The organism is Brevibacillus nigriterrae, assembly GCF_049846925.1.
Taxonomy (GTDB): domain Bacteria; phylum Bacillota; class Bacilli; order Brevibacillales; family Brevibacillaceae; genus Brevibacillus_H.
In genome coordinates this window covers 1-53365 of the sequence record NZ_JBNCMT010000040.1, presented here as the reverse complement: position 1 = coordinate 53365, position 53365 = coordinate 1, and the positions used below count along the sequence as shown (strand labels likewise).

Here is a 53365-nt window from a genome sequence, read left to right as displayed (position 1 = left end):
ATGAAAAAGTTACCCACCCAGCGGGTGGTTATATTTTGCCATGGTGGTCAATTTTTTGATGAGCACGGTGGTCAACTTTTTGGTTGACATTCACATCCTAATTCTGATTCCGTTAGGTGTAGTCACAGGGATTCAACCGATTATCAGCTATAATTATGGTGCAAAACTATATGAACGGGTAAGAGAGGTTACACGCTTAGGAATGATCTTTATGTTATTGGTTGCCACGTTCCTTACTGTCGTATTGTTCTTATTCACCGATCCAATCGTTAGTTTCTTTTCTGGAGGCGATCCTGCATTACAGGAAATTGGTGTTTGGTCAACGAGAGTGTTTAACATTTCTTTTCCACTAGCCTCGATTATTGTTCTTATCTCAGGATATTTTGAAGCAATCGAGAAAAACGTCAAGGCTACTTTAATCGCAGTATCTCGATCATTCATTTTTTGTATGCCACTCTACTATTTGCTTCCAGGACTATTTGGAGTGAGTGGGGTATGGTACTCAGTTCCGCTAGCGGATGTATTGGCATTTTTGTTTGCTGTTCTGTTTATGAACACTGAGTTTCATCGTTTAAAAAGAATGACCAAGCAAGAGGTGGAAACGATATGATGTTCTTTGTAAAAAATATTTCATCACAGGAGTATCAGGATTTGGGAATCGCTTTGTGGGAGCCATGGGAAAACACTACACACAAAGGAACGTGGGAAGTGGAAGAAACAGAATCATTTTATGTTTTGGACGGAGAGGTACATATTACAGTTGATGAGGTGACCCATATCGTAACGAAGAATATGTTGGTATTTCTGCCTAAAGGGCTGGTATGTGTCTGGTATATTCCGAATTATTTGAAAAAAGTTTATAAACTTGGTGCAGCGAACTGATTAGGAGTTATACCACCAACCTAGTGTCGTGTTTGGTTTCATATTTTTAATAAAAACCGTGATATTCATCTAATACAGTGGGTGAAAGAACTGCATATTCTACACTGTAAAATAACCTACGATTAGATGGAGGGATCAGTGGTGAGTGACATAGGTCATTGTGGTAATGGCTTTATCTTGGTTCTTGTTTTGTTTATTTTGTTGGTAATTGTAGGTGCCAGCGAGGATTGTTAATAAAAAAGGAAATCGCCCACGGTGATGAGGGCGATTTTTTTATTGAAATGAATGCATTACAGTAGCCTTTTTCACATGACTTCATAAAATAATTTACATTTAATTTATGTGAAAGGATACTCCAATGAGAAAAACATCAGTATTGAAATATTTGCTTCATTCGAAAAGTCTCGAATTTATAATGGAAGCTCATAATGGTCTATCTGCCAAAATTGTGGAGGAGACAGGTTTTAAAGGAATATGGGCAAGTGGACTTTCCATTGCTGCAAGCCTGGGAGTTCGTGATAACAACGAAGCTTCCTGGACGCAAGTGCTCGATGTTTTGGAGTTTATGAGTGATGCTTCAACGATTCCTATTTTATTGGATGGAGATACCGGCTACGGAAATTTCAATAACGCAAGACGATTGGTTCAAAAATTAGAACAGCGTAAGATAGCAGGGGTTTGTATTGAAGATAAGCTGTTTCCCAAAACCAACTCGTTTATCAATAGCGACGTGCAACCCCTCGCCCCAATCGATGAATTTTGCGGAAAGATCAAGGCGATGAAAGATACACAACATGACGACGACTTTAATGTTGTGGCAAGGGTAGAAGCATTTATAGCTGGCTGGGGTCTTTCGGAGGCATTGCAACGAGCAGATGCTTACCGGCAAGCGGGCGCAGACGCCATTCTGATCCACAGCAAAAGAGCAGATACGAAAGAAATCGAATCATTCATGCAGGAATGGGATAACAGACATCCAGTAGTGATTGTCCCCACAAAGTATTACTCGACTCCGACAAAACGATTTTCAGAGCTTGGGATTAGTATGGTGATCTGGGCCAATCATAATTTGCGTGCGGCAGTTGACGCAATGAAACGAATTTCAAGGCAGATTTTTCAGGATGAGACTCTCATGGGAGTGGAGGGTAACGTGGCAAGCCTCGAAGATATCTTTCAACTGCAAGATGCAGGTGAGCTGATTGAGGCGGAAAAGAAATACCTTCCGTCCCCGGAAACGATCAAGGTGAATAATGATGTTGGATACCAATAAGTTTGGCGAAGCGTTGCATGATCTTGGGTTTTCCTTTTTCAGTGGGGTTCCGTGTTCCTTTTTGAAAAACTTGATTAATTATGCAATCAATCGATGTGATTATATCATGGCAGCAAATGAAGGAGATGCGGTCGCCATTGCCTCGGGTGCCTTTTTAGGTGGAAGAAAAGCGGTAGTCCTGATGCAAAATTCTGGGTTAACAAATGCTGTTTCTCCATTGGTTTCCCTCAATTATCCGTTTGAGATTCCGCTACTTGGCTTTATTAGTCTTCGTGGCGAACCAGGGCTCGCAGACGAACCACAGCATGAACTAATGGGTCAAATTACCACTCAGTTATTGGAATTGATGCAGGTTAAATGGGAGTATTTGTCTACCGACCTAGTAGAAGCCAAAGGCCAGCTTAAAGTTGCCAATCAGTACGTGGAGCAAAACACCCCATTTTTCTTCGTTGTCCGAAAAGGAACTTTTGCAGAAGAAATCCTGGAAGAAGTAATACCTCCAAATCATGTGAACCCAATAAAAATGGCAAGTCAAAGAGAAGATCAATTGCCGACTAGACAGGAAGCTCTGCGTGTGATCCATGCAGCGCAAGAGAACAATACGGTACTGATAGCCACTACAGGAAAAACAAGCAGGGAATTGTACGAAATACAGGATGCCTGCAATCAATTATATATGGTTGGATCGATGGGATGCGTCAGCTCACTGGGACTCGGCCTTGCGTTGTCTCAAAAAGAGTTGGATACCATCATTATAGATGGGGACGGATCTGTGCTCATGCGCATGGGAAGCTTGGCGACCAACGGCTACTATCATCCGACCAACATGCTTCATATCATGCTGGATAACCATGCGCATGATTCAACAGGCGGGCAAAGGACCGTTTCTAATCATATTAATTTTGTGGATATTGCAGCAGCTTGCGGGTATCAGAAATCTATTTATGTCCACACGTTAGAAGAGCTGCAATGTTTTATTCATAATTGGCAGCAAAGTCATGGACTTACGTTTCTTTACATGAGGATTAAAAAAGGGTCTCCACAGTTTCTGGCGCGTCCAAAAATCAAGCCGTTTGAAGTGAAGGAACGGCTGCAAAAGTATATACAATCGACTGGGAAATAATGTGATGATTGGGGATTGGTAAGGATGAGGAAATGGGAACGATATTGTATTCTTCGTGAAGATGAGAGGATTCAGCCCTTTCTGCCCGAGACACGCTTACTGACTGAAGAAAATCTATTGTCGTTACTAGACACGAAGGACGAAGTGATTTTGAAACCCGTCTCAGGAAGCGGAGGATCAGGAGTGATTATCGTTTCTTTAGAAGGAAACAATCGTATTTTGGTGCAAGAGAAGTTATCCAAACACACTACAACAAAGAGTGATCTCTTCTCCTTCTTAGCAGAATATATATTGAAAGAATTTACACCATACATTGACCGAAGTGAAATTAACACCATTCTTGAAAAAAGTTATATGGTCCAGCATCGGATCTCATTAGCAACAGTGGATGAGTGTCCTTTTGATATTAGAGTTATGGTCCAGCGAAAGGCTGACCTGCCTTGGAAAATAACGGGTACTCTTGCGAAAATAGCAAGCTCTGGCTATGCGATCACTAATGTCAATCTTGGTGCTACTCTAGTTCCCGTAGAGAACGCCCTTCAACGTTCCTCTCTAAATAAATTTCCTCAGCAAGAACTGTTATCTCAGTTGGATCTAGTAGCATTACTTGCTGTAGAACGTCTTCAACAGCATTTTCCCAGTCTTCAAATGATCGGGTTTGATTTATGTTTTGATTCAGAAGGGAAGGCGTGGATGATTGAAGCAAATTTCAAGCCAGATGATTATATATTTCTCGAGTTGGAAGATAAAACCATGTATCAAACGATACGAGAATATAGTGAAGGGAGTAAATAGGCATGGATTCACATATTGATATGATTATTTCCCTTATCAAAAGTGTACCTGCTGATAAATTGAACGACCTCGATACGCTGAAAACCATTATGGTTCAGGCTGGAAAGGAGGCAGGGAAAAATTTTCAGGAATCAGAAATAGATGAATTTATTAAACAGCTTCATGAATTTACACAGGACGATTCTTCAACGAGAATGGTAACGATGTTATTGCAACACGGGGTAAAAGGAGTTAACCAAGATAAAATCGAGGATATTAAAAATAAACTGAATACGTAATTAAGAAGTCGAGGATAGGGAGCAGGATCATTTCTGTGACCCTATCTTTTATTCCTTCTTTATAGTATTGTCCACGTACTTACGCTTTAATTGCCTATCCTTATCCCAATGAAACTTTAAAGCCTGAAGGTGAAAATCATAACCAACTACGTTAGTACAAACACATACCTATTAATCTGGGCATAGAATCATAATAGGGGCGGATAACTCGCTCAAGAGGAATTATTATTTGGAGCTTTGGTCATATATGCATTTCTACAAAGAAAGGAAATTGAAAAATGGTATTACCTAATCAAAACACTATTTTTAATAGTGAAACTGCCATATTTCTTGCAGCCATGTGCTTTCAGACGTATCCATTTTTTTTCGATGGAAAACTTATTTTGCCAAAAGGCTATACCCTTCGATATACCATTCGCGCCGTAACAGACGTAGAGAATCCTACGGAGGAAGTATTCGGTTTTATAGCTGAGTCAGTAAATCAGGTCATTATTGCTTTTAGAGGATATGCAGCATATCCTGCTGACTTATTAGCCGCCTATGACATCCTTCAAATTCCTTATCCGTTTGTTACCAATGCGGGAAAAACCTCGCGTGGATTTACATGTATCTATCAATCAACAAGAAACAATTTGATCAGAAAATTAAATAAACTATCTGCTGCAAAACAGCTGTTTATTACTGGACACAACTACGGCGGAGCTTTGTCCGTTTTAGCAGCATTAGATATTGCGGTAAATACTAAATTCAAAAATCCCATCGTATATACTTATGGCAGTCCTCGTGTTGGTAATCCTGACTTTGCATCCAGATTCAATCAAGTTGTAAAAAACAGTGTACGAATCGTTAATATCCATGATTCATTTCCAACTTTTCCTGCTAAGAAGTATCCGCCTCCTTTTACCAAAGAAGGTATATCCTATCAACATGTACAATCAAGATTTCCTATCTCTTTTCAACTGAATAATACGCCTCGCAATGATGCAATTTCCTGTTATTTTAAAAACCTCAGTCAACAGAATCCCGACTTTGCCAAAACATTATGCAATGAAAACCCTGGTTTTTGTCCTAATACCAAAATGTGTATTCCATATCGAGGTGCTTGAAAGAATGAATCATTCAATATATAAAAGCGAAGATGCCATATTGCTTTCGGCTATGATTTATCAGTCATATCAACTTTTTGAAGGGGAACCACTGATTTTGCCAAAAGGATTTGACCAGCGTTATACCATTTGCGCACTGGCTGGTGTTGAAAATCCCAAAAAGGAAGTATTTGGTTTTATCGCAGAGTCAAAAGAAAAAATCATTGTAACATTCAGAGGAACACGAACTTTTAATGACAACGAGTCGGATCAAGATTTATATCAAGTACCATATCCTTTTGTCAGTGATGCTGGTAAAACCCATCGTGGATTTACATCGATTTATGTATCTACCCGAAAGGAATTGATAAAGAATTTAAACAGACTTTCTAAAACAAAAAGACTGTATATTGCTGGACACAGCTTAGGGGGAGGTTTAGCTGTATTAGCTGCTTTGGATATCGCTAAAAATACCGGTTTTAAAAATCCTTACGTGTTTACCTATGGCAGTCCTCGCGCAGCAGACCCTGTCTTTGTTTCTCTCTTTAACAAAACGGTAGAGAAAAGTTTTCGCATTTTTAATGTTCATGACATTATTCCCACTTTACCGGATAAAGTGTATCCGCCTCCTTTTACAAAGAAAGGTTTATACTATCGGCATGTAAACAAGAAGTACCCTCTCTCTTTCCAACTGAACAGTTTGGCAGTTCGCAATCATGAAATTGTCTGCTATTTTAAAAACCTCAGTCAACAGAATCCTGATTTCACCAAAAAATTATGTTTTGAAAATCCAGGTTTTTGTCCCGATACAAAATTATGTACTCCATTTATAGGTATATGCAGAGAGGTCGATAATTAAAGTGAACGGCATCAAGATGGATAAGTCGCTTAAACTGGGCTATGTTCTTGCGGACAAGCAACTGGAACGTTGAAAAAGTGACCAACAGTATGGTCGCTTTTTTGTTTTAAATTTTGGTAGTCGTTACAGTATATAAGGATTGACAAAGCATAAAAGAAAAATTATCATGTTAAATAATATTTGATAATAACATTTTGATAATAACAATTGGTGAATAGTACGAACTATAAGGATGATGATAATGGAGAACAAACCAGTTAGGGACAACCGTGGGTATACAGAAGAAGAATTTTTGCGGACATACGATGCGAATAGATATGAACGACCATCTGTTACAGTTGATATGTTGATATTTACCGTGATGGATGAGGAAACAGACAATTACAGAAAATTATCAGAAAAAGCATTGAAAATTTTACTCGTGAAAAGAGGCGAACATCCCTATATCGGCCAATGGGCTTTGCCTGGAGGCTTTGTTTCTATCCACGAGAGTATTGAACAGGCTGCCCAACGAGAGTTAAGAACAGAAACCAACATTGATAATATCTACATGGAGCAGCTTCACACCTGGGGGGATGTCCATCGCGACCCACGTACAAGGGTAATTAGTTGTTCCTATATGGCACTCGTCGATAACAATTCCTTGCAAATAAAAGCCGGTGATGATGCAGATGATGCTAATTGGTTTTATATTCAGGACAAATTGTTTCAAGAAAAGAAGAGCCTGACTGAAAAGGGAAAAGTAATTGAAAAGTGGGTAAAGCTTCGAATCTGGAACGAAGATATCGAAATGTCAGCTACCATCAAAATAACAAAAACAGTTGCGGGCAGAGTTCAAAGCGTTGAGAGAGAAATCGTTGAAACGAATGGATTAGCCTTTGATCATGCGAAGTTAATCCAGTACGGATTAGAGAGCCTGAGAAGCAAAATAGAGGCTACGGACATTGTATTTAATTTGATGCATGAACGATTTACGTTAACAGAATTGCAGCAAGTTTATGAAGTGATCCTTGGAAAAGAATTATTAGCTGCTGCTTTTCGTAGAAAAATTGCTAACAAGGTAACGGAAACAAATGAGTTTACAAAGAACGCCGGACACCGTCCTTCGAAATTGTATCGATTTAATCATGATTGGACGGACGAGTTTTAATGAACGTTTGATCCGAAAGGAAGTGTTTTTATGAATAACCAAAACAGTCGAATGAAAAGAGCACAGATTGCGCAGGAAACATTGAAGATAATTGATACTGGAACTTATGTAAATCATGCTGGAAGAAGGATTGAACTGAAAAGTGAACTGGATTCTGCAATAAACAGCACAGTTCTTTATCGCCCAACTGACTTGGATTATCGTTTGGAGGATTTGAGTAAAAAACGGCAGTCGCAATCAAACGAACCATTCATCGAGATAACAAGTGAATCAACGTTAGGTGCTGCCAAAAGACTTGTCGTGGATGAAAATATTCGTGAAACAGTTTGTCTCAACTTTGCATCGGCGAAAAATCCTGGTGGGGGTTTTCTAAACGGTAGCCAGGCACAAGAGGAGAGCTTAGCACGCTCTTCTGGCCTCTATCCTTGCATTTCACAAATGCAAGAGATGTATGATTACAACAAAAAAGTGGGAACTGGACTGTATTCAGATTACATGATCTATTCACCAAACGTTCCCGTTTTCAGAAACGATAACGATATTCTGCTGAATCTTCCTTATTTTGTTTCATTTATCACCGCACCTGCTGTAAATGCGGGAATTGTAAGGGAAAGAGAGCCAAGGAACCAAGCACGAATTGATCAAGTAATGATCGAACGTATTAAGAAAATATTGAGTGTTGCATCTTCTCATAATCATCGGGCTATTGTACTAGGAGCGTACGGCTGTGGCGTCTTTCAAAACAAACTTGAAGATGTCTCAGGTTACTTTCGGAATATCCTTCTCGAACAAGGATATGGACAGCTATTTGACCGAATCGTTTTTGCGATTTACGATCACTCTCCTAATAAAGAAAGAATTAACGTATTCAAAAAAGCCCTCAGGAACAAATCTTGATCTCAACAGAAAGAGAAGTGCTAGTCATGTTATTAAATGAAATAAATAAAGATTTGTTCACAATGTCAGAAGATTTTTTCCTAGCTCATTGCATTTCCTCTGATGCAAAAATGGGGGCAGGAATTGCAGTTGAATTTCGAAAGAGGTTTAAACTAGACTCACTTCAGAAAATGGCTCTCCAAAAACCATTAGAAATTGGTAAGTGCTATAAAGTTGGAAGGGTATTGAATTTAGTTACTAAGTCAAGTTATTGGCAAAAGCCTACGTACGATTCATTTACTAAAGCCGTTATCTCATTGAAGCACATATGTGAACAAGAAGGCATAAAAAAACTGGCTATGCCCCGAATCGGTTGTGGGCTTGATAAGCTACAATGGGGGAAAGTCAAGGAGATCATCAATGATGTCTTTTCTGATGTAGATATCGAGATTACCGTATGTACACTGTAAGACAAGGGAGAGATTTAAATGAATGAGCAATTTACATTCTTTTGGAGGTCTAAATCGCCTTTTTCTCAATGGTATAAGGCATCTTTTGAACTAAATGGGATCACGTTTTCTAGTGCAGAACAAGCAATGGTGTACGGGAAGGCTCTTCTATTCAAGGATATCGAGATAGCGGCACAAATTTTGTCAGCTAACGAACCTCGTGAGCAAAAGAGACTTGGTCGTCACGTCAAAAATTTTGATCGCTCTATATGGGAATCTCATTGCAAGCAAATTGTGTATGAAGCAAACAAAGCCAAGTTTTCACAAAATCCTGAATTGCTGACAGCTTTGCTACATACGGGTGAAACTACATTAGTGGAAGCTAGTCCAGACGATGCTATTTGGGGAATTGGCCTTGCAGAAGAAGATCCTCGAGCAAAACATCGATCCCAGTGGAAAGGGACAAATTGGCTGGGTGAAATTCTTACACAACTGCGTGAAGAATTGAAACGTAGTGCTACTTCGTTGTGATGTCATAAAAGGGTGAAAAAGATAAAGACGATTGATCGTTATCATGCAAAAACCAGCCTGGATGATGGATTCATTCTATTACGGCAACAATCTATAGACATGCTAATTTATTTCATCATTTTTGAACAGATTCTATTAAAATTACTAAAATAACCATCTGATGATCATACGATGGGCACATTTCTCTATTATTGTAACATTTGTTGCTGCAAGTAAATTCAGTAGTAGGAGAATTTTCAAAAAGTACGTGAATATTCACCTTCTTGATCAGGCTCTTTAATTTACTAATTGCACAGGAATACACAATACGGAGGAAAACATGACTATTTATCGTTCAACACCAAATGTAATTTCTAATTCCTATCAAAACAGTTATGTGAGGGAGAGTGCACAATCATCCCCTACAAATCAAAGTGGAAAAGTTGCTACGGACCACTTGAAAAGAAACATCGAAACAGTAGAAATTTCAGATGAAGCTAGAAAAAAGTTTGAGGTACTATCGTCAAGGAGCACTCCAACCATGTTGAGAAGTACTGCTACCGCTAGCTCACCAGCTGCTGTTAGTTCAACTGGAGAAATTGATTGGGAAGTACAGGCTGCCATTGAAAAAGCTATGATGGCTCCTTCTACTGTAACTCCCTCAATTGATCCTGAATTAGTAGAATTAGAGGAAGCTCTTCGTACTGCCAAAAGTAAACCATCTAAGGTCCAACAAATAGAGGCCCAAGAACTTCTCCAAGCGAAAGATAAAGATAAAAAAGGTTGGAAACTTGCTGAATCTCTTGTAGATTTCGTAACAGACCTCATACCAGGTGTAGGGCAAGTAAAAGATGCTTATAATCTATATAAAGTATTAAAGGATCCTAAATCCAAGGCTAAAGATGTAGCTGTTGCCATGTTGGGATTTGTACCTGGGCTTGGGGATTTGAAGAGCATTGCAAAGTTAACAGACTCTATTCACTCAATTTATAAAGTTTCTACAAGCAATCTAGATGATGCTGCAAAAAGGCTCATGAAAAAGAGTATAAAGGATGTCAACGCGAAAGATTTGGTTAATTCTTCTGAAGGTAAAAGAATTGGTAATCGGGTAGGACACATGTTAAAAGAGCATGTTGGGTTGTCTAATGCAGATTTAATCAACAGAGCCAAAAGAAAAGATATAGAAGCGGCAACAACATACAAAGATAGAGACACAGCTAATAAAGTAGTTGAGAAAAGTATTAATAATAAAGCGGAAGAGATAGCCGATTGGTTACTAAATACTTCTAACGAGATTTTTGCTGTGCGATATGATTCTGATTCAAGCTTAGGAAGAGGAGTTTATCAAAATGAAACAACGGTGCACGATAATATCAAGATGGCTATTACAATTTTCGTAAGAGATCCAAATGTGAAACAAGGTTTCAGTGTTTTAACATCGTATCCGGCTTTAAAATGGAAGAAATAACTCGCGAAAGCCATATGAAGATAGGTGAATAAATAATGCTTAATATGTGGAATAATTTTGATGCTCCGAGTGATAAAACTTTACTGGAATACGATGAACTCAGGTATTTTATCACTGGATATTTTACACAGGGGATAGAATGGTCTGAACTTGAGATTGTGGCCAAAGATTTCCTTGATCGTGAACCAGCTGATCGAGTAGCTGAACTTCAAAGGAATTTGTGTTCGTTACAAGCGCTACTGGACAATTACAATCAAGAAAGATGGAACGAAATAGAGCAATTCATTTGCGAACCTAGTATGAGAAGGTTACATTTTAAAGATGGCCAAGAATTTATTGATAAGGTTAGTAGAGGATTACATAGATAAAGAAGGAAAGTAAAACTTTTTCTAATTTGAGAAGATTTAATCCCCAAATTGATACACCTTTCTTATAACCAGTAGTGTCAAGGGCATAAGGCGTAGCAAACCCTTGATACTACTGATGGAAAGAAAGATAACGAGTTCATGGATGAAGGGGACGTCCACACCTTCGTTAATTTTTCGAATTGGATGGTCTTCGGCATATAATCAAGCTATGGAAAGATTACATGTAGAAAATGACTATACGGATTTTATTCAATTATTGCTCAACTGGAAAAGGATGCACTCGATTTTTACTTACAATTCTAAAATTATCAGAAGCATTTGAACCTGTTAAGTTGGCTTCATGTGCTTTTTTTCATAGCTCCGAAAGGGTGCTTTATCGGAACTTTTTCATTAAGCTATTAGGGGTACCGCCAGCAAAAAGCAAAGAATTGTTTTCTTCATTCCAATCCCCCATCAGGGTTGCAGTTGTATTATTGGCATTATTTCCCTGGGGATTTAATATGGGTACAGTAGAGATGAACCTGGCAATCATTCATGAACATGCTTCCGTACCAATCGTAGCAAACGTAATCTATGTTTGCTAACTGTAAAGAGGGTAGAAACCAATGAATAGACAGACTCCCATGAAAAACAAAGTGATCTTGGCTGGAGGAACTGGCTTTGTCGGAACATATTTTCATGAGAAATTTATGAATCTAGGGTATGAAGTAAAAATCATTTCTAGGCAAGCCCACCATATATCTTGGATGAATCAATCAGAAATCGTTGAAGCCTTGGAAGATGCAGACTTGTTAATTAACCTGGCAGGAAAGTCTGTAGACTGTCGCTACAATCGCAGGAATAGGGAAGAAATATTGAATTCAAGAACAGAGACCACCAAAATACTTGGAGATGCTCTATTATCATGCAAAAACCCGCCAGGATTATGGATTAATTCAAGTACGGCAACGATCTATCGACATGCTGAAGACCGACCAATGACGGAAGAAAGTGGTGAAATTGGATCTGGTTTTTCCGTTGATGTAGCCAAAGCCTGGGAACGCACGTTCTTTTCATTTGATTTGCCAAAAACCAGGCAAGTTGCATTACGAATTGCCATTGTATTAGGAAAAAATGGAGGTGTCATGACTCCGTATAAGAACTTAGTCAGATTTGGTCTTGGTGGTGTTCAAGGCTGGGGAAATCAAATGTTTAGCTGGATTCATATAGAAGATTTGTTCCAAATCATTCTCTTTCTCAAAGAAAAAGAAGAGGTAAGTGGGGTCTTTAATTGCTCTTCTCCTTACCCAGTCACGAATCGTGAACTAATGAAACAGCTCAGAACTGCGATGAATAAACAGTTTGGTTTTCCTTCTCCGAGTTGGATGCTTACAATTGGTGCATTGTTAATCCAAACGGAAACTGAATTAATTTTGAAGAGTCGTTGGGTACTTCCAGAAAGGTTAGAGAAAGAAGGATATACGTTTAGATTTGGCAAAATTGACATGGCATTTCAAGATTTACTGACATGATTTTTTCTTGCAAACGTTACAAGCATTCACAGCATGATTACTCTTTCCGTTTGGATATTGACCCAAAATACTCCACAACGACCTCACGGAATTCCCTAGCAGCCCGTGAAATGTAGCGACTCCTGTGCGATAACAAAGCGATCTCCCGTACCAATTCGAGATTCTCTATTTCGAGATAATTGATATGTTCCCGTGAGTCTCTTGCCGTGCCTGGTATAAAGGCTATGCCAAGTTCTGCTTCCACAAGAGCGCTTAACCTTGCAGGTTCATCTCCCTCATAAACATATTTCGGTTCAAATCCAACCGACTTGCAAACAGAGTCCACTAGATCGCGAGTACCGTAGCCTTTTTTAACACCGACAAACCATTCATCCCTAAGTTCTGTCAAGGATACACTACTTCGGTCTGCTAGCCGATGCCCCTTGGGAACAGCGACGAGAATTGGGTCATTGAACACGATTTGACACTCAACGTCATCCCCTTGTATAGGAGGGGATGACAAGCAAAAATCAACCTCACCTCTATGAAGAAGCGTAACCATTTCCTGAGTCGTTAGCATTTGTACGTGAAATTGGATTGTAGGACGCTTTTTCCGAAACTCTCGCAGGATATTTGGCAACGTGCTTGCGGTGGTGACCGCCAATTTGAGAGTGCCATGATCCGGACTGTTCAAATCACGAATCTCCTGTTTTCCCTGTTCCAATTCAAACAACGCTCTTTGAGCACGGTGAAGAAATCTGCTTCCGAACTCATTCAATCGCAGCTTCCGTCCTATTCGATCGAATAGAGGAACCCCTAGATCATCCTCCAAGCGTTGAATCGTTTTACTAAGTGACGATTGAGTAACGTGCAGACTTCGTGCAGCTTCGGTCACATGTTCCAACCGAGCTACTGCGATAAAATATTGCAGTTGTAGAAGTTCCATTTCTTACCCTCCCTCCACACATTCCTTTAAGTCAATGAAATCATAGCATAAAATGCGTTGGAGTAAATATGCGATTTCCATTACGATGACATCAAGACGCTTCGGGAGGGGACAAAAAATGGGTGTTCGCAGTAGGTGGTTGTTGATTTCTGTTGGAATGGGGGTATTATTGAATCCTCTTAATTCTTCGATGATTTCTGTCGCTATAGCAAGGCTGCAAAATGTGTACGGCATTGATTTCACAGTTGTTTCTTGGATTATTTTTTCCTTTTATATTGCGAGTGCTATTGCTCAACCTATCATGGGAAGGGCCAGTGATTTATTCGGTCGCAAGAAGATATTTCTGACTGGGCTGATTGTAGTTACCGTAGCATCATTTTTAGCACCATTATCATCAAGCTTCGGATGGCTCATCGTCTTTCGCATTGTGCAATCCATCGGGACAAGTATGATGGTCTCAGTTGGTATGGCTTTAGTACGAGTTCATATTAAGGAGAAACAGGCAACGGCCTTGTCTGTTTTATCGATATTTTTATCAGGAGCGGCAGCCATTGGTCCATTTATTGGTGGGGTGTTGATTCATTGGTGGGATTGGCCAGCTATCTTTTTCGTCAATATTCCGTTCGTAGTGGCGAGCTTTTTTTTAGCCTGGAGGACGATACCAAAGGACGAACCGCCAACATTCGATGCAGGAACTATGTCTTTTCGGAAATGGTTTGATTTTATTGATGCGACAGGGATCCTGCTCTTCACAGTGGGTCTGGTTGCTCTATTAGTTGGATTACTCTCAGCAATCTCATCCGGAAATATCTCACCTGAACATGTCCTTTTCATGTTGGTAGGTCTCATTACACTGGGGACTTTCGTAAGGCATGAGCTAAAAGCGACGTCACCCTTTATTCCTTTGCGTACATTCGCTAAATTTCCTGCGATGACTTGGGTCAATGTCGAATTCATACTTGTTAACGTACTTTTTTACTCAATCTTTTTCGGGCTCCCGACTTATTTGCAAACGGTACGTCATGTCAGTGAATTCCATACAGGGATTCTCATGTTAAGCTTAGGCTTATGCTCGCTCGTTGTTTCTCCCATAGCAGGACGATGGATAGATAAATCTGGTCACAGGCCAGCATTGCTAGTATCCGGGATACTGATGACACTTGGGGCAGCTTGGATAATCGCATTGAATCAAACTTCACCGCTTATCAGTGTATGTTTTGCGTTGGCAGCATTCGGTATTAGTAACGGGTTGAACAATGTCGCTATGCAAGCAGCTTTATTCAAAAGTTCACCAAAAGAAATGATCGGTGTAGCATCCGGATTGTTTATGACATCAAGATACCTGGGAACCATTCTCTCTTCATTGCTGCTAACCATCGTAATGGGGGATAAGCTTACAGCCGGGGGATTTAGAGTGCTTGGGGTTGTCCTGTTGGTCATTGCGTTGTTCTTGGTAATCAGAAATTGGCTCCACAGGGATTCTGGGCAATTGGAAAAACAATTAGCATCAAAAGAAGTGTAGTTTTATTCTAAAGGATAAGCCAACGGTAGTATTCATTCCGTATGCCACTACAATGATGACATTGCAGTGTTTGACTTGAGAAAAACTAAATAATTTCACAAAAAAATGACCACTATGTCGGTCATTTTTTATTTTAGAACTTTCAGTTTTTGTTGTTCGCTTTTACACCTAAATAAAGGTTTTTATACTAGTAAAATCGAAATGAAAGAATAATTGTTAAAATCATACATATATTCTAATTTGTCTCTTTGCACCCAACCTAATGTAGGTACTGTTGCACCTGGGTAACTGAATTTCCAGCGAGATAGGAGGCTGCATTCGAATGGTTCAAAATTGTATGTTTGGAACTCACCGAGTCATTGATCCCCCTCATTCATTGCCTCAACCAGCATGGAAATTGGACAATACGATGAATTTGCATGATAACGAACTCCTGATTGATGTTGAAACCCTCAACGTAAACTCGGTAAGCTTCGCACAGATTTACAATGAGTGCTCAGGGGACAAAGGAAAAATGGCGGACAAGATCATGAAGATTGTCGATAACCGAGGCAAACTGCATAATCCAATAACCGGAACGGGCGGAATGCTGATCGGGAAAATAAAAGAAATCGGCAGATCGTATCAAAATCCTCACCGTTTGTCGATTGGAGACAAAATCGCTTCCTTAACCTCTCTTTCGCTTACTCCTTTAAAAATCCACAAAATTAATAATATCCATATGAATACAGCACAAATCGAAGTGCAAGCAGAAGCTATTCTCTTTCAAAGTGCTCCTGTCATTGCTTTGCCAAGTGATCTCCCTCTTACCGAAGTAATGGCGGTACTAGACGAAGCCGGGGCACTGATGCAAGCGTGGAGGCTGGTGCAGGAAAATGACACCGTTCTGATTATGGGGGCTGGTGGCAAACTTGGATTGCTATGTGCTTTTGCCGCACGCAAAAAGTTGGGTACGACCGGAAAAATCATCGGAGTAATCAAAACGAAAGATTCTCGCAAACACTTACAGGAGAGTGGTGTTTTTGACGAAGTCATTCAAACAGATGCGTTGAAATCCATGAATGCACTTCACGATATTTTTAAGGCAGACGAGCTCGCCGACATAACGATCGATTGTATCAATATAACGAATACGGAGACGGTAAGTGTATTGACGACACGCCCCGGAGGTATCGTTTTTTTTGCCAGCTTGGCGAGCAATTACAATATCTCATCTTTAACTGCAGAAGGAATTGGTAGAGATGTAACCATTTATGCGTACAAAGGTTACAGTGAAGGTCATGCTGAATTTGCGATCCAACTGTTAAGAGAACATGCGAAGTTGCGCCAAATGCTGCGTGCACGATTTGATCGAAACACCCGGATGAAAGCACAAGCAATGGTTGGGTCACCAATTGATCTGAATTCCAAGGTATTAAAGAGCTTTGGCATCGAGAACTTCGTGTTCGAAAGCGAAGAGATTAAACAAGTCCTGAATAATGTCCTACGGGTTGCCATGTACGACTGTACGATCCTGCTAACCGGTGAATCGGGTGTGGGTAAAGAGATTCTCGCACAAGCCTCCCATAAAGCAAGCAGCCGAAGCAACTCGTCTTTGATTAAAATCAATTGTGGCTCGATTCCCCCGCACTTACTGGAAACCGAATTTTTTGGTTATGAGGGTGGTTCCTTTACAGGGGCAAGAAATCAGGGGAAAATGGGGATTTTCGAAGCGGCACACGGTGGTACGCTTTTCCTTGATGAAATAGGAGAGATGCCCATCGACCTTCAGGTGAAACTGCTTCGTGCAATACAGGAAAAGGAGATCTATCGGGTCGGTGGAATCAAGCCAATCAAGGTAGATGTACGCATAATGGCTGCCACCAACAAAAATTTAAGGAGAATGGTAGAGGAAGGGAATTTTCGCGAGGACTTGTTTTATCGGTTAAATGTCTTTCCTGTATACATCCCCCCGTTACGGCAAAGAAAAGCAGATATCATTCCGTTAGCCAGTTTCTTTCTGAACAAATACAACCATAAGTTTCAGATGACGAAAAGCTTCATGCCCGCTGCTCTTTCTTGCCTGGTCGATTATAGCTGGCCAGGGAACATAAGGGAGATGGAAAACACGATTCAACGGATTTTAATAAACAGTGCGACAGACACAATCTCTGAGGCAGACATCATGGATAATATCAGTTATGTGAAGTCGTCGTCACCTCAACCGAACATCATCAAGCAGAATGTGATGAAAAACTCTTTGGAGGAGACCGAAATCAATATCCTCAAAGAAGCAAAGAGTAAATTTAAATCTACACGAGAAATGGCAAAGTTCTTAAACATGAGCCAATCTACCTTAATCAGAAGATTAAAAAAATATAATATTTGATGGATGAAACGGCTTGGTAGACACCAGGCTGTTTTTTATCATCTAGTGAATCAAAAATGAAGCAATTTGAGTCAAAAGTGAAGCAGCTTGAACCGAAAATGACGCAATTTTCAAAAAGAGATCACAGAATATAACAAATTAAACGAGTGGTTTGATTGGCACAAGAAATGCAAATGTGAATAATTGTACCGAATTTTTAGAGAACTACGAAAGGGTGGATGGGACAGTTTTGATTTTAGTTATCAGGAGGTAGGAAAGGACCATTGTAAAGAGGTGATTCACTTGAACGGAGAGCTTATGGTTTTGCATTTCCTGTTATGGTCTACAACGGTTGGCTTCTTGTCGATTTTTGATTTCATCGCAAAGAAGCGCTTAGGGAGTAAAGCACATGGCTACCTCAGCCTGCGAGTACCAAAGTTTATTGCCCTTATTATATCTTCTGTTACGGCAATGGTATCGCTTTATCTATTGAAAAATCAAATGGTCGATGCAAAGCTTGCCAATTTCCTCTCCATTCCTTACTTTGCAGCTACTTCTTATTTTATTGTTTCTTTCTTTCGTCAGATGAAAATTGAAAACGCTAACAAGTAGGTGAGAAAAAATGATTTCTAAGATTCATTCACTCATACGTTTACGAATGTCATCACACGATGCTCACTATGGAGGCAATCTGGTCGATGGAGCCAGAATTCTTCAGCTCTTTGGTGACGTCGCAACAGAACTGCTGATTAAGCTGGATGGTGATGAAGGGTTATTTAAAGCGTATAACATGATCGAGTTTAAGGCCCCGGTTTATGCCGGTGATTACGTAGAAGCGTACGGAGAAATCATCGAGATAGGGAAGACCTCTAGAAAGATGCGCTTTGAAGCCCGGAAAGTGATTGCACCAAGGCCAGATGTCAACGATTCTGCCTGTGATTTATTGTCGGAACCGATTATCGTGTGTGTAGCCGAGGGGACCTGTGTCACCCCTCTTGATAAACAAAGAAACAACAGTGAATAGGGGGTTAATTCATGGATAATCGGGCAAAATCAGGTTCTATGAATCTCGTAGACTTTTTCATGCTGGGGTTTGGCTCGATGGTTGGTGTAGGGTGGGCCGTCGCAGTGAATGGGTGGTTTGCAAGTGGTGGTGGACCGACTGCAACATTCCTCGCATTTTTTATCGGAACACTATTAATGATACCCATTGGTTTTTGTTACGCAGAGCTTACACCGGCGATTCCAGTTGCTGGAGGAGCAGTTGCTTTTGCACACAAAGCTTTTGGTATGTTTCCTTCCTTTATTACCGGGTGGTTTATAGCATTGGCGTACATCACGGTACTACCTTGGGAAGCAATTTACATTAACGATGTCCTCGCGCTCATTTTCCCTTCACTCAAGGCAGGCGACCCTCTATATTCTATAAACGAAGTGGGCATTTACGGCAAAGGACTGGTTATCGGGGTTATCCTTTCCATCCTTGTTATTTGGATGAACCATATCGGTTCGAGAACCGCTATTAAGGTTCAAACCTATCTGACAGGTGTTTTGGTAGCCATTGGTGCATTGGTCATTGTGTTTGCGTTCCTCAAAGCAGATACAGCAAACTTACTGCCAATCTATGAGAACATCGGAAAAGGCTCGCATACCAGCTTTATCGGCGGATTGATGGCGATGTTTGCTATGGCACCATTCTTCCTCGCCGGGTTTGATACCATCCCTCAGGGTGCGGAGGAAGGCAGCTCTAGAATCAACTTTGGCAATTTGGGTAAGGTACTGGTCGGATCGATTGTTGCCGCCGGTGGATTTTATTGCTTGATCATCCTATCAACTGGTCTGGCTATGCCATGGCAGGACTTCGCTGAAATGAAGCGCCCGGCCATTTCCTTAATGTTTACAACCCTTTATGGTGATGGACTTCTCGGCACTTCGTTATACTGGCTTACCATGCTTGGCGCATTGGCAGGGCTATTCACGACTTGGAACGGGCTGTACATTGCGTCCGCCCGGCTATTACTGGGGATGAGCAGAAAGAATTTGATCCCTCAGTACTTTTCCCGTATCCACCCGAAATACGGTACACCCAGTGGTGCCAATACATTCTGTGCCATCGCTACGCTGATTGGGCCGTTCGTTGGAATGGGAATTATTGACCCACTCACCATCGTAGGCGGTACCTCATTCGTCGTTGGTTGGTTTGCGGTAGGACTTTGTGCCATCAAGCTGCGTAAATCTGCTCCAGATATGCACCGACCTTTCAAGATGCCGGGGGGTGTGGCGACTGCATGGGTAGGAACGATCATTTCGGGTGCTCTCATTTTGAGTACTTTGATACCTGGCTTGCCTAGCTACATGGGTTCACTAGGGATTTATATCCTGACTGGTTGGAGCGTACTTGGTTTGCTGTTCTATTTTGGGTCAACAGGGTATCGCAACTCTATCAAAGAAGAAGAGCGCATTTCTGGTTAAATAGATTGGAGCATTCGACGCCTCTCTGTATGGGGAGGCGTTGGAGGAGGGTAAATGATGAAAAAAGGATGCAGGTTTGGTACTCATCGAGTGATAGAGCCAAAAGGAATTCTTCCTCAACCCGCCTTACGCTTGGACAATACTCCCGAGATCTATTCCAACGAGATCCTGATCAATGTCAACATTCTTAATATCACTTCAACAGCATTTAAACGCATCGAAAGGCTGGCGGGCAAAGATCCAGAGCAAATCGCTCGCGAAGTTCAGAAAATCATAAGCGAACGGGGAAAATTTCAATGTCCCGAGACTGGATCAGGCGGCATGCTGATCGGAACAGTTGAGAAAATTGGTCCAGACCTAGAAAACAAGATCGATCTGCAAGTGGGCGAAAAAATTGCAACGATGGTATCCCTTTCGCTAACCCCGTTGCATATCGATGAAATCATTGATCTGAACCTTGAGACAGATCAGGTATTTGTAAAGGGAAAAGCCATTCTTTTTGAGTCAGGACTCTATGCCCGCATTCCTGCTGATCTTCCAGAGAAGTTAAGCGTAGCCATGATGGATGTTGCTGGGGCTCCCGCTTGGACGTCCAAGTATGTCAAGGCAGGGGATATTGTCACTGTTATAGGGACGGGAAAGGCTGGGCTTCTGTGTTTGCATGAGGCGAAAAAGCGGGCAGGAGTGACTGGTAAGGTAATTGCCATCGAGCCTTTAGCGAAGCGATGTGAGCTGATTAAGCGGCTAGAGCTGGCAGATATCGTTATACAGGCAGATGCCACCCAACCTCTACTGGTCATGGAGAAGATGATCGAGTCCACTGGAGGGAAGCTTGCCAACTTTGTCGTCAATACAGTGAATGTTCCCAATACCGAAATGGCTTCCATTCTGGCATGCCGAGATTATGGAACCGTCCTTTTTTTCAGTATGTCGACGGACTTTGCGAAGGTGGCGTTAGGTTGTGAAGGAGTGGGCAAAATCGTTAATCTGCTTGTCGGTACCGGTTATACAGAGGGTCATGCGGATATCACGTTTCAGATCCTTCGAGAGAATCAAGGTCTCTATCAATATTTCCAGGAAGTCTATCAATAACGAAAGGTGTTGTTTATGGAGACCATCAACAAAGACGTAGCTGGAAACCGTGTCATTCATGAAAAGGTTGGCATGTACTACGAGGAATTTGTAATAGGAGATGTAGTTGAGCATTGGCCAGGCCGAACGATTAGTGAAGCGGATAACACGTGGTTTACGCTGCTCACTATGAATCGACATCCCGTTCACTTTGACGATCATCATGCAAAGTCAACGCATTTTGGCAAGGTGCTGGTAAACAGCTGCCTGACCCTAAGTATCATCACGGGAATGACGGTAAACATCCTGAGCGCAAAAGCGATTGCTAACCTGGGATGGGATCAAGTAAAACTGCCAGCACCCGTATTTGTTGGCGATACTCTATACGCGCGAAGTGAGGTCACCCTGAAACGCAAATCAAGCAAGCATTCCGACCGCGGCATCATCACGATAAAGATGACTGGTTACAACCAAAACAAGCAAATCATCTTCGAAGGAACTCGTACTTTTATGGTGCCTTGTGAGAAGGGGGAAACCTGAAATGAGGTGGGAAATGGTACGCAGTATTTTGTACTTTTCATGTCTCAACATTAACGAGCGGACTCCCGAAAAACTAGCTGCATTACCGACTGACATGATTCTGCTCGATTTGGAGGATGCGATTCCAGTACACGAGCGACCAGCCGCCAGGAACAAAATTCGAGAACACTTCTACTTTTTACGAAACCAATTGCCCCAGATTGCCCTGCGAATGAACTCGATTCAAACAACGGATGGATTACGAGATGTTTTGTTTTTGTGCGAGCACGTTCTCCATTTTGATATGATCCTGATGCCTATGGTGGAAGATCCACAGGAAATTGTGATGGTCAGAAAAATCTTAAATGAACATAATCTGTTTTCCAGCATTTTCGCGTTAATCGAAACTCCCAAAGGCATCGAAAACGTCAGCCAAATCGCCTCAGAATGTGACGGATTGTTCTACGGTGGAGCTGACTATTGTTCAATCATCGGTATTGATATCGCCAAAAACACAAGATTAATTGATTACGCGACAAGCAAAATCGTCAATGCAGCAGCGATGTACGGATTACCTGCCTATGATACCCCTTGCTTTAAAATGAATGACTTGCCTTACTTGGAGAATGAAAGCAAGACAGCTTTCCAACAGGGCTTCACTGGAAAACAGGCGATTCATCCTCAACAATTGCCGATCATTAATGAATGTTTCACCCAACCTGATCATCGATTGAAATGGGCTAATGAGATTCTTGATGCGACCAAACAGGGGAGTGGACGGATTATCAAGACAAACAACACGATGGTTGGTCCTCCCTTTATCAAGCTGGCACAAAAGATTCTTGCCACAGCTAGTGAAAAGCCTACCGAAAGCTCATTGATATAAGTCGTACAAATACTTCTCACAGAGGTGGATAATTGCATGATTCAGAACAGTGAAATGAGAACGAAAAACAAATTTTCGAATATCGAAAAAATGATTACGATGTGTGAACCCGTTTATGACAAGATGGCTGAAGCAGGCTTAATCAATGTAACCGGTACATTTGTTGGCAGAGATCGGTTAAAGCTTGCAAACGGCAAAATCATCATGAATATGTCCAGCTGTTGCTATTTGGGGTTAAATGATCATCCAGATGTTCGCCAAGGATTGTTTGATGGAATTAATGATGCTGGAGGTGTCATGCAGCTGGTTAATGCAGGCTTCCGAATTCGCCTTTCATTGCAAGATGAGGTAGCGGATGAGTTTTCAGAATTTTTCGGATGCGGAGCCTGGTTAACAACGAATTGCGCAATGGCTGCCCTCGGGACATTGCCGATGCTGGCGGCAGGTATCTTTACCAACGGTGAGCGCCCCCTCATGGTATTTGATAAGCACGCACACTTTTGCATGAACTATATGAAAGCGAATTGTGATGACGAATCGGAAGTAGTTACGATTGCCCACAACGATATGGATGCACTGGAGGATCTTTGCAAGAAGCATCGGAAAGTAGCCTACATTTGTGAAAGTATTTACAGTACGGGTGGGGCAGCACCGATGGAGGATATTCTGAGGCTTCAGGATCAGTATGGCATGTTTATCTACATCGACGAGGCACATGGATTGTCGATTTCGGGCAAGCAGGGAAAAGGTCTCACCATGGAAATGATGGGTGAACTGAATGATAACACCATGATCATCACCTCCCTTTCCAAAGGCTTTGGTGCTAATGGAGGCGGTCTCGTTCTTTTTAAAAACAAAAAGTTCCGTTCGCTTATTCAACGGTACGGTGGACCTATGCTGTGGAGTGCACCACTCGGAGCAGCGATGTGGGGATCGGCAAGAGCGTCCCTCAGACTCCACAAGGATGGTACTGTTGACAAATTGCAAAAGGAATTGCGCAGAAAAGTAGAGCATTTTGATCGTGAGCTTGGCATAACCGGGATGGATCCATGGTCTGGTGTTCGGGTGGTCAATATCGAAGATCAAGAAAAATTGTTCCATGCGGGTCAGACACTTCTGGAGAAGGGCTATTATACATCGACCATTACCTTCCCGACAGTGAAAAAGTCGGATAGCGGGTTGAGGATCATGATTCGGACCAATATGTATGACGAGGAAATCAATGAGTTCATTAGCATTTTAAAAGAGGTTCGGTAATCCCAATAGAGGTCACCGTATTCTTCAATACTATGGAGGCGTATATCAATGGAAAAGTTAATCATTACAGCAGCTCTGACGGGTGGAGAAGTGACACGTGCCCAACAACCCAATCTTCCGCTGACACCGGAGGAGATCGCTGAAGCTGCTTATGAATGCTACCAAGCTGGTGTTTCAATCGTTCATGTTCACGCTCGTGATAAAGATGGCAATCCCACACAGGACTTCGAGGTATATAAAGAAATTAAAGAACGAATTGAAGAAAAGTGCAACGTGATTTTCCAGCCGTCCACAGGAGGTTCCATTTGGCACACATTTGAAGAGAGAATGCAGCCGTTGTTATTGAATCCGGAGTTGGCAACATTCGATGCAGGTACCTGTAACTTTGGCGATGGTGTTTTCATGAATCCGCCTGATTATCTCACTGGATTCGCTACGGAGATGCTTGCCCGAAATGTAAAGCCAGAAATCGAAATTTTCGAACGAGGAATGATTGAGAACGCTCTCCGATTGGTGAAGGCTGGCCTGTTAAAGGAGCCACTCTATTTTGATTTTGTGCTCGGAGTTCCAGGCGCCGCACCAGGCAATGTGGATGATCTCATATTTATGAAGAATCAAATTCCGGAGGGAAGTATTTGGACGGTAGCTGGGATTGGACGTGCGGAGCTTCCGCTAGCCATGCATGCCATGGCCATGGGAGGTCATGTGCGAATCGGATTTGAAGATAACATTTACTATCGCAGAGGTGAATTGGCAAAATCAAATGCCCAACTAGCTGAACGAATTGTGCGAATCGCAAAAGAGCTGGGCCGTGAAATTGCTACACCAGATGAAGCGAGAAAAATCTTAGGAATTCGAGCATCGTAGCGCGTCAAGCGATCAGATAAGATGATCCCCCTCAATGGTAAGGAGGTACTAATGTTCATGGTTGGAATGGATACAGAATTTCAAAGACTGGTATCAGTAGCAAGCATTAATACTACATCTATCTCTCCCGATGGTCGTGCCGTGTTATTTACTGCTTCCCAACCTTCTGAAGATTTTAGCCATTATAAAGAGACTTTGTACTTGGCTCATGAAGACGGAGGCAATACCAAAGCCGTAACATCAGAAAAACAAAATGCGTATGCTCCCCAATGGTCACCCGATGGAAAGTTCTTTTCAGCAATAGTTGAGGGAATGATCCATGTATACGATTCTTCCAACATTCAAAAGATAGCTAAACTTCATGTCGATGGTGACATCTCTTTATACTGCTGGGGTGCGAACGATCGTTATCTTTGGGTTGTGACGACCCATAATCAAACGGACCCAGATGCTCCGTTTGAAGTTGGACAATTTGGTGGTCCGACAAACATTTTGACAATTGAGATCGCTGGTGGGGTTGTGGAAACCGTTGCGAGTGAAAAAGATGGATCGATCATTGATATTTGTCGAAGTCGGGAAGGGGAGCAATTGTTTTATGCACACCGGGAGAACGACATTTATGATGCTGGTAACAGAATAAATATCGTTGATCGAAAAACGAAGAAAAATACGCCGATCGTTACTGAGGGGAAAATCTCCGTATCGAATTTTGTTGGTTGTCTTGCAGACCAGCGTATTGTTTTTGCTGGCCTTGATATTGATCCACACAACGCTTCCTATCCACGTCATTATTTCACCCTATGTCCAATGGAAGGCAAAGTACAAAAGCTGCTGGTACCCGTTAACCGCCGGGGAAATGGAATGGAAGCAAAGGTATTCAAGGAAGGCAAGGACATTCTGTTTAGAGAAGCAAATGGTTCAAGTGTGCTCTTGTACACATTGGAAAATCATAAGAACTACATATCTATCGAGAAGTGCGTGACTGCGTTTTCCATAAACGACAGCGGCCAAGTAGCTTTTGTGCAGCAAGATTTCCATGTGGCACCAGAGGTTTTTGTTTCTGATATCGATTCACTATTCAATAGAGACGAACCAAGCCAAATTAGCGGAATGAACCGCACAGAAAACGAGAGAAAACTTCCGCATGTGGAAGTAATTCGTTGGAAATCTTTTGATGATCAAGCAATTGAGGGTGTTTTGATTTATCCGAAAGATTATCAAGCAGGAAAAAAATATCCGCTCCTTACGCTAACAACTGGGAGAAGCAACAGTTTTCCCAGAGCCTATTTGGGTAGTCCTGATACGTTAGCCGGACGAGATCGGTTTCCTTACCCGCTAGCCATGCTTGCAGAACAAGGATATATGATTCTGTGTGCCAATTGCCGAACTTCAAACTATCATTTCTATGAATACCAGTCAGAACAAAGCAGCCTTACGGTAGATGGGTACTGCCGGAATGTACTGGATGGAATCGATACTCTCATCTCACAAGGGCTGGCTGATGAAGAGAAGCTTGGAATCATGGGGTGGAGCCTTGGAGGGTATCTCGCTGCTCGTTTGGCTACTTGGCCAGAAAATCAATTTAAAGTGGCGGCGATTGGAAATGCAGTCACCGACTTTGTTTCTATGTTCGAAACAAGCAACTGTTTTGAATTCCAAGCGTTTATGCGTGGAGGCTTTTGGCAATCGGGAGACATGTTTGATAAGTACACAAAAGCCTCACCGATTCGTTCCATCAGTAATACAAAAGCTGCTGTTCTCATTCAGCATGGTTCCAAAAATCCAAGTATCCCTGTTTCTCAAGGGCGTGAGTTGTACTACGGACTTCGCCTTGCGGGTAAAACGGTAAAACTGACTGAGTATCCGAAAGCTGGCATGGTACTCATGAATCCACAATATAATATCCACGCCACAAAAGAAGTATTTGATTGGATCACCGATCATTTGCCTCTGGAAAACAAGTAAAATTGGGGGAAGCGTATGATAAACAAAGACTCGCAATCCAATCTGACAGCAGGTTATGAGGATTTTGCTCATAACGTCAATCGAAAAAACACGGACAGCAAGAAATGGGATAATTTGATCGCATACTTTGGAAGAGATGACGTTGTACCGATGTCCATTGCGGATATGGATTTTTATGTTCCACGGGGAGTCCAGGAAGTGCTTCGTCAGCGAACCGAACATGGGGTTTTTGGTTATGTTCATCAAGGAGAGCGATTTTTTCAAGCAATTGTTGACTGGCAAAAGCGAAGGCATGATTGGGACATCAAACCGGAATGGATTACATCAAGTCCGGGTGTCGTAGCGGGGCAAGCGGTTACTTTGTTGGCGCTTACCGAACCAGGAGATGAAATTATCGTTCAGCCTCCTGTATATCCACCTTTTTATTCAACCGTTGCCGATAACAATCGCGTTCTAGTCGAAAACCCGTTAAAATTTGAAAACGGACAGTATGAAATCGATTTTGAGGACCTTGAACAAAAAATCGGCCCAAAGACGAAGATGCTGCTTTTTTGCTCACCGCACAATCCTACGGGACGCTGCTGGCGACAGGATGAACTCGAAAAGTTGGCAGCTATTGCCGTTAAGCATCAATTGCTTGTCGTAACGGATGAGATATTCGCCGATTTGGTGCTTCCCGGAAATAAACATACCCAACTAGCATCACTTCATACAAAGATTGCTGATTTAACTGTTACCTGCAATTCTCCAAGCAAGGCGTTTAACATCGCCGGATTATCAACATCTTACACAGTCATATCGAACCCCGAACTGAGGGCACGTTATCGGAAACAACTAGCTGCAATCGGAATCGATGAGGTAAACAGTTTTGGACTAGTGGCTCTGATTGAAGCATACAAAGCAGGAGATGAGTGGCTGGATCGTGTCGTTGGTTATCTGCAACAGAACTTGGAGGTCATGGATCAATTTATTCGTGATCGCATTCCACAAATCAAGCTGATCTATCCGCAAGCAACCTATATGGCTTGGTTGGATTGTCGTGAAATTAGTGAAGATCAGCGTGTGCTGCACGAACTATTTGTAAACAAGGCGAAAATCGGTACAAAGGGCGGGGCATCGTTTGGTAGCGGAGGAGCTGGCTTCATGCGATTGAACTTTGCCTACCATCGAGAAGTATTGCTAGACGCATTGAAACGGTTGGAAGAGGCCCTCAAGTAGAAAAAGAAAGCTACCATATCACAAAGTTGGGTGAATCGTGGATAGATACGCAAGCGCCATATTTGTCGTGTTAATTTCAATGACCGCCATTTTTATTGAAGATTCTGTATTGAGATACCCAATCGTGTTCACCTTATTTACGAGTACTTTCTTTACTGTCATTATCTTTAACCTCTTGTGTTTGAAAACACTAAAAGAGACATACGTGAAATCTCTGGCAAATTGGAAAATGACAAGTGCCTTGATGGTGCTGACACTTATCGTGTTCGTTTTATGTTATTTTTGTACAAATTTGATCGGTGGCTCAGCATACAATTCACTGTTTTTTGTATGTAGTGGAATCTTTGGATCCCTGTTAGATAAAAGTAAAGAACAACGAATTGTGGGAGTTTTACTCATCGTATTAGTTGTCGCATATATCGGGATTCTTTGTTTGGAAAACGGCCACAATGCGGTGAACATCCTGATTGGTGTTGGTTACGGTTTGATTGGAGGGATATGCGGATTTATTTATGCCAAATGCTCGCATATTTTTTCGATCCAGACTGGCCTTACTACATTGCAAATACTGGCTGTCAGGTTTAATCTGATGCTGATCTGCTTACTGTTTTTTATTAGACCCGATATTGTGCAATGGCTGTCCATCAAAAGCATATTATATATGCTGTTCTTGTCATTGGTAAGCAACGTCTTACCCGTGTACTTTTTCCAGAGAGGCATCATTGCCAGCGGACCGGAAAAAAATGCAATTGCGATTGCATTTGTTCCCGTATTAACAATGGTCATCGGGGTCATGATCGACAGCGAATTCCTTTCTAAAACGGACATTTACTTTTCCATTCTTCTTTCCGTCTTTTTGATGATTCCAACGGCACTGAAGCTTAGAGCCAAACTAGGGAAGTCGAATGAGAACTCCGGGCAAACTATGTAACCGCCAAACATGAACAGAACAATAATCAAATTGAAATAGACAACAAAAGTAGCCACCAGGTGAACTGCACCCCATTTTTAGACACTTCTAATAATGGTAGGTGTAGTTTTTCTCTGCACTCCTTTATTAAAGTAACAGGCAGGATTATGTTATAAGGTGATTGAAAAATACATAATCAGAATCAGAAATTATGGTTTATCAAATGGTTAATCAAAATATTGAATAAAAAGGTAACAATTAATTACAGTTGATTATAAAGCTACTTAGGTGATGAGGATCAATTGTTAAGGAGGGTAAAATAAATTATGTTCAACAGTATTAAAATTAAACCATCTTATAGAGTTGGATATATGGATAAATTTGTTGAAGGTGAAATAGTGAAGGTAGAGCACAAGACCAATTTTGCAGATATAATAATTGACGAAAAATCTTTATTTGAAGAGTTTAAAAAATATGATCTCATTTCAACGCTAGGATGTTTTGTCGATGATTTTAAAAAGCACTCAGTAGAAAGGTTACTATTAGAATCACCTTCTGAATTGGAGAATAATCGACAACAGATTTATATTTGTCCCCTTTGTGGGGATATCTATTGCGGTGCGATAACTTGTTTAATCGATCGTGATGGAGAGGTTGTTGTTTGGAGAGATTTTAGATTTGAAAATGGAGATATTGAAAGTTCTTATGTATTGAAAAATTCGAAAACATACCGTTTTTTATGGACAGAATATGAGCCAGTTATCAGGTCCACCCTAAACATGTAATTTATTGAAATGCCGTGTTGTCCGAAGTAGCGGTCACGAAAGGAGTGGTAGTCTTGGAAATCGGCAACATAGTCCCGCTCATCGTTTCGATCATCACGGTGAGTAATATTTTGTTGGCAGGAATCGTAGTGTTTATCGAACGAAGGGATGTTGGCACGACATGGGCGTGGTTAATGGTTCTATTTTTTATTCCGTTGCTAGGTTTTTTCATTTACATTTTTTTAGGTCGACAAATAAAACAAAAAAACTTTTTTAAACTTACTACCGAGGAACAAGCTTACCTTCAATCGGCAGTAGATGAACAGATTATGGATATTCATGAGCTTGGGACACACTTAAATAAGCACTCGGATTTAATACGAATGAATTTAATTTCATCGAATGCCATTGTTAGTACTGACAATGAGATAATCATTTTTCACGATGGAACAGAAAAATTCGCCGCGTTGTTTCAAGATATTCAAAATGCGAAAAAAGAAATCAATCTTCAATATTACATTTTTCAACGGGATGCATTGGGAAAGCAGTTAAGAGATGAGCTAACAAGCAAAGCGAAGGAAGGCGTAAAGGTCAGGGTACTTTACGACGAGATCGGCTCGAGACGAATTACTCGTTCATTTTTTAAAGAACTAATTTCTCATGGGGGAGAGGTAGAAGCCTTTTTTCCTTCATTGTTTAAATTGGTTAATTTCCGTATCAATAATAGAAACCACAGAAAACTCTGCATTATTGACGGTACGTGCGCATATATCGGAGGTTTTAACGTCGGACAAGAGTATTTAGGATTGGATGAAAAAATGGGTTATTGGCGTGATACGCATCTTCGAATTACGGGAGGAGCAGTTGATCATATTCAAGGTCGGTTTATCTTGGATTGGAATAAAGCTTCAAATCGAACAAATGTGAACCCGGACGAGTTTTCATTCCGCACAGAAAAACACACGGGAAAAAGTGCTGTTCAAATCATTTCCAGCGGCCCGAATTCACGAACAGAACATCTGAAAAACATGTATTTGAAATTAATCGTTAATGCTAAAAAAAGCATATACATTCAAACTCCTTATTTTATTCCTGATTCCAGTTTTATGGATGCATGTAAGATTGCATTGTTATCGGGCATTGATGTTCGTATCATGATTCCGAACAAGCCGGACCATCCATTCGTATATCCAGCAACCTTAGCACATGTCGGTGAATTACTGCCGTTTGGCGCCAAAATCTTGCTTTATGAAAAAGGCTTTTTACATGCGAAGACTATTGTAGTCGATCAAGAAGTGGCTTCCGTAGGGACGACCAATATCGATACACGAAGTTTTCGATTAAATTTTGAAGTGAATGCTCTCATTTATGATGAAGCCATCGTAAAACAGCTACATAATTTGTTTTTACATGATAGTGAAGCATGTTCGGAATTAACCATCGAACGCTATGAAACACGGACAAAATTGGCAAGGTTCAAGGAAGCAGTGGCAAGGTTATTGTCCCCTATACTGTAAAGTTTCTTGTTTAAGAGCAGTAGTCATTCGATTACATTGAAGGATAAGATAGGAGAGAAATAAAATAATAGAGCAGCCCCAGCGACGGACGGGTCTTAATATTATCAGGAACTCCTACTAACACTGGTTCCTGATAATGAATCTGTCTGAAGCATGACCATCGACTTAATAATACGAGCTAGGCAGCAATTGACAGGTGATGTTAACCTGTTTTTTTTATGTGGATTTTGATCAATAACTGGAATAATTAGGAATGTCCTGGATCAAAATACCAAATGGTGGTATAGAACGTAACGCAACAAATTTTCATACTGCATTTAGGAGAGATCGTCAGAACGAGAAAAAATGTGTTGTGTAAGCACACGTTTGAGTCAAGGTACGGATTGGAGGTGAAAGTAAGCATGGCTGGATTGTTGGAGAAAAAAGAATTAGTTCCAAGCGAGCAGGCTTATGCAAATAGTTCGGAACATCTGCAAGATGAATTGAAGCGTCTTGGCTTGCTGCTACAGATTCAGATTGCAAAGGAATTGGAAAGGCAACCTGATAGTGTTTTGGGGCCATTCATGGGGCTGGTCGTGTCGGATGAACAGATACGTAAAATGCTGGAGGATTTTAAGAATCCGATGGCTGAGGAAAGCCCGCTGGCATTCACAAATGAAAAAATTCAAAAGTTATATCAGGCGTTAGAAAAGATAGATGCTGAAATTACGACAAGGAGAGCTGCCAGTCTTCGAGATGGCGTATATTTAGCACTGCCATATCTCTCGCAAGTGTTTCGGCTGACTCGATTTGATGAGCAGTGCATACTTATTTGTCTTGCTCCAGAGATGGATCGGAATTATGAAAAAGTCTATTCCTATCTTCAGGACGATGTGACCAGAAAGAAGCCAAGCGTAGATCTGGTACTTAAGCTGCTCTGTCCAATAAGGCAGGAAAGGCTGGCAGCACGATTGGTCTTCGATTCGCAGGCTCCATTGATAAAATATGGTCTTCTACATACATCGGACTACGAGCCTGGGAGTCCTTCGACCCTCCTTTCTCGCTTTCTGAAGCTGGATGAGAGAATCGTGAATTTTCTTTTAGGATTTAATCAGATGGAACATCATCTTGACTCTATCGCACGTTTGGTTCAACCACAGGAGGAATACCGAGGATTGCTGCTGGCCAATGATCATCATAGCCGAATCAGTGATTTCATTCAGTCCTACTTGAATCATCCCGAGAAGAATAGAGAAAGTATACTGTTTGCCTTTTATGGACCCGATGGTTCTGGAAGAGAGGCGCTGGCCAGAGCCGTATGTCAGGATCATGGATTCCCAATTATTATTGCAGACGTAGAGAGAATGCTTGAAAGTGAGCAGTCTTTCAAACAGATCATCCTGTTGCTTTGTCGAGAGGCTGTGCTGCTGCCGGCTGCACTGTGCTTCACCAATGTTGACCATCTGCTGACTAACGACGGTAAGTACAAAAATCAATTGAAGCTGCTGCTTGAGTGGACTCAGAACTTTTCCAGGTTAACCTTTCTTATCGGCAATCAATCCTGGAACTCACTGGGGATTAAATATGAACATTTTTTTATTGAACTGGAATTTTCCATTCCTGATGATGGGTTGCGGAAAAGTGTATGGGATAGCTTCCGAGGGAAATATCAGTTCGACGATCAAGTTGATTTTGGAGCCCTTTCCGGGAAATTTCGCTTTACACCAGGACAGATCGAAAATGCGCTTATCAAAGCCCGTAATTTAACCCGTTGGCGGTCACCGGAGAATGAACGGATTACGGAAGCTGATCTTCACAGCGCTTGTCGTTCCCAATCGAGTCAAAAGCTGGGAATTTTAGGGAACCGTGTCAAGTCGGATTATACCTGGAATGATATGATTTTGCCCCCGGATCAAATGAATCAGCTTCGAGAAATCATCAACCAAGTCAAATACCGCAATGTTGTTTTCGGAGACTGGGGGTTTCAACGCAAGATTTCTCGCGGTAAAGGCCTGAACGTGCTATTTTCCGGCCCTCCAGGTACAGGTAAAACGATGGCCGCTGAGGTTATAGCCAACGAGTTGCATCTTGACCTGTACAAGATCGACCTTTCACAGGTGGTTAATAAGTATATTGGTGAGACTGAAAAAAACTTAAATCGTGTATTCGAAGGGGCTCAGGCCAGCTATGCGATTCTTTTCTTTGACGAAGCCGATGTTCTTTTTGGTAAACGGTCAGAAGTCAAGGATGCCCATGATCGGTACGCGAACACCGAGATAGCTTATCTCTTGCAGAAGATGGAAGAATATGAGGGCATCACGATTCTGGCTACCAACCTATACAAAAATATAGATGAAGCCTATGTCCGCCGCCTTCAGTTTCATGTTCCGTTTCCGATTCCCGATGAGGAAAACAGGTACCGTATCTGGAGAACCATGTTTCCGAACGAGGCACCGAAGAGAGAGATAGACTTCGGTTTCCTTGCCAGACAATTTCAGTTTTCAGGCGGCAATATCAAAAACGTTGTCCTCACAGCGGCATTTCTCGCAGCGGAGGATTCCGGGGTAATTGAAATGAAGCATGTGATACGTGCCATTAAATACGAACTGCAAAAAATAGGCAAGCTTTGTCTGCAAAACGACTTCGGTCCGTACAACGAATATGTAAGGTAAGCATTTTCATTTGGATAGAAGAGCTAGGATACAGGAGTGAAGGTGGCCTTTTCATGAAGAAACTCAACCAAAAACAGGCTTTCATGAAGTTAGCTCTTTATTTGAGGTATTGCCAATGAGTGGTGATGTTATAGCATCTGTTGGAGAAACATTAGTTAAATTATTGGAACATCATATGGAAGGGATGAGTGGACATATAGCCTTGCTTTCACCTTCCGATCCAGTTGGTCAAGATACTCGCCTTACGCTATGTTTGTTCAATGTGGCAGAAAATCCTTACATGAAAAATCAGGAGCTTAACCATGCTGGATCGAACGTTTTGCAATATCCTCCATTAGTTCTGGATCTCTATTACTTGATGACCCCTCATTCTCATCTAGATGATAAAAAGCAGCGAACGTTAGAGGAACACAGAATATTGGGAGGTGCAATGCGTGTTTTCTATGATCATCCAAATATGAGTGGTTCCGTCCTTCAAGGTACGCTTGCAGGAAGCGACGAACTACTGAAGATTACGCTTAACCCCATGTCCCTAGGAGATTTAACAGGAATCTGGCAAGCTATACCTAATCAGCATTTTAAACCATCGGTCAGTTATGTCGTCTCCCCGGTTAGGATGGAATCAATGCGTAGATCGGAACCGAAACGAGTGGTAGAACGCACCTTGAAATATGCCCAAATCGAGGTCAAGCCATGACACATGGGAATAATCATTGCATTGTGGAAGAAAGCGTTACAAAGCTCTCCATCGCGATTCGCTTGAAAGATGACTTTACTGAAGCTGAGCCGATCGGGAATGTCACCGTTTCAATAAAAGGATTAGAAAAAGAGCCGTTCAAGAATTTGAATGGTTATCACATATTTACTGATCTTCCTCGTGAGCTGCATGAAGTGAAAGTTGCAGCGAAAAGTGATTTTTATTTAGAGAGAGATACTGATAGATTGATTGCTTGGATTCCAGATAATCCGGTCGTTGAAGAGATTACATTGAAACCTCATTGTGCTTACCCGTTTCCGGTTGGGTCAACATTACTTCGGGCTGTAGTACGAAAAGAACCAGATCCTGCACTGCCGAATCAAGATCCATTTCATCAAGCCATACCGAAGGCAAGTGTAAAAGCTATCGTCTTTCTACCGGAATCCATCACCACGGCTACGGCTAGAGTGGGCCAAGGAGGTGCCGCGAAAGGTACAAAGATAATACATCTTGAGAGTTTCACCACTGGTATGCTGCTAAATGTTGGTGATGTGTTAATGATAGAGGAACCGAATACAGACAAGATGGAGTTTTGTCAGATCGTTGCGCCTCTACCAAAAGATCCATCTTTGGACCCGTATAACCTCGAAGATCGTTTGAAGTTCGATCATTCCACCGGAACACCGCTTTTTTTAATGAAAGATCAAAATGAAGAACTTGCCACAAGGACAGATGAGAAGGGAGAAATGGTCATGTATTTCAAACGAAATAAGGCCAGTAAATTCTTGATCCAAGTAACCATTAGCAAGGAAGGGTATCAAGATAAAAAACTGGATAAGGTTGAAATAAGCGAGGGGACCACAAAATCGTTAGGGGTTATTGAGCTTTCACAATAATCAAGCAGGTTCTGAAGCTGGAAAACAAAAAATAATGAACTCTTTCTTTAGGAGGGAAAGATTATGCAGGTATCTTCACCGGGAGTTTACATAGACGAAATTGAAATTTCAACAAGGCCAATTGAAGGTGTAAGTACTAGTACAGCTGGTTTTCTGGGTATTACAGAACGTGGGCCAACTGCCTTGAGATTTGTTAGCAGTTTTGATCAGTTTCAGCGAATTTACGGTGATTTTATAGAAGATGGTTATCTTGCCTACTCTATAGATGGCTTTTTCAGAAACGGAGGACAGCGATGTTTCGTAGGTAGAGTAGTCAAACAGAATGCAACAGAATCCGAAACAACAATCAATGGAACTAGATTTAAAGCAAAAGAATTAGGGCAATGGGGCGATCGCATTGCAATACGAATAGAGAATGCCGCGATTAATGACCCAGATAAACGCTTCAAACTAATTATCGCTTATTGGAAGAAAACTGATTTTCCAAGTAACTTTAACGGGGGAGATAACCCAACAGAAACAGTAAAGAAATTACTGGATCTGGCCCGCGTACGAGGGAGAATAGAGGAATTTAATAATCTTTCTATAGAAGAAAGCGATCCGAATTACTTTTTAACAAAAATTAATGATTCATCAAATTTAGTCGTAGTCTCTGTTTCTGAGCCCGCTACACGACCAACAAATAATGACTCTGACCATCTCTTTCAGCCACTTACGGGCGGATCTGACGGCGATACTCTTCAAGCAAGCTCATTTACTGGTGATGCAACAGCAGGCCCTGGGCAAAGAACCGGTCTAGTTGCCTTTGAGGGTATAGATGAGATCTCTCTTATTACTGTACCTGATATTCACTGGTTGGACGACAATGCAAAAAATGAACTGATTGGCCAAATGATAGTTCACTGTGAAGCACTCAAAGATCGTTTTGTCGTAGTAGAAGGACCTAAAGTACCAACCACAAACATATTGGATTTAAAAGGAAATATTGATAATAAGTATGTAGCTACCTACTCTCCCTGGATTAAAGTATTTGATCCTCTGAGTAATAAACCAAAGCCGGTTCCCCCAGGTGGTCATATAGTAGGAATTTACGCCAGGAGTGATCAGCAACGAGGGGTACATAAGGCACCAGCCAATGAAATAGTTCGGGGAGCCTTAGAACTAGAATTTAATATTACTAAACGTGATCAGGACACGCTTAATCCTATTGGAGTCAATGTCATTCGGAGTTTCCCAGGAAGAGGTATCCTTGTCTGGGGGGCCAGAACAACTGCTACAAACCCCCTCTGGAAATATATCAACGTCCGACGTTTATTCAACTTCTTGGAAGAATCCATTGAGGAAGGAACACAATGGGTCGTTTTCGAGCCGAATGATGAAAAGCTCTGGGCAAGAGTGAAACTCTCCATAACGGAATTTCTCACCCGCGTTTGGCGTGATGGTGCTCTCATGGGGTCGAAGCCGGAAGAAGCATTCTTTGTCAAAATTGACCGCACGACCATGACCCAGAATGATATCGATAACGGAAAATTGATCGCTCTTATCGGGATCGCTCCTGTCAAGCCGGCGGAATTTGTAATCTTCCGCATCGCACAGGTTCCAAGCGGTTCGGAAATATCGGAAGCCTAAACGAAGAATAAAGGAGGGTAACTGTCTATGCCAACCGGACAAAGAAGAGATCCGTTTCGCAATTTCCGCTTCCGGGTGGAAATCGATGGGATTCAGCAAGCAGGATTTAGCGAAGCGACTGGCTTCGATGCGACAATAGATGTCATTGATTATCGCGAGGGAAGCGAACCTACTCATGTACGGAAATTACCTGGTCTGTCCAAATACGGCAACATCAGCTTAAAGTGGGGGATTACAGACTCTATGGAGCTCTATAACTGGCACAGGGATGTCTCGAATGGCAATGTCCAGCGCAAGAATATTTCCATTATCATTGTCGATGAAGCCGGAAATGACAAAGCAAGATGGGAGTTTGTCAATACTTGGCCGACCAAATACGATCCATCCGATTTGAATGCCAAAGGGAATGATGTGGCTATTGAAACGATTGAAATTGTACACGAAGGAATGACCCGGGTTACTTAATCAATTCGCATTCAATCTTAATCTGAAAAATCAAGGAATCGGGAGGGTATAAAAATGCCACTGGTAACTGAATTTCAGTTTACGCTACCAAAAGGGTATGTTTGCAAAGAGGGCAATCTCCATCGCCAGGGAATTATGAGATTGGCCACGGCTGCTGATGAAATTCTGCCGATGAAAGATCCCAGAGTTCAGCAGAATCCTGCGTATCTCAACATCATTCTGTTATCTCGGGTGATTACTGAACTAGGCGATTTGCAAATCATTAACCCGGCTGTTATCGAGGGATTGTTTTCATCCGATCTCGCTTATCTTCAGGATTTCTATCGGCGAATTAATGAAAGCGGGACAGCGGAAATACACACCGAGTGTCCAAAATGCACACATCAATTCAGTATTGACGTAGATCACAGGGGGGAGGCATGTTGACTGGGTACCCTTTAGAACGCATTTACGAAGAGGTAGCCTTCATCGCCTATTATTTCCATTGGTCTCATGATGATATTATGCAAATGGATCATCACGAGAGAAGACGATGGTGTGAAGAGATTTCGAAAATTAACCGCAGGCAGAACAAAGAACCAGACAATATCTTTGAGCTTTAAAAGGAAAAGGAGAAGCTTATGGCAACGGGAGAAAGAACAGATCCGCTGACAAATTTTAATTTTCTGGTCGAAATCGATGGTCTGGTCGTTGGAGGATTTTCAGAAATTACCGGTCTGCAAACGGAGACAGAAACGGAGGAATATCGGGAAGGAGGGCTCAATGAATATTTGCACAAGCTTCCCAAGTCCAGCAAATATTCAAATGTAGTCCTCAAGCGAGGACTTACCGATTCTTCTGTGCTTTGGAATTGGTATCGGAAGGTAGTTTCTGGTTCGATGGAACGAAAGAACGGTTCCATCATCCTGTTAGATCATGCCGGGAATGAAAAGTGGCGCTGGAATTTCTCACAAGCTTTTCCGGTGAAATGGATCGGACCGGAATTAAAGGCCGATAGCAGTACAATTTCTGTTGAAACCCTTGAACTTGCACACCATGGATTTACAAAAGGCTAAAGTGCGTCGAATACTTCAAACGGAGCAGCAGGTCCTTCCCATACAGTGTACATGGAGGTTCGAATGAAAGTGTTTCTTCTAAGGAAAGAACCTCAGAAAATTAATCTAGTCGATATTGGCTTCTGTCATCAAATAGCGAGTCGTTATGCCATTGTAAGCAGAAGAAAACATTTGGGTTTACCGCCTCTTATTTTTTTGGAAAACCGAAGCAGCGAGTCTAGCACATTGAGAGAGGCGAGGGGAGTTTACCGTGGACCTTCTACGTTTAACATTTACGTATCCACCCCATGGCTATGGAGTTCAAGGGGAAGGGAGTCAAGCGGCCCCCAGAATCGTCATACTTTATTGCAATCTCGTTCTATCATCCATTTTGCCAGCTTGATTTCCCGGGTTATTCAGACTTCCATGAAATGGTCCATCGGAATGCATGTACGGAACTCGAATCCTCCTGTGATCGGGTTTCGACCATTGACGATGTATAGGACCAGAGAGACGAGGGACGTTTACCGCGGGGATTTATCCCTCCCATCGCTAAGGAGTGTAATGGAAGGGGAGTCACGAGGACCCCTGAATCGTCATCAGGAACAAGAGACTTCAAGAAAGATCGTTTCATTACAATCTCGTTTTATCACCCATCCGATCGGGGTTCGACCATTGACGATGTATAGTGCACATGTGCATCGGACCAGAGAGACAAGGGAAGTATACCGCGGGGATTTATCCCTCCCATCGCTATGGAGTTCAAGGGGAGGGGTGTCACGAGGACCCCTAAATCGTCATCAGGAACAAGAGACATCAAGAAACATCGTTTTATTACAATCTCGATTTATTACCCATTTTGCCAGCTTGGTTTCCCGGATTTTTCGGACGTCCGTGAAATCGTCCATCGGAATGCTTGTACGGAACTCGAATCCTCCAGCGATCGGGGTTCAACCATTGACAACTCAGCAACCGGAATCGTTGGGAGAGGTTATTCAAACCAATCTGTTTATCACCCATACTCGTTATGAATCGAGAGAATGGGAGTTAGCGAAGTTACAATCGGCAAGAATGGCTAATCCTTTCTCCAATTTATCTATGATTGGATTGACAAATAGAGAACCAGCAGCATACAAAAGGGGCTTTCCTCATCCTACAATGCAAGATAACAAGGCGTTCAGCGAAGATACAAGCTCTATTTATCATGCTCCGGCAATGGAGTTGGTTAAGCCGTATGAGGAGAGTACTAGAGCACACAATCAATCAACTAAATATAACAAAGCAGAGACAAATTCAGCCTATTCACAAGGGCAGTCTCCGATTCTGGATATAAACCGGCTGACGGATCAAGTATATCAAGCGATAGAACGTAAGATCAGAATCGAGCGAGAAAGGAGAGGTCTCTAAATTACAATCTAAACTACTATTGTGATGGAGGAAGAAAAAGGTGGCTTTAGAAAAAGCTTTGATTCAGCCTTTGGATGATAAAGGGTTACATAAAGGCGAGCCGGTGAAAGTTCTTTTTAATCCGACTGAATATACGATGGAAAAGAGCAATCAGTTTCAGAATACGGCGGTACCGGGTCTTTCAGCCCCCATTACGCAGTTTGTAAACGGGAATGGTGAGACGCTGACGATGGATCTGTTTTTTGATTCTTATGAAAGTAGGGAGGATGTCAGGAATTACACGGGCAGTGTCAAAGCACTGCTTCATATTGACCGACACCTTCATGCTCCGCCTGTCTGTAAATTTATTTGGGGCAAATTGGAGTTCAAAGCAGTTTTAGAAAGAGTTTCGCAGCGCTTTACTATGTTCCTAGATTCCGGAATCCCGGTTAGGGCAACGCTTAACGTTACTTTCAGAGAGTTTAAAACCCTTTCCGAACAATTGCATAGACCGTTTCGAGAATCATCCGACAGAACAAAGCAAAGAGTCATCCAGCAAGGCGATCAACTCTGGCTGATGGCGGATCGGGAGTATCGCGATCCTGCGAAATGGCGTCTAATAGCAGAGGCAAATCAGATTGAAAATCCGCGAATTCTGGAAGCGGGGAAAAAAATATCGGTTCCTCCTTTGGAGTGATCAGATGGACATCGAACAACTGGCTTTTACATACAGTAATTTTTATGTTCCGGTATTTGAAATCGAAGTAGAAGGCGAAAACATTATCGAAAAGGGCGTCGAAGTGGTGAGTGTAAACGTTGACAATACGTTGAAAAACGCCGATCATTTCACGTTTATCGTAAATAATGCTTTTGACATCATGGAAAAGGAAGTCAGGTGGCTAGATCAGCTTTTTACTTTTGGAAAAAAAGTGAAGGTAAAAATGGGGTATGCCAACCAATCAGGGGAAATATCCGAATTGGTTGAAATATTCATTGGTCTCATCACTTCAGTGACAACCAGGTTTCCATCCGGAGGACTACCCCAGATGGAGGTAAGCGGGTATGATCTGTCCCATTGTATGATGAAAGGTTTGAAGTCCCGCTCATGGGAGAGAGCTAAACATAGTGATATTGCCCGTGATATTGCCAATTATTATAAGTTGAAAAGTGTTATTCATGATACTGGAGTGTTATTTCCCAAAGTGGTCAAAAAGGATGGGATAAGCGATTTTCAATTTCTTCAGGATTTAGCAAAAAAGAATGCTTTCGAGTTTTTCGTTTTCTGCGAGACTCTCTATTTTAGAGCCCCCGATTTTGACAAAAAGCCGATCGTTACTTTGGAATGGGGGAAGAGCCTGGTCAGTTTTAACCCGGAGATTAATGTTGCCAACCTGGTTACGAAGGTTGAGGTGCGGGGATGGGATGCTGTAAACAAGAAAGTATTTATCGGCAAGGCTAAACTGGAGGATTTATTGGGAAGGAATGATAAAAAAAATCAAAAAAACATTGGAGAGATGGTTCAGCAAATGTGCAAAGAATCGATTGAGCTATCTGTGCAGTATCCTGTATTCTCCCAACAAGAGGCTGATAAGCTGGCAAAGTCGATCTTGAAAAAGCATACCGAAGGGTTGGTTACCGGCAGCGGAGAAACCATCGGAATACCAAAAATATTGGCCGGTGAAAATATATTGCTTTTAGGGCTTGGAAAAAAATTCAGTAAAAAGTATTACATCGAGCAAAGCAATCATAGCTTCAGCAGTTCAGGTTACCGGACAACGTTTAACATTAAGGAGAATATCATATGAGTTTGTTAGATTTATTCGATCCTGGCGATGAGAAAAACGGTGACAAGATTGAGGGTGTGATGATCGGCATTGTCACGAACAATAAAGATCCGAAAAACATGGGAAGGGTGAAGGTTAAGTTCCCATCGAGAAAAATCGACGATCAAAGTCACTGGGCTCGAGTTTCCACTCTAATGGCTGGAAATGATCGGGGCAGCTTTTTTCTGCCTGAGATAGGGGATGAAGTATTGGTTGTTTTTGAACATGGCGATATCAACCATCCTTTTGTAATCGGCGCTCTCTGGAACGGCAGTGATAAACCGCCGGGAACCAATGAGAACGGAAAAAACGATATACGCAAATTCAAATCAAGAAGCGGACACGAAATTATATTTAACGATGAAAATCACAAGGAGCAGGTCGTCCTCCATACGAAAGCGGGTCATACGATTTTGTTGGATGACTCCCGCGGAGCTGAAAAAATTGAAATTAAGGATAAAAATGGTACCAACACGATTGTCATGGACTCTATGCAAAACGGGATTACGATTGAAAGTTCGAAGTTCCTTAAGATCAAATCGAAAGAGATTGAAATTGAGGCGGATTCCATGATGACTCTAAAATCGAAGTGCATGTTAACCATTCAGGGATCGCTGGTTAAAATCAATTGAAGGACGGAGTTGAAAACCATCTATGCCGCCTGCTGCAAGGGTAGGAGATATGACAAGTCACGGAACACTTCTAGGACCCGGTCCGGGAAGCTTTAACGTCTATATCGGAGGACGGCCAGCCTGGCGAGCCACGACAGACTTTCATGCTTGCCCGGCCATAACAGGTACTCCTCATGGCGGAGGTGTTGTGCCGATCGGCAGTCCAACCGTATGGATAAACAATCTTCCTGCGGTTCGCCAAGGGGATATCATTGCAGAAGCCGGCCCCCCCAACACGATAATGATGGGAGAGTCTACCGTATTAATTGGATAATCAATTCATGTCAGTTTTTGACAAGGATCTGGGAGGTAGCAATGGCCAAGGAGTTTCTGGGTATCGGTTGGAAATTTCCTGTTGCGGTTGATAGCAGCACGGGTAAAATCGCAATGTCCGAATATGAAGAGGATATCAAAGAATCCATACGGCTCATTCTTTTTACTCCACGCGGCGAACGGGTGATGCAGCCGGATTTTGGCTGCAACATCCATGATTTCATCTTTGCTTCCATAGGTACAACCACTTTGGGACTTGTGGAATCCAGTGTGCATGAAGCGCTCATTCGTTGGGAACCCAGGATTAATCTAGTCTCAGTCAAAGTGTCAGCTGAGCACGTTCATGAGGGAAAAATCCTGATTGATATTACATACCTTGTCCGTACAACGAATAATGAATTCAACTTGGTTTATCCGTTTTACTTGAGGGAATGAGAGAGTTCATGGAGGTGAGATCATGTCTGCTCCCAAAATTGACAAAAGAGATGCGGAAGCGATACTAAAACAAATACGTGAATTGGTACCGTTCTATACGCCTGAATGGAAAGCCTCTGAGAAAAGCGATTCAGGTGTGGCGCTCCTACGGATTTTTACCCACATGATAGCAGGAGTGATAGGGCGATTAAATCAGGTCCCTGACAAGAATTTTATTGCATTCCTGAATATGCTTGGCCTAAAACTTTTGCCCGCCATCGAAGCACGTGCCCCCGTTACGTTTCATTTAAGTATAGGTGCCCCCGAACCTGTTCTCATCCCAGAAGGTACGCAAGTTGCCGCTGTACCGGCTGAAGGAGGGGAGCCGATCGTATTTAAAACGGACAAATACATGATGGCAACCCCGGCCAAACTGGTTGAGGCTTTCAATGTCGATAATACAGAAGACAAAGACGCTATTTTTCAAGCTCCCCCTGGATTTATTGAGGGAAAAAAACTCTCACCTTTTACGGGTACCCTATCAGGTGTTGGTGCTTTGAAGAATAGCATTTTTTTGGATGAAACAGCAGGTTTGGAAAAGGGCGATATAGTAAAGATCGATGAGGAATATACGGAAATCTTTCAGGTTTCGGATTCAAAAATTACACTTAGGGATACACTGCGATGTGATATTGCAGGAGCGACTGTGAAAAAAGTCACCCTTTTTGAGCTTTTTACAGGGGTGAATAAACAGGAGCATGTCCTTTATTTGGGACACGAGGAGCTATTTAACGTCAAGAATCAGGTTCGCATCCAACTAGATATATCAGGCCGCTCTAAGCAATCCCTTCGCAAGTTGGCATTCTATACCTGGCAGTACTGGAACGAAGACTGGACAGACTTTGGGGTTAAAGAGAGTTTAAGCAGCGGTGAAGATTATATTCGTCTTGTATTGAGGAAAGAGTGCGATAAAGAGATTAAAGAGCGTGAAGTAAATGGCGTGAAAAGCCGTTGGATCAGATGTGTGGTTAAGCCGTTACAAATAGAAGACGAAAGCATTGAAATTGATACGATTAAAGTAACGGTGGAACCATTAACCGCAGGAGTTCTAGCAGACTTGGCTTTTTATAATGATGTCCCGCTCAATACCGATGAATTTTATCCGTTTGGGAGACAGCCGCGGCAGTTTGATACCTTTTATCTGGCTTGCCAGGAGGCTTTTTCCAAAAAGGGTTCAAATATCTCGATTGAATTCACTCTTGACCGTGATATACCGGAACCGGGACAGCCATGTCCGTCAATAACTGCCCAATTGTCTTGGGAGTATTGGAATGGGAAGGGATGGATAAAATTACCTCTCCTAAAAGATTGGAGACAGAAGGATGAAGCCTCTGAGAATCTGGTTACAAATAGTCCGGAGCGTTCGGAAGAAAAAAAACTCATATTTAAGTGCCCTGAAGAAATAGCTCCAGTCGCTGTCAACGGACAGACGAATTATTGGATCAGGAGCCGAATTGTAAGCGGTGATTATGGCAGGGAAGTGATCATTCAATTGAACGAGAATACTTTCGAGCTGAAGCCAAAATTCTGTCCGCCGAAAATTACCGGGCTGAAAATAAAATATGTCCCCTCTTCAGACCAAGGTTTTTATCTGGACCAGTGTTTAACTTTCAATAATCTGGAATATAGGGATCGAAGTGAAGAAAGCAGAACAGGCAAACGCTTTAAACCGTTTTACTCAGTGGATCGCGACAACCAGGCATTATACCTCGGTTTTGATCGTCCTCCTTCGAAAGGTCCAATCAATATTTTCTTTTCGCTAGAAGAACAGGAATATATGGAGGCGAAAAGGCCGAAGATGGATTGGGAGTATTTCATGGAAAAAAACGGTGCAGGAACATGGGCAAGACTTGAGGTTCTTGATAGGACCAATAGCCTTACACAGAGTGGCACCGTTGAATTTATGGGTCCTTTGGATTTCTATCAATCTTCGTTCTTTGGGAAAAGCCTTTACTGGATTCGTGCTTTGAATACCAAGGAAAAGTTTACACCATTTGAAAAAAGTCTGAGAAATTTTATCGTTAAGCATCCTTCCCGCAATCATGTACTTGAACCCTTTCATCCACTGTTTTCCGTTCCTGCTCATATTCGCGAAAAACCTCCTTCACCGAAGATAAAAGGTATTTTCCTGAACACAACCATGGTGACTCAGGCAGAGAGCATAAGGGAAGAGATCTTTGGAACCAGTAATGGAACAGGTACGCAGTCCTTCGTCCTTACGAAATTCCCAGTGATGGATGAGGAAATTTATGTGAATGAGGTTCACTCTTTGTCCGAAAGCGAAAGGAAGGATCTTGTTGATCATCAGAGGTTCACTATTCATGAAGTAAAAGATGAAAAAGGAGGAATCACTGAGTTCTGGGTAAAGTGGATGCCGGTCGACGATCTGAAGGAATCGAATGCTGCAGATCGCCATTATGAGATTGACCGTGTCTTTGGCCGGATTCAGTTTGGAGATGGTATCCACGGTGCGGTTCCACCGATCGGAACAGACAATATGAAAGCCAATTTTCGGACTGGAGGAGGAGCTCGAGGCAACGTTGGTCCCCAAGCAATCACTACCTTGCAAACATCTATCGCTTTTGTAGATAGTGTCTCGAATCCAGAAGCTGCCGAGGGGGGCTGCGATACCGAGTCTATGGAACAAGCACTAAAGCGAGGTCCTCAGATGCTGAAACATCAGGATCGGGCTGTCACTTTGCAGGATTTTGAAAGCCTGGCCGGTCAAGCTTCGCGAAGTATTGCCAAAGTAAAGTGCTTGCCTCATACCAATGACAGGGGACGATTTGAAACGGGGTGGGTGACTGTTCTCGTTGTACCACATTGCCATGAAAATCAGCCTAAACCCTCCGCCAAACTTAAAGGGCAGGTAGAAAATTACCTTCTAGAACGTGTTGCTAACGTTGTTGTCTCGAAACATTTTCTTATTACCGGTCCGGTTTATGCAGTGGTTTCCATTGATGCAGAGATCATGGCTGCATCCATAGATACTGTACCGGAAGTGGAGAATGGGGCAATGAAAAAGATCATTGAGTTTTTGCATCCGCTTTCAGGCGGACATGATGGACGAGGTTGGGAATTTGGAAGGAGCCCTTGTCTTTCTGATTTTTATCTCTTGCTTCAAGGGATTGAAGGCGTAGATCATGTGGAGAAAGTTACGATGACGATTTGCACCGCGGATGGCAACCAAAGAATAGAAGTGGCTTGCGATAATCCCGTAGATGTGAAATTACCTCCGTATGCTTTAATATCTAGCGGCAAGCATCATGTGATAGTCAACGGATTGCTAAGTAAGCTCTAGTGTTGACATTCCGCAATTCCATAAATGATCAGGAGGAAGTAGCTGTGCTACCGATACCCAAATTAGATGATAAAACCTTTTCTGAACTAGTGGAGGAGGCGAGGAAAGCTATTCCTCGCTATACGAAAGAATGGACGGATCAAAATATACATGATCCTGGTATCACCTTCATCGAGCTCTTTTCATGGTTAGCCGAGATGCAGCATTATTATCTGGACCGAATCCGAAAAGAAAATTATCTCAAGTTCCTCAAACTTCTTGGGATCGAACCGCTGGAAGCGAAATCAGCACGAGCGGACGTCACTTTTTCATTAGGCATGCCTAGTTCAGGAGGTATTCGTGTATGTAAAGGCACTAAGCTGTCAACGGGAGAAATTGTGTTTGAAACGGAACAAGAGATTTTAGTCGTCTCCGTGCAGCTTGAAATAATAATCACTTCTTTTTCATCCGGTGTATTGGATAATACAGCGGCAAACGGCATAACGGGACAACATTATTATGCTTTCGGAGAAGAGGCGGAGACAGGAAGCAGGATGTATCTTGGATTTGACCAACCCTTTCCAGTGGGGGAATCCATTCCAATCACCTTTAAGCTGTTCGAAAAGTATCCAGTGGCAAAAGGAAAGCACGAAGATGAGAAACAGATTGTAGTGCCTTCTGCTTGCCTGGCTTGGGAATATTGGAGTTCTAATGGTGGAGGCAACTGGGTCCCTCTGTCCATTATCAAAGATGAGACGCTTATGCTGTCTGGGAGTGGCAGAGTTAATTTTTTGGCCCCTCAGGACATGCAAAAAAGCAAAGTATATCCGGCAACTGATACTGATCGCTATTGGGTCCGCGCGACAGTTATGCAAGCTGGATATGAACTTCCACCGAGGATTGAATCCATTTTGCTGAACACGATCTCCGTCATTCAAAGAGATACGCGAGGCGAAGAAATCGGGAGAAGCAACGGGCTTCCGGATCAGTGTTTCCAGCTCGAACAGTCTCCAGTTGTGCCTGAAACGCTGGTCCTTCAAGTGGAGGAGAGATCAGGAGATATGTTCCTGTGGCGGGATTGGATCAGAGTGAATGATTTTGACGCTTCAATGCCAAGTGACCGGCACTACATCTTGAAGGCGGAAACGGGACAAATTTTCTTTGGAGACGGTGTGAATGGAGCCATACCGCCGGTTCCACAAGAAGGAGGAAAAAACAATATTCGGGCATGCACTTATCAAACTACCGTTGCGGAGAAAGGGAATGTAGGAGCCGGGGCTATTTCGCAAATTTATGATCCTATGGGGGATGAAGTGAAGGTTCGTGTTGAAAATAGGCACCCAGCCTCAGGGGGTGCTCCCAAGGAGATGATGGATGAGGCAAAAGCCAGAGCGCGGCGGGAGTGGAAGACGAGATATCGTGCTGTTACTTCAGAGGATTTTGAGTATCTGGCTTGTTCCACACCCGGACTCCGTGTAGCCAGAGCGAAAGCCATCCCGCTGATCGGCCCTCCGGATTTTACGAATTCAGATAAGCACGCATCCGTTACCATCGTGGTCGTACCCTATAGCGAGGCCTCCAAACCGATGCCAAGTGAAGGGTTTCTCAAGACGGTAGGTTGTCACCTGGACGAGCATCGATTGATTACTACCCAGCTGCATGTCATTGCACCAGACTATGTTCAGGTCCGTGTAGAAGCTATCGTTTCTATTGAACCTGATTTCCACTTTATAGAAACCAGCAACCGTATAGAGACAGCACTTCGAGACTTTCTTCATCCTCTAAACGGAGGACCGGAGAGAGAGGGCTGGCCTATCGGCAGAACAGTCTACAAATCTGAGATCTACGAAGAGATTGGAAAGGTGGATGGGGTCGATTGTGTACAAAGCGTGCGGTTGATCGGTGAGGGGAAAGGAGTCGTACACAGCGAGGGAAATGTGCAGATACGACCAATTGGCTTGGTCTTTTCGGGCAAGCATAGGATAGAGATCGTCCCTCCTGGTCGAAATCCAGGATGAAAGGAGAATAGCTATCGTGACCGATGGACTTGATGGGTTTCGTTTCCTTGTAATAAATAAAAAAAGAGATTGGGAAGAGGGACTATTGGCATCTCTTACCGCTTCAGATGAGGGAATAACACTACAAGAGACTTTTGATTACTTTATTGAACGCTCATTCCATGCCAACGGGCTTGGCTCGGACTTGGAAATTAAGGATTTTTCTCTTGGTGATTGCCATGTGCTGTATCTTCTTGATGCCAATACACGACGCATCTATTTTTTTGATCCCAATCAAAATCGAGTGGAGAAAATGGACTTTACTGAGACATTCTTCTCCAATCCATCCTGTATCACTTACACATCAGGAAGCATCTATGTTGTTGAACATGAAACGGATCGGATCATTCTCAATTTCAATCCAGTTGAATGGAAGATTCGATGGACGATAGGACGTTTTCATGATGCTCAGGGAAATAAGATTGTTTTGGATCAACCAATAAAGCCGATTGACCTTGCGATAGATATTAACAAGGATCTTTATGTGCTTGATCAAAACAATCTTGCTATTGTGCAGTTTGACGGCATCGGGCGCCTTGTTTCTATTTTCGGACAAAAGGAGTTATATGGGAAGCAACCGATTGCAATAGCTCTTTCTCCGGAAGGAGCTCTCTTTGTGCTGGAGAGACAGGAAAAAAAGGTACTGAAATTCGTCTCCAGAACCCTGGAATCAGAGTTTGTTATTCCGCTGCCCTTAGATCCTTCAGGTTTGTGTATCGATGCAAACGGACATCTATTCATCGGTGATCAAAGAAATATAGTTCCTGATCGTGAGGATGACCGATTTATCTATCGATTCAGCCAATCAGGGAATCTGATAGGTGCCATCTCAGGTTATCGGGGTTCAGTCAAGAAGATCATGATGGATGCAGAAAATCGATTGTATGTTTTTGACGAGAAAGAACAGAAAATCACCATTCTCAAACGACAGCGAGTGTACGAAAAGCAAGGGAACACACCCGTACACAACGGTGTTTATTATTCCAAGGCAGTCGATAGTGCGAAACCGGGTACTCAGTGGCATAAACTGGTCCTGGAAAGTGAAACCCTCGATCATACGAAACAAGTTGTGAGTATGTCAGAGAATATGCAGGTGAAGGTATCCTACCGAATAGCGGACCACAAAACGGTTTCCATAAACGGCGAAGATAAGAATCTTGATGATTTTCTTGCGGATCCTAGTGTTTTACCCATGGATAAGGATGAAGCCCTGAAGAGGCTCGATTGGTCTGTACCTCTTATAAATCCTAAAGATATGCTTATTCGTGGCCCTGTGGGACGTTATCTCTGGCTGAGGCTGGAACTCATTGGAACCGAGAGAATAACGCCAGCCGTAAAGAACATTCGCGCTGTTTTTCCGCGGACATCCTATCTACGTTATTTGCCTGCGGTCTATCAAGAAGAGGAGAGCAGTCGCGATTTTCTCGAACGTTTTCTTTCCCTGTTTGAGACATTCTTTGTCGATCTGGAATCGGAAATCAATCATATCACCCGCTTCTTTGATGCTAATGCCGTTTCCGGAGATTTCCTCCGCTGGCTTTCAACATGGCTATCCATCACAGCAGATGAACACTGGCCGGAAGAGAAACTGCGCAGGCTGGTTAAAAAAGTCCCCGAACTTTACAAAATGCGCGGCACACGTCGGGGAATCGAAGAGACCATTACGATTTTTACCGATATAAAGCCTATGATTATTGAAGCGTTCCAGCTGCAGAGAGGTGAGCAAAAAATAGACCCTTATTCTTTTTATGTATTTTTGCCTCCTTTTCTCCTCAAAGATGAACATCAGTTGGAGACGGCGCGGCGGATTCTGGAATTAGAGAAACCGGCTCATACCTGTGCTGTGCTTTCGGTTCTAGAACCCTCGATCTATCTTGATAAACACACTTATCTAGAGGTCAATACATACCTATGGGAGCCTACCCTTCGGCTAGACTGCGGAGCCAAGATGCAACGCGATACAATTTTGAGATGACTTGGGTGTAGCGGGACCCATTGATATCTCAAAGAATGGATACAGGTACACTCCTATCATCACTTCCGCTAACAAAGGAGGCTTTACAATGTCAGATTCCTTTCATCTTTTTAAGCGCATGAATTATTTTCCCGGACAGTTGTTAACAGCACGTAATTTCGAGGATGAACAGATATACATGAATGAGAAACGCCAGCTTATCAATCGCTTGAAATTTGGCGAGGGGATAGTAACAGGGTTAGAAGTCCAAAAAGAAGACTCTAAGTTGATACGGATCACTCCCGGGGTAGCTTTGGATAGTCTGGGAAGGGAAATTGTGGTGGATGTTCAGAAAATCAAACCGATAAGTGTTGGACACCCAAATGAAAAATGTTGGGTCTGTTTAAAATTAGATCCAAAACCGATCGACCCTGTCCCTCCGACAGATCATTCCTGTTCAAATCAAGAAAGCTGCAATTATAACCGTATCCAGGAATACTTCCGGCTTAGGATATCATTTAGTGGCCCTGAAGCTGAGGAAGTTGTACTTGCAAGTATTCAACTAGATAGCCAAGGTGATATTGGCAGTATTTCCCCCACGCCTTCCCAGAAAGTATTTACTAACGAACTATATGAAATGATCTTGAACATGGAAGAAAGAATCGATGCGCTGGAACAGAGGTTACGGGCAACATTTGAGTCTGGTGAGACATCAACGAACGATTGATCGTAAAACGTTAGAATCGACCTTCTAATGAGAAGCGAATGTGCAGACTAGAAAAAAATTCAATTGGACACAAATAAAAAGACAGCAGATTCTTCCGAATGTACATGGCGATAGCAAAGAAGATATGTAAGAAGTACAGCTATATTAGGGAAGAAGGGAGAAAATTTGGCGACTTACAACGGACTAGTAAAACTCGGGACGCTCCGCAACAACACAACCATTAAGCCTAGACCAACAAAGCCTTGGCAATCAAACGCAGAACCCAATCAACCAGAACCCTATGCAGGATGTGGACTTGGTAATATTCCTAACTTCTCGTCAGACCCCACCATGACCAACTGGAACATCGGAAACACCGATACGACTGAAGCAAACCAACTGCATTGGCATAAGATCACGGACGGAACAAAAACACTCTTGATCTGTGACCGCGTCATACTTGTTGGCGTGAGTTGGGACGACCTGAATTTCGACAATCGTGTTTTTGGTAAAAAAATCACTATAGATGGACTGCCATACAAGTTACGTTTGCTTTCAGGTGGGACTGGTACCGGCTGCGGTCCGACGAACGCGAACGAATGGGAACGGTTTGTTAGAGGTGTAGAGGTTATAGCTGGAATACCAATAAAAACTTCGTCGGACGAAGATTCAACATTACACAGCGCGGACAAAACCAGCACTCACAATCAGTTCTGGAACTGGATGGGTGTTTACTCATGGGTACAAGAACGAACAGAATACCGCTGGGCCTGTGGGAATAAGGCCCCTTGCAATCGGGAACTAAAAGAATCCTCGCTTCGTGATTCGAGGTATGGTTGGCGTCCCGTCCTTGAAGTTCTGAATGCTGCTCTGACTTACAACGGACTCGTAAAACTGGGGACGCTCCGCAACAACACAACCATAAAGCCTAGACCAACTCATCCTTGGAGGCCATACAGTGAACCTTACACAGGATGTGGACTTGGTAATATTCCTAACTTCTCTTCAGACCCCACCATTACCAACTGGAACATCGGAAACACCGATGCGACCGAAGCAAACCAACTGTGGTGGCATAAGATCACGGACGGAACAAAAACACTCTTGGTCTGCGACCGCGTTATACTCGTTGGCGTGAGTTGGAACGACCTGAATGCCGACAATCGCATTTTTGGTAAAAACATCACAATCGATGGACGACAATACAAGTTACGTTTGCTTTCAGGTGGAGTTCGTTGGGCCGCCTGGCGCTGCGGCAGCTCTGACGCAAACGAATGGGATCGTTTTGTTACAAACGAGGAGTTTATAAATGGAATTCCGACAGCAACGTGGTCGGAATTAGACTCGACATTAAACAACACGGACAAAACCAGCACTCACAATAAGTTCTGGAACTGGATGGGTGTTAAATCATTGGTACAAGAAAAGTTTACAGAAGGCGATTATGAATATAGCGTGAATCGTGGGGGCGATTTTGCTTGCAAATTTGATTTAGATTATACCTCGAGACCCGAATCGTATATTGGTTGGCGTCCCGTCCTGGAAGTTCTGAATGCTGCCCCTCTGACTCCTAGCTATCTAAACCCAGCTGGTTCAAGTTCATCACCAACTAAAGTGCCAACTTTAACCCCCAACATTAGCTGGAGATTTACTGATCCTGACCTTGGGGATACGCAAAGCGCCTATCAGGTCATTATTAAGGAAGGTGCACGTGTAGTAAAAAACAGCGAGAAAGTACCATCCCGTACAAATTCTTATACAGTACCCGCTAATACACTACGCTCGAATACTCTCTATAACTATACTGTAAAGGTATGGGACCAAGCTGACTTACCAAGCCCCGACAGCCCATCCCAGTATTTTATAATTGTGCAAGCACCAACAGCTGAGCCGCTTGAACCAAAGGGTACAAGCACAGCACCAGCTAGAGTATCGACTTTAACACCTGTCATTAGGTGGAAATTTACTGATCCTGACCCTAGCGACACGCAAAGCGCCTGTCAGGTCATTATTAAGGAAGGCGCTCGTGTAGTAAAAAACAGTGAGAAAATACCATCCGGCACAAATTCTTATACAGTACCAGCTAATACTCTACGCTCGAATACTCTCTATAACTATACTGTAAAGGTATGGGACCAAGCTGACTTACCAAGCCCCGACAGCCCATCCCAGTATTTTATAATTGTGCAAGCACCAACGGCTGAGCCGCTTGAACCAAAGGGTACAAGCACAGCTCCAGCTAAATTGTCGACTTTAACACCTGCCATTAGGTGGAAATTTGCTGATCCTGACCTTGGGGACAGGCAAAGCGCCTATCAGGTCATTATTAAGGAAGGCGCACATGTAGTAAAAAACAGTGAGAAAGTACCATCCGGCACAAATTCTTATTATGTACCATCTAATACACTACGCTCGAATACTCTCTATAACTATACTGTAAAGGTATGGGACCAAGCTGACTTACCAAGCCACGACAGCCCATCCCAGTATTTTGAAATTGTGCAA

General features: G+C 42.5%; 52 protein-coding genes. 50 read left to right on the top strand and 2 right to left on the bottom strand.

Annotated elements, in window-relative coordinates; all coding sequences use genetic code 11:
* The first annotated feature begins 40 nt into the window (after positions 1–40).
* From ACPW7N_RS22945 to ACPW7N_RS22870, 16 genes are all read left to right on the top strand, one after another.
* A complete protein-coding gene (locus ACPW7N_RS22945) occupies positions 41–610 on the top strand; it encodes an MATE family efflux transporter (protein WP_425653776.1) in 570 nt (189 codons plus the stop codon).
* Complete coding sequence (locus ACPW7N_RS22940; RefSeq protein WP_425653774.1) at positions 607–882, top strand: cupin domain-containing protein; 276 nt, start codon at positions 607–609, stop codon at positions 880–882. Before ACPW7N_RS22945 ends, ACPW7N_RS22940 begins: the two co-directional genes overlap by 4 nt.
* Positions 883–1008: 126 nt before the next feature.
* Entirely contained in the window at positions 1009–1116 is a 108-nt protein-coding gene (locus tag ACPW7N_RS22935) for a YjcZ family sporulation protein (protein WP_425653772.1), read from the top strand.
* A 124-nt stretch (positions 1117–1240) separates the two neighbouring features.
* Positions 1241–2152 (top strand): phosphoenolpyruvate mutase, encoded by a 912-nt coding sequence (gene aepX, locus ACPW7N_RS22930; RefSeq protein ID WP_425653771.1) that lies wholly within the window; start codon positions 1241–1243, stop codon positions 2150–2152.
* Positions 2136–3275, top strand: a complete 1140-nt coding sequence (aepY, locus tag ACPW7N_RS22925) for a phosphonopyruvate decarboxylase (RefSeq protein ID WP_425653769.1) — start codon at positions 2136–2138, stop codon at positions 3273–3275. Before aepX ends, aepY begins: the two co-directional genes overlap by 17 nt.
* 24 nt (positions 3276–3299) lie before the next feature.
* Positions 3300–4070 carry a YheC/YheD family protein gene (locus tag ACPW7N_RS22920; RefSeq protein ID WP_425653768.1) on the top strand — a complete coding sequence of 257 codons (771 nt, stop codon included), beginning with the start codon at positions 3300–3302 and terminating at the stop codon, positions 4068–4070.
* A 2-nt stretch (positions 4071–4072) separates the two neighbouring features.
* Positions 4073–4348 (top strand): hypothetical protein, encoded by a 276-nt coding sequence (locus tag ACPW7N_RS22915; RefSeq protein ID WP_425653767.1) that lies wholly within the window; start codon positions 4073–4075, stop codon positions 4346–4348.
* A 278-nt stretch (positions 4349–4626) separates the two neighbouring features.
* The gene (locus ACPW7N_RS22910; RefSeq protein WP_425653766.1) at positions 4627–5454 is read left to right on the top strand and encodes a lipase family protein; all 828 of its coding nucleotides are present in this window, start codon (positions 4627–4629) and stop codon (positions 5452–5454) included.
* 4 nt (positions 5455–5458) lie between these two features.
* The gene (locus ACPW7N_RS22905; RefSeq protein ID WP_425653765.1) at positions 5459–6292 is read left to right on the top strand and encodes a lipase family protein; all 834 of its coding nucleotides are present in this window, start codon (positions 5459–5461) and stop codon (positions 6290–6292) included.
* Between the two features lie 241 nt (positions 6293–6533).
* On the top strand, positions 6534–7442 hold the full coding sequence (locus ACPW7N_RS22900; RefSeq protein WP_425653763.1) for an NUDIX hydrolase: 909 nt from the start codon (positions 6534–6536) through the stop codon (positions 7440–7442).
* Positions 7443–7472: 30 nt separating this feature from the next.
* Positions 7473–8339 carry a TIGR02452 family protein gene (locus tag ACPW7N_RS22895; RefSeq protein WP_425653761.1) on the top strand — a complete coding sequence of 289 codons (867 nt, stop codon included), beginning with the start codon at positions 7473–7475 and terminating at the stop codon, positions 8337–8339.
* Between the two features lie 26 nt (positions 8340–8365).
* Positions 8366–8788, top strand: coding sequence for a macro domain-containing protein (locus ACPW7N_RS22890; protein ID WP_425653760.1), 423 nt, complete (start codon positions 8366–8368; stop codon positions 8786–8788).
* An 18-nt stretch (positions 8789–8806) separates the two neighbouring features.
* Positions 8807–9298: an NADAR family protein gene (locus ACPW7N_RS22885; RefSeq protein ID WP_425653759.1), complete on the top strand. Its 492-nt coding sequence runs from the start codon at positions 8807–8809 to the stop codon at positions 9296–9298.
* A 319-nt stretch (positions 9299–9617) separates the two neighbouring features.
* Complete coding sequence (locus ACPW7N_RS22880; protein ID WP_425653758.1) at positions 9618–10745, top strand: RNase A-like domain-containing protein; 1128 nt, start codon at positions 9618–9620, stop codon at positions 10743–10745.
* 35 nt (positions 10746–10780) lie between these two features.
* A complete protein-coding gene (locus ACPW7N_RS22875; RefSeq protein WP_425653757.1) occupies positions 10781–11113 on the top strand; it encodes a hypothetical protein in 333 nt (110 codons plus the stop codon).
* A gap of 623 nt (positions 11114–11736) precedes the next feature.
* Complete coding sequence (locus ACPW7N_RS22870; RefSeq protein WP_425653777.1) at positions 11737–12624, top strand: TIGR01777 family oxidoreductase; 888 nt, start codon at positions 11737–11739, stop codon at positions 12622–12624.
* 37 nt (positions 12625–12661) lie between these two features.
* Here ACPW7N_RS22870 and ACPW7N_RS22865 read toward each other — a convergent pair whose 3' ends face one another.
* On the bottom strand, positions 12662–13549 hold the full coding sequence (locus tag ACPW7N_RS22865) for a LysR family transcriptional regulator (RefSeq protein ID WP_425653756.1): 888 nt from the start codon (positions 13547–13549) through the stop codon (positions 12662–12664).
* Positions 13550–13667: 118 nt separating this feature from the next.
* On the opposite strand from ACPW7N_RS22865, the gene ACPW7N_RS22860 reads away from it, so the two are divergent.
* The 12 genes from ACPW7N_RS22860 (at position 13668) to ACPW7N_RS22805 (ending at position 27673) form a co-directional block, all read left to right on the top strand.
* A complete protein-coding gene (locus ACPW7N_RS22860) occupies positions 13668–15071 on the top strand; it encodes an MFS transporter (protein ID WP_425653755.1) in 1404 nt (467 codons plus the stop codon).
* A 322-nt stretch (positions 15072–15393) separates the two neighbouring features.
* Positions 15394–17439 (top strand): L-erythro-3,5-diaminohexanoate dehydrogenase, encoded by a 2046-nt coding sequence (kdd, locus tag ACPW7N_RS22855; RefSeq protein ID WP_425653754.1) that lies wholly within the window; start codon positions 15394–15396, stop codon positions 17437–17439.
* Positions 17440–17721: 282 nt separating this feature from the next.
* The gene (locus ACPW7N_RS22850) at positions 17722–18030 is read left to right on the top strand and encodes a hypothetical protein (protein ID WP_425653753.1); all 309 of its coding nucleotides are present in this window, start codon (positions 17722–17724) and stop codon (positions 18028–18030) included.
* A gap of 10 nt (positions 18031–18040) precedes the next feature.
* Positions 18041–18442, top strand: coding sequence for a 3-aminobutyryl-CoA ammonia lyase (gene kal, locus ACPW7N_RS22845; protein ID WP_425653752.1), 402 nt, complete (start codon positions 18041–18043; stop codon positions 18440–18442).
* An 11-nt stretch (positions 18443–18453) separates the two neighbouring features.
* On the top strand, positions 18454–19890 hold the full coding sequence (locus ACPW7N_RS22840) for an APC family permease (RefSeq protein WP_425653750.1): 1437 nt from the start codon (positions 18454–18456) through the stop codon (positions 19888–19890).
* A 54-nt stretch (positions 19891–19944) separates the two neighbouring features.
* Complete coding sequence (kdd, locus tag ACPW7N_RS22835) at positions 19945–20982, top strand: L-erythro-3,5-diaminohexanoate dehydrogenase (RefSeq protein WP_425653748.1); 1038 nt, start codon at positions 19945–19947, stop codon at positions 20980–20982.
* A 15-nt stretch (positions 20983–20997) separates the two neighbouring features.
* Entirely contained in the window at positions 20998–21501 is a 504-nt protein-coding gene (locus ACPW7N_RS22830; protein ID WP_425653746.1) for a MaoC family dehydratase, read from the top strand.
* 1 nt (position 21502) lies between these two features.
* Complete coding sequence (locus tag ACPW7N_RS22825; RefSeq protein ID WP_425653744.1) at positions 21503–22366, top strand: HpcH/HpaI aldolase/citrate lyase family protein; 864 nt, start codon at positions 21503–21505, stop codon at positions 22364–22366.
* 36 nt (positions 22367–22402) lie between these two features.
* Complete coding sequence (locus ACPW7N_RS22820) at positions 22403–23623, top strand: aminotransferase class I/II-fold pyridoxal phosphate-dependent enzyme (protein WP_425653743.1); 1221 nt, start codon at positions 22403–22405, stop codon at positions 23621–23623.
* A 48-nt stretch (positions 23624–23671) separates the two neighbouring features.
* Positions 23672–24490 carry a 3-keto-5-aminohexanoate cleavage enzyme gene (gene kce / locus ACPW7N_RS22815; RefSeq protein ID WP_425653741.1) on the top strand — a complete coding sequence of 273 codons (819 nt, stop codon included), beginning with the start codon at positions 23672–23674 and terminating at the stop codon, positions 24488–24490.
* Between the two features lie 51 nt (positions 24491–24541).
* On the top strand, positions 24542–26455 hold the full coding sequence (locus ACPW7N_RS22810) for a S9 family peptidase (RefSeq protein WP_425653739.1): 1914 nt from the start codon (positions 24542–24544) through the stop codon (positions 26453–26455).
* Between the two features lie 15 nt (positions 26456–26470).
* A complete protein-coding gene (locus ACPW7N_RS22805; protein ID WP_425653737.1) occupies positions 26471–27673 on the top strand; it encodes a MalY/PatB family protein in 1203 nt (400 codons plus the stop codon).
* 18 nt (positions 27674–27691) lie between these two features.
* On the opposite strand, the gene ACPW7N_RS22800 is transcribed toward ACPW7N_RS22805, so the two are convergent.
* Positions 27692–27835, bottom strand: coding sequence for a hypothetical protein (locus ACPW7N_RS22800; RefSeq protein WP_425653735.1), 144 nt, complete (start codon positions 27833–27835; stop codon positions 27692–27694).
* A gap of 43 nt (positions 27836–27878) precedes the next feature.
* On the opposite strand from ACPW7N_RS22800, the gene ACPW7N_RS22795 reads away from it, so the two are divergent.
* From ACPW7N_RS22795 to ACPW7N_RS22690, 22 genes are all read left to right on the top strand, one after another.
* Complete coding sequence (locus ACPW7N_RS22795) at positions 27879–28604, top strand: hypothetical protein (RefSeq protein WP_425653734.1); 726 nt, start codon at positions 27879–27881, stop codon at positions 28602–28604.
* A 305-nt stretch (positions 28605–28909) separates the two neighbouring features.
* Positions 28910–29368, top strand: a complete 459-nt coding sequence (locus tag ACPW7N_RS22790; RefSeq protein WP_425653732.1) for an oxidoreductase — start codon at positions 28910–28912, stop codon at positions 29366–29368.
* 53 nt (positions 29369–29421) lie between these two features.
* Positions 29422–30864 (top strand): cardiolipin synthase, encoded by a 1443-nt coding sequence (gene cls / locus ACPW7N_RS22785; RefSeq protein ID WP_425653731.1) that lies wholly within the window; start codon positions 29422–29424, stop codon positions 30862–30864.
* 401 nt (positions 30865–31265) lie between these two features.
* Positions 31266–33515, top strand: a complete 2250-nt coding sequence (locus ACPW7N_RS22780) for an ATP-binding protein (RefSeq protein WP_425653729.1) — start codon at positions 31266–31268, stop codon at positions 33513–33515.
* A gap of 115 nt (positions 33516–33630) precedes the next feature.
* Positions 33631–34212: a Pvc16 family protein gene (locus ACPW7N_RS22775; RefSeq protein ID WP_425653728.1), complete on the top strand. Its 582-nt coding sequence runs from the start codon at positions 33631–33633 to the stop codon at positions 34210–34212.
* A gap of 23 nt (positions 34213–34235) precedes the next feature.
* On the top strand, positions 34236–35108 hold the full coding sequence (locus ACPW7N_RS22770; RefSeq protein ID WP_425653727.1) for a hypothetical protein: 873 nt from the start codon (positions 34236–34238) through the stop codon (positions 35106–35108).
* Between the two features lie 63 nt (positions 35109–35171).
* Positions 35172–36737, top strand: coding sequence for a phage tail sheath family protein (locus ACPW7N_RS22765; RefSeq protein WP_425653725.1), 1566 nt, complete (start codon positions 35172–35174; stop codon positions 36735–36737).
* A 27-nt stretch (positions 36738–36764) separates the two neighbouring features.
* Positions 36765–37202, top strand: a complete 438-nt coding sequence (locus tag ACPW7N_RS22760) for a phage tail protein (RefSeq protein WP_425653724.1) — start codon at positions 36765–36767, stop codon at positions 37200–37202.
* Between the two features lie 54 nt (positions 37203–37256).
* Positions 37257–37628 carry a phage tail assembly protein gene (locus ACPW7N_RS22755; protein ID WP_425653722.1) on the top strand — a complete coding sequence of 124 codons (372 nt, stop codon included), beginning with the start codon at positions 37257–37259 and terminating at the stop codon, positions 37626–37628.
* A complete protein-coding gene (locus ACPW7N_RS22750) occupies positions 37622–37804 on the top strand; it encodes a DUF6760 family protein (RefSeq protein ID WP_425653721.1) in 183 nt (60 codons plus the stop codon). The genes ACPW7N_RS22755 and ACPW7N_RS22750 overlap by 7 nt, the downstream gene beginning before the upstream one ends.
* Positions 37805–37822: 18 nt before the next feature.
* Complete coding sequence (locus tag ACPW7N_RS22745) at positions 37823–38257, top strand: phage tail protein (RefSeq protein WP_425653719.1); 435 nt, start codon at positions 37823–37825, stop codon at positions 38255–38257.
* A 753-nt stretch (positions 38258–39010) separates the two neighbouring features.
* On the top strand, positions 39011–39643 hold the full coding sequence (locus ACPW7N_RS22740; protein ID WP_425653717.1) for a hypothetical protein: 633 nt from the start codon (positions 39011–39013) through the stop codon (positions 39641–39643).
* A gap of 40 nt (positions 39644–39683) precedes the next feature.
* Entirely contained in the window at positions 39684–40319 is a 636-nt protein-coding gene (locus ACPW7N_RS22735) for a CIS tube protein (protein ID WP_425653715.1), read from the top strand.
* 4 nt (positions 40320–40323) lie between these two features.
* Entirely contained in the window at positions 40324–41427 is a 1104-nt protein-coding gene (locus ACPW7N_RS22730) for a phage late control D family protein (protein ID WP_425653714.1), read from the top strand.
* The gene (locus ACPW7N_RS22725; RefSeq protein WP_425653713.1) at positions 41424–42077 is read left to right on the top strand and encodes a phage baseplate assembly protein V; all 654 of its coding nucleotides are present in this window, start codon (positions 41424–41426) and stop codon (positions 42075–42077) included. Before ACPW7N_RS22730 ends, ACPW7N_RS22725 begins: the two co-directional genes overlap by 4 nt.
* Before the next feature lie 49 nt (positions 42078–42126).
* Positions 42127–42390, top strand: a complete 264-nt coding sequence (locus tag ACPW7N_RS22720) for a PAAR domain-containing protein (protein WP_425653712.1) — start codon at positions 42127–42129, stop codon at positions 42388–42390.
* A gap of 41 nt (positions 42391–42431) precedes the next feature.
* On the top strand, positions 42432–42824 hold the full coding sequence (locus ACPW7N_RS22715; RefSeq protein ID WP_425653710.1) for a GPW/gp25 family protein: 393 nt from the start codon (positions 42432–42434) through the stop codon (positions 42822–42824).
* Between the two features lie 22 nt (positions 42825–42846).
* A complete protein-coding gene (locus ACPW7N_RS22710; protein WP_425653708.1) occupies positions 42847–46164 on the top strand; it encodes a putative baseplate assembly protein in 3318 nt (1105 codons plus the stop codon).
* 44 nt (positions 46165–46208) lie between these two features.
* Positions 46209–48161 carry a putative baseplate assembly protein gene (locus ACPW7N_RS22705; protein WP_425653707.1) on the top strand — a complete coding sequence of 651 codons (1953 nt, stop codon included), beginning with the start codon at positions 46209–46211 and terminating at the stop codon, positions 48159–48161.
* A gap of 16 nt (positions 48162–48177) precedes the next feature.
* Positions 48178–50175 (top strand): phage tail protein, encoded by a 1998-nt coding sequence (locus ACPW7N_RS22700; RefSeq protein WP_425653705.1) that lies wholly within the window; start codon positions 48178–48180, stop codon positions 50173–50175.
* Between the two features lie 88 nt (positions 50176–50263).
* Positions 50264–50881 carry a hypothetical protein gene (locus ACPW7N_RS22695; protein WP_425653704.1) on the top strand — a complete coding sequence of 206 codons (618 nt, stop codon included), beginning with the start codon at positions 50264–50266 and terminating at the stop codon, positions 50879–50881.
* A 165-nt stretch (positions 50882–51046) separates the two neighbouring features.
* Positions 51047–53365: glycoside hydrolase family 78 protein (locus tag ACPW7N_RS22690; protein WP_482759027.1), on the top strand; the 2319-nt coding region annotated here is incomplete at its 3' end.

Bases quoted from the DNA above. Each gene is read 5' to 3' on its own strand.
- ACPW7N_RS22945 (WP_425653776.1), top strand. From the start codon at position 41: ATGGTGGTCAATTTTTTGATGAGCACGGTGGTCAACTTTTTGGTTGAC.
- ACPW7N_RS22940 (WP_425653774.1), top strand. From the start codon at position 607: ATGATGTTCTTTGTAAAAAATATTTCATCACAGGAGTATCAGGATTTG.
- ACPW7N_RS22935 (WP_425653772.1), top strand. From the start codon at position 1,009: ATGGAGGGATCAGTGGTGAGTGACATAGGTCATTGTGGTAATGGCTTT.
- aepX (WP_425653771.1), top strand. From the start codon at position 1,241: ATGAGAAAAACATCAGTATTGAAATATTTGCTTCATTCGAAAAGTCTC.
- aepY (WP_425653769.1), top strand. From the start codon at position 2,136: ATGTTGGATACCAATAAGTTTGGCGAAGCGTTGCATGATCTTGGGTTT.
- ACPW7N_RS22920 (WP_425653768.1), top strand. From the start codon at position 3,300: ATGAGGAAATGGGAACGATATTGTATTCTTCGTGAAGATGAGAGGATT.
- ACPW7N_RS22915 (WP_425653767.1), top strand. From the start codon at position 4,073: ATGGATTCACATATTGATATGATTATTTCCCTTATCAAAAGTGTACCT.
- ACPW7N_RS22910 (WP_425653766.1), top strand. From the start codon at position 4,627: ATGGTATTACCTAATCAAAACACTATTTTTAATAGTGAAACTGCCATA.
- ACPW7N_RS22905 (WP_425653765.1), top strand. From the start codon at position 5,459: ATGAATCATTCAATATATAAAAGCGAAGATGCCATATTGCTTTCGGCT.
- ACPW7N_RS22900 (WP_425653763.1), top strand. From the start codon at position 6,534: ATGGAGAACAAACCAGTTAGGGACAACCGTGGGTATACAGAAGAAGAA.
- ACPW7N_RS22895 (WP_425653761.1), top strand. From the start codon at position 7,473: ATGAATAACCAAAACAGTCGAATGAAAAGAGCACAGATTGCGCAGGAA.
- ACPW7N_RS22890 (WP_425653760.1), top strand. From the start codon at position 8,366: ATGTTATTAAATGAAATAAATAAAGATTTGTTCACAATGTCAGAAGAT.
- ACPW7N_RS22885 (WP_425653759.1), top strand. From the start codon at position 8,807: ATGAATGAGCAATTTACATTCTTTTGGAGGTCTAAATCGCCTTTTTCT.
- ACPW7N_RS22880 (WP_425653758.1), top strand. From the start codon at position 9,618: ATGACTATTTATCGTTCAACACCAAATGTAATTTCTAATTCCTATCAA.
- ACPW7N_RS22875 (WP_425653757.1), top strand. From the start codon at position 10,781: ATGCTTAATATGTGGAATAATTTTGATGCTCCGAGTGATAAAACTTTA.
- ACPW7N_RS22870 (WP_425653777.1), top strand. From the start codon at position 11,737: ATGAAAAACAAAGTGATCTTGGCTGGAGGAACTGGCTTTGTCGGAACA.
- ACPW7N_RS22865 (WP_425653756.1), bottom strand. From the start codon at position 13,549: ATGGAACTTCTACAACTGCAATATTTTATCGCAGTAGCTCGGTTGGAA.
- ACPW7N_RS22860 (WP_425653755.1), top strand. From the start codon at position 13,668: ATGGGTGTTCGCAGTAGGTGGTTGTTGATTTCTGTTGGAATGGGGGTA.
- kdd (WP_425653754.1), top strand. From the start codon at position 15,394: ATGGTTCAAAATTGTATGTTTGGAACTCACCGAGTCATTGATCCCCCT.
- kal (WP_425653752.1), top strand. From the start codon at position 18,041: ATGATTTCTAAGATTCATTCACTCATACGTTTACGAATGTCATCACAC.
- ACPW7N_RS22840 (WP_425653750.1), top strand. From the start codon at position 18,454: ATGGATAATCGGGCAAAATCAGGTTCTATGAATCTCGTAGACTTTTTC.
- kdd (WP_425653748.1), top strand. From the start codon at position 19,945: ATGATGAAAAAAGGATGCAGGTTTGGTACTCATCGAGTGATAGAGCCA.
- ACPW7N_RS22830 (WP_425653746.1), top strand. From the start codon at position 20,998: ATGGAGACCATCAACAAAGACGTAGCTGGAAACCGTGTCATTCATGAA.
- ACPW7N_RS22825 (WP_425653744.1), top strand. From the start codon at position 21,503: ATGAGGTGGGAAATGGTACGCAGTATTTTGTACTTTTCATGTCTCAAC.
- ACPW7N_RS22820 (WP_425653743.1), top strand. From the start codon at position 22,403: ATGATTCAGAACAGTGAAATGAGAACGAAAAACAAATTTTCGAATATC.
- kce (WP_425653741.1), top strand. From the start codon at position 23,672: ATGGAAAAGTTAATCATTACAGCAGCTCTGACGGGTGGAGAAGTGACA.
- ACPW7N_RS22810 (WP_425653739.1), top strand. From the start codon at position 24,542: ATGTTCATGGTTGGAATGGATACAGAATTTCAAAGACTGGTATCAGTA.
- ACPW7N_RS22805 (WP_425653737.1), top strand. From the start codon at position 26,471: ATGATAAACAAAGACTCGCAATCCAATCTGACAGCAGGTTATGAGGAT.
- ACPW7N_RS22800 (WP_425653735.1), bottom strand. From the start codon at position 27,835: ATGACAGTAAAGAAAGTACTCGTAAATAAGGTGAACACGATTGGGTAT.
- ACPW7N_RS22790 (WP_425653732.1), top strand. From the start codon at position 28,910: ATGTTCAACAGTATTAAAATTAAACCATCTTATAGAGTTGGATATATG.
- ACPW7N_RS22780 (WP_425653729.1), top strand. From the start codon at position 31,266: ATGGCTGGATTGTTGGAGAAAAAAGAATTAGTTCCAAGCGAGCAGGCT.
- ACPW7N_RS22775 (WP_425653728.1), top strand. From the start codon at position 33,631: ATGAGTGGTGATGTTATAGCATCTGTTGGAGAAACATTAGTTAAATTA.
- ACPW7N_RS22765 (WP_425653725.1), top strand. From the start codon at position 35,172: ATGCAGGTATCTTCACCGGGAGTTTACATAGACGAAATTGAAATTTCA.
- ACPW7N_RS22760 (WP_425653724.1), top strand. From the start codon at position 36,765: ATGCCAACCGGACAAAGAAGAGATCCGTTTCGCAATTTCCGCTTCCGG.
- ACPW7N_RS22755 (WP_425653722.1), top strand. From the start codon at position 37,257: ATGCCACTGGTAACTGAATTTCAGTTTACGCTACCAAAAGGGTATGTT.
- ACPW7N_RS22750 (WP_425653721.1), top strand. From the start codon at position 37,622: ATGTTGACTGGGTACCCTTTAGAACGCATTTACGAAGAGGTAGCCTTC.
- ACPW7N_RS22745 (WP_425653719.1), top strand. From the start codon at position 37,823: ATGGCAACGGGAGAAAGAACAGATCCGCTGACAAATTTTAATTTTCTG.
- ACPW7N_RS22730 (WP_425653714.1), top strand. From the start codon at position 40,324: ATGGACATCGAACAACTGGCTTTTACATACAGTAATTTTTATGTTCCG.
- ACPW7N_RS22725 (WP_425653713.1), top strand. From the start codon at position 41,424: ATGAGTTTGTTAGATTTATTCGATCCTGGCGATGAGAAAAACGGTGAC.
- ACPW7N_RS22720 (WP_425653712.1), top strand. From the start codon at position 42,127: ATGACAAGTCACGGAACACTTCTAGGACCCGGTCCGGGAAGCTTTAAC.
- ACPW7N_RS22715 (WP_425653710.1), top strand. From the start codon at position 42,432: ATGGCCAAGGAGTTTCTGGGTATCGGTTGGAAATTTCCTGTTGCGGTT.
- ACPW7N_RS22710 (WP_425653708.1), top strand. From the start codon at position 42,847: ATGTCTGCTCCCAAAATTGACAAAAGAGATGCGGAAGCGATACTAAAA.
- ACPW7N_RS22695 (WP_425653704.1), top strand. From the start codon at position 50,264: ATGTCAGATTCCTTTCATCTTTTTAAGCGCATGAATTATTTTCCCGGA.